This window comes from Streptococcus suis, assembly GCF_024509555.1.
Taxonomy (GTDB): Bacteria; Bacillota; Bacilli; order Lactobacillales; family Streptococcaceae; genus Streptococcus; species Streptococcus suis_AD.
In genome coordinates this window covers 1-50,942 of record NZ_JAMWEL010000016.1, presented here as the reverse complement: position 1 = coordinate 50,942, position 50,942 = coordinate 1, and the positions used below count along the sequence as shown (strand labels likewise).

The following is a 50,942-nucleotide window of genomic DNA, read 5'->3' as shown; positions in this document are numbered from 1 at the left end:
TGGAACTGGCGTGTCTGGAGTTACCGGAGTTTCTGGTGTTGGTGTGTCTGGATTGTTATCTGGATCTTTTGGATCAACAACTTTAACATTTGTACGATAGATAATCGTTGCATTTGTATCATTATCAATCGCAACTACACCTGTCCTGGTTACACTTTGTGTTGAAGGAAGATAATCTGCCAACTCAGCTACATCATCCTTCGTCAAGGCTGAAACAGCTTTGAAGTCTTGTGTTGCTGGTGACCATGGAGAGTATGTATCAACAATGATGTCACCAGTTTCCGCATCGATCTGTACAGTACGTGTGAAGGTCAAAGTCTCAGTTGTCACAACTGGCTGACCATCCTTCAGCACTGGAGAACCATCAGCGTAGACATGGTTAACGGTCAAGGTTACTTCTTCAACCAAGCCAAGTTCGCCATAAGTGCGATCCTTAGGATCGTTTGGTACTTTATCGTCTGGTTTAACTGGATCTGTTGGGGTAGTTGGATCTTTTGGATCGACAACTGTTGTCGTCTTACGGACTAAGAAGATGTTAAAGCTCTGTGACGGATCCTCACCGTCTTTATCATCAACAGCGTCAAAGTATTTTGTGCCTTCAGCTAATTCACTATAGACAAGTTGATAACCCTGATCAAGATACTTTTTGATGACATCATCTGGATTGTAGGTGATTGGGTCTAGAGCGGTACCTTTAAGTTCAGTAGCTGTCAAGTGCTCAAATCCATCAATCTGAGTGATTTTTTTACCTGAAGTGACATAAGATAATGGTTTGTAGTTATCAGGATCCGTTACGTCCCAGATATAAACAGCAGCATACTCTGTCTGTGGAGTATAAACAACGTAAACATTGATGTTATCTTTATCATCTGAAGTAACTGTTGTCGGATCTGGTGTAAAGGTGCTGACATCAATGTTATTCGTATCTCTGTGTTTTTCAGGTATAACTTGTGCAGTGTATCCAAGTTCAACAGGTGAAATGACTGCATTGAATGTCTTATTCGCATCATTGATTGCTTCCCATGGATACACTTTGAGACTACCATCATCAATGAATTCAAACTTACGCTTATAGCTTAAGGTTTGTGTCTTGATAAGAGGTTGGTTGTCAACCGTAGTAACAGGTTGAGCAGGTTGGTTGTTAATTGTAACAGGTTTATCACGTTCTTTTGTCGTGTCTGTGTTATTCGTCGCATCCTTATCCGTATCAAATACATAGTAAATTGTACGTGTGATGGTTGCTTCACTTACTGGATCTACTGTTGGAGTATAACGAGCACGTCCGTAATCTGTTCCATAAGCAATGGTTACAGGATCAGAGTCTACAACATCATTGTAGTCTACGTCAGGCTGTTGAATTTCAACACCTGTACCAACACCGACAAAGCTAGGATGTGGTTTAAAGGTAACTTCAAGAGTTTTCTGGTCAAGAGTATAGGTTCCTTCATTTTCAATGACAATCTCGGTATCTGAAATTTTAGTATATGAACGTTTGACTTTCGTCACTTTACCCGTCGTAGGGTTTAGATGAATCGCCTCAGGAAGAACAAGATTAACCAGAGGTGTCTCGGTTGTGAAACTTGAACCAGCTGGGATAAATGAATCTTTCGCTGTATAAGAATTATTACCTACTGTGAAGGTTTCACCAATTTCTACAAGATCTGAAGCACGAGTATCACCATCTAAAACAGTTTGAGAGTTATTGGCATGTGAAGATAACTCAAAGCCATTTCCGAGGGCTACATCATTATAGCGGTTGTTAATATTTGAAATAATTTCGTGCGTTAAGACATCACCTACCTCGATATAGTCACCGGCAGGAATGACTACTTCTTCGCCATTTCGAAGGACTGTTGTTTCAGCTGTAGCCAGATCTTTCGCATCCAATGTAGAACCTGCTGGAACTTTTGATCCTGCTGGTAACCACAATTTATCAACGATGACACCACCTTTACCAGTTACAGTCATACCTGCTGGCAAACGTGTACCACTTGGAATAATTGCATCTGGTTCCACTTGAACTCGAGTACCATCACTCAAAGTAATAGTCATTGGTTCAGTCGCAGTAGTATCTGATTCAAATCGAGTGATTTCCTGGTCTGTGCTTGCAAAGACCACAGGTTTGGTCTCATCAAGGATTACGCTAGAAGCAGGGTATTCAACCTTAGTACCATCGTTCGTCTGAACTGTACCCGTTCTTGGGATACTTGGTGTACCTGTTTGAGTCTTACCTTGAACATCACGTGAAGTTGTATCTTCACCGTTTGGTACCACGTCGATGACAGTCGGAATGTAGGTTGAGTCCATAGAACGAGCATCATTGACATCAGTGTTGACGTTCTTTCTAATCATATCTTGCGGAGATAGATGAGAGGTAATTTCAGATTCTGGCACATCATAAATTTCATCTTCTGAAAGGTTACGATTATAGTTAAGTGCTGCATCAATTGTCTCTTCAGTTGCTTCCCAACCAGTTGAGTTACCATTCGTATCCCAACCACGGACAACAATACCATTAGCTTCACCTACGAAGCCAGGAGCCGGATCAAAGTCGATGGAAATAGTTGGCGTGCCGTATCCTTCAACATACTTGTTGTCTACACCTTCTTTATTAAGGGTATAAACACCGACGAGGTTGCCTGATTTGTCATACTCAGTGTATTCAGATAGCAAGTATTCTACACGGTTACTATAAGGATTGGTAACTTGGACAGCTGTACCTAGAACATTGCCGTTCGCATCTTTAATGATTACTTCCTGACCTTTATAGACTGTATCAGTACCTGCTTCATTGGTTACATGGATTTCTTTACCTGTCTCGATAGCTTCTGCGACAACACTGTCATTGACAACAATCTTTGGAGCAATCGTTGTATCAATTACTGCCCACTCTTTAAATCCTGATTTTTCGTCCTTACCACGTGGAGAGAAGAATTCAGCGATACTCTTAGAGATTGACTGATTGCGATCTTGGACGTCTGAGGTTGCATTTTCAGTACCACGTGGCAAGTGAGTAACGAAGGCCTGGAAGTCTTCTACTTCACCTGATGACGCAATACCAGTTGGTGTTAAAACTTCTTCCCTAACACGTGAAATACGGAGTCGAATACCTGTTGTATCGTGAGAGGTATCAAGAAGCTGTGGCACATTTTTAAAGACAAAGTTATAAGTCCCGTCAGCATTGACCTCAATTACTTCTGACTGCTCATACTGGTCAAACTGTCCGTTTCCATCAAAGTCCACCCAACCTGAGGCATAAACAGTATCATTGTTTTCACCTTTATGGATTTCCACACCTGGTAAGACAAACTCTGTGTCTGATGCACGACGAATTTCATATTTCTTTTTGACATTTTCATCAAGAAGTTGGCTTTCTCCTTCGTCCGGCATAATACCCGTTACAAAGCGTTTTTCAGCCGAGTTATAGAGACCAAGCTCCTTCTTGCCATCAATCTCAAGCGTTAGTTCTTGTCGGTTTTTCAGACTTGCTCTTGTTCCGTCTGTATATTCAATGTACCCTGTACCATCTTGTGCGATTGAATAAGTACCCTTTTTACCTTCGGCATCGAAAACGGTCATTCCTGTAGTCATGTCTGTTTTCTTATAATTTTCAGTATAGACTACGTCGTCCAAAGTCCAGTAAGCAGGGTCATCTTTAGTGCTTTGGAAATCAGGATCACCCTTGGTGTTACCAAAATATGGTTGTCCATAAACTGTTCCATCATCTTTTACTGTGTTTCCAATAAGGTGCTCTGCCTTACCGTAAGATTCTGGTGCATCACCACTATCATAGATAACGAAACCAAAGGCTGCCTGTTGGCTACCAGCAGATGCGATATAAACCGAAAGTTTAGAAACATCACGTGAAATTCCAACATCCAAGGTATTTTCACCAATTTTAGAAGTAATCGGTCCAAAAGTCTGATCGCCGTATGCTTTTCCATCTACAAATTCTGAAGGGTTATATCCTGCCCCTCCGAGTGAACGTTCAACCTTTAAGTTATCCGCTGTAATTGGAGTTGGCTGCGTCAACGTGTTGGGATCAATTTCTTTGTTATCCTTTTTATAAGAATATGGAAGTGACATGAAATTTTCCCATGGCGTTCCATCAGATTCAAATTGTACAAATTCAGTTGAACTAGCTTCCTCGGCATCTGTAGCAATAACATTAACATCTACATCTTTACCATTATAGGTTGCGGATAGATCAAAGGTAATACCAGCATGAGCGGTATCAAATGATGGAGAGAAGGCTACCAATTGATTCTCGACCCCAAGTCCAGCATTTCCTAAAATTGACCACTTCCCATCAGGCTCCACTAAAAGCATGTCTACTTGACCGTTACGGCCCTCTTCAAGATTATGTTTGTAAGCTGCCTCTGAACCCTGAAGTACCTTTTTATAGGTAGTTGTAACATTTCCAACTGTCGTAGTACCAACAAAGTCACCACTAATCATGTCTGTCCATTTCACATCAGAAGCAACTGATTTAGTCGAACCGTCTGGATTAGTTGTTGTGACAACCTTTATCGCACGGTAGTTCCCTTGTTTTATCCAATAATGGGTCCCTGCTGGGATTATTTCACCTTTTTTGTAAGTACGAACTTCCTCTCCATTTATATCCAAAATTTTCGTATCGTCAGTTGCGACAGTGTCTTCTGTATAAGTGTTACGAATAAAACCTTTCTGTGTCCAGTACTCTGTGCCTGCTGGAATCTTCTCATCAACTCCGTACTTGTAAGTCTTTATCGGATTTCGATTAGCATCATAAATAGTTACGGATTCGCCCGGTTGCAGAACTCTGTCTTCCTTTTGAACTTCACGTGTAGGAGGATGGATTCTAATAGCCTCGGCATCTGCTTTAGTCCATTCGCCATAGTTAAACATGGCATTTACGCCATTATTTGGATCTTGAGTTACTTTTTTTGGTGCAAGATTGGTAATCTCAGCAGTCAATTCATAACCTTCGACCCCTTTGGTAGGAACGGTAAATTTCATACCTTTTTGAAGAACTTCGTACTCTTTACCTTTATTTTGTGCACCACCATTGTAGTATCTATGTTCTGTGTATTTGGCAATTCCTGAGTTTATCCATTTTGCATCAGAGGTTCTACCAGTCGTACCATCTGTATAGATAACATCACGGACACCATTGGCATCTGCTGGTCCTACTTTTGTGCCATCTGGATAAGTGATAGAGGCAGTTGAGAAGTTAAACCAATGAATACTTTTTTTCAACTCAGCTGCATTTTTTTGTGCTTGTTCAGTGATGATTGTTTGAATTGGCAAGAGTGTGGCAGTATTCTTTTCGTCACCGTTGAATTCAACAGTCACTCCACCCGCTGCAGAAGTACTAGATTGAACGACTTTTACATTGTCAGCTTCAGTTAAACCATTGGCATTTTTGACGTTCTGAACAATACTTTTTACTTCTTCATCCGTCAAGCTAATCAAGCTTTTAACAACTGTCTTTTCTGGCTCATAAAGAACCTTTGTACGCATAACTTCAGCACGAGTTGATGCATCACCAGTTGTTGCAAGGTTTACATAAATCTCCCCATCTTTAGAGTACTTACGTAACTCAAGGGCAAGTGCTTCGACGTTTGAACGTACTGCATCAATTTGTGCATTAACTTGCTCAAGGCTTGCCGCTGAATCGCCCAAGGTAGTTGTTGCTTCAGTCACTGTCAACTTAGTTGCTGCTGCAGCAGCTTTAAGTGTTGCTGTGTCTGAGTCAGTTGTTGTTGCGATACGTTCTGCTTCGCTTGACAAGACAGCTGCTTCTGAAGTTACTTGTTCTAGAACTTCTTTTGCAGCAGCTACACTTGCATCTTGGCTAGTTTCTTGGCTTGATGCAGTAGCTGTTTCTGAACTTGCAGTTGACGTTTCAGTTTTAGCTGTTTCTGAGCTTGTAGAAGTCGAAGTCTCAGTCTTCGCTTCTGTCGTGCTTGATGGAGTTGTCGTAGAAGATGAAGCTGGTGTTGCTACTTTCTTGACAACTTTGAAGGTAACAGTATTTGAAGCACCTTCAGTCACGACTTGGGATACAGCTGAAGCTTGTCCAGCAGCTAATTCATAGCCTGTTGGCACATTAGCTGAAAGATTTACTGTAGTGCTTGCCACTGCATCTTGTGTTGTAACAGATGTAATAACCGCAGTTGCAGTGATAACAGTTCCATCTTCAGTAACGTACTGGATCACGTAAGCGATTGTCGCAGTACGCTCAGCTGTTGCTGTTTCTGTCGTACTTGCAACTGTTTCTGTCGCAGATGTTTCTGTCGCAGATGTCTCTGTTGTTGACGTTTCAGAAATAGTTGCTTCAGTAGCATCAGTTGAAGAACTTGCTTCAGTAGCTACCATCTCAGCAACGGTTGTTTCTGTCGTAGTTGTATCTGTTGAGAGGATAGCCGATGTTGGCTCTGTCGCCTCTACTACAACTGAAGTCTCAGAAGTACTTGTTGAAGTGATTTCTGTTGCTTCAGCCACTTCACCACCTGTCACTGCTAGAGAGATACCTAGCAATACTGAGGCAGCACCGAAGTGGTACTTACGAATCGAAAAACGTTGCTTGGGGGCATACCATTTTTGCTGATTCGTTTTATCTTTTAATGAAGATTTCATATAAAATCCTTTCTATAGTAAAACTATACAAATTTACTTGTTCCTTTAAAAAATTTAAAGAAAGCTATCTTATATGTTACTAAAAATAGTTAGAAAGGTCAATTTATTCATCTTTTAAAATCATTTTACCTAAAAAACATTTCAGACTTAATTATTCATGTACCTCTCTGCCTCAAACTTAGTGTTTTTGTCAATAACCTTTTCGTTAAAATCTAGAGTGTATAAGGATTTCAGCAGATTCTGAACTTTAGTTACTTTATTAGAATCGTCAGATAATTCTTTGTTTTATTTAAGAAATTATGAAATATTCTATTCATAAATCGAGGTTCTTGTTATATAATTATTTATATCAATTTAACAACTTTAAATTTGTATGTATCCAACGGTTTTAGAAAGCAATTCTTTAGCACTTTTTCTTAAAATTCATATGATTCTACTTACTTGTTATATTAGGAGAAATATTCCAATAATTGTTGCCATTCCGTTGGTTTTAATTTTCGATATTGACCAATTTTCAAATCTCCTAATTCAAATTCGCCAAAACAAATTCTTTTTAGGTAAGTGACTTTAACACCATAGGCTAAAAACATCTTCTTGACCTGATGAAATTTACCTTCCGCTAGCTTGATGGTCGCTCTGCTATTTCCAAAAGAAGTCTCTAAAATAGTCAAATTAGCTGGCTGGCAGCGGGTACCGTCCAAAAAGGTGACGCCTGATGCAAAGTAGTTCGGAGCGTCTGGTCCCAAGGGACCATTGACCTCCACGTAATAGACCTTGTCGACATGGTGGCTAGGATGGAGCAGACGGTAGCCCAGAGGCCCATTATTAGTGATAAGGACCAGACCTTCGGTATCCCTGTCTAGGCGACCAACTGGATAGAGACCTTCCCTACGGTCTTGAGGAGCAATCAGGTCAATGACGGTCTGGTGGTCCTTGTCGGTCACTGCTGACACTACTCCTCTTGGCTTATGGAGTAGATAATATACCGAACCTTCTAGCTCGACCTTTCTCCCAGAAACCTGAATATCTTGTATGTCAGGATCAACAATCTGGCTAAGACTGTGAGCCGGTTGGCCATCTATGCTGATTTGCTGGGCCTTAAATAATTTCTTGACTTGCTTGCGAGAGCCAATTTTTGCTTTTTCTAAACATTTATCTAATCTCATGACCTCATTTTAGCATAAAACAAGTAGCTTGACTTTATTTGAAAAAGGATTATAATACTAATTAGTGATATATAGCTTGGGAATTCCATTTCATTTTTGGGAATTTCCTATTGTTACAAAGGAGAATATCATGGGACTTTTACAAGATGGCAAATGGGTAGATCAGTGGTATGATACCAAGTCTACAGGTGGCAAGTTTATTCGTAGCGTCACACAATTTCGCAACTGGATTACGCCAGACGGACAGGCAGGCCCAACAGGAGAGGGCGGTTTCAAGGCTGAATCTGGTCGCTACCACCTCTATATTTCTCTGGCTTGTCCTTGGGCTAGTCGGACCTTGATTATGCGAAAATTGAAGGGCTTGGAAGACCATATTTCCTTGTCTGTCGTTCATCCCCTCATGTTAGAAAATGGCTGGACCTTTGAAGATGGACCTGGTGTTATCAAGGATCCCCTCTTTAACAGCGACTATCTCTATCAGGTCTATTTGAAGGCTGCCCCTCACTACACTGGGCGGGTAACAGTGCCTGTTCTTTGGGATAAGAAAACCAATACCATCGTCAGCAATGAATCTGCGGAGATTATGCGCATGTTCAATACCGCTTTCAATGATATCACAGGCAATCAGGATGATTATTATCCAGCAGACTTGCAGACTGAGATTGATGCTATGAACGACTTTGTCTATCCAAACATCAACAATGGTGTCTACAAGGCAGGTTTTTCAATCAGTCAGGCAATCTATGAAAAAGAGGTCAAGAACCTTTTTGCCGCCTTGGATAAATTGGAAGAGCATTTGGCTGATAAGAACTATCTGGTGGGCAATCAGCTGACCGAGGCTGATATTCAGCTCTTCACCACCTTGGTACGATTTGACCCTGTGTACTTTGGGCATTTCAAGTGCAATATCAAGGCCTTGGTTGATTATCCAAACTTGTGGGATTATACCAAGCGGATGTACAACCACTCTGGTATTGCGGAGACGGTTGACTTTGACCATATCAAGCAGCACTACTACGGTAGCCACAAAACCATTAACCCAACAGGCATTGTTCCTGTCGGACCTGACTTGGACTGGACACTATAAGATATAGGGAGCGGGACAAAAATCGGTAACCTGTAGGGTTCGATGAGTCGTTAGCCCACCCCCGCATAGTTGAGTAGGGCTGCAAAAGCTGATAAAATCAGCTAATTAGATCCCACTCAACCACTGCGTCAAGTTTAACTATCGAAAAAAACTAAGGCGGCCAGGACTTTTGTCCCAGCCTTTTCGTATGGTATAATATTTCAGATTTTTTTGAAAAGGAGTTGACATGTCTGATATTATCGCAAAACGCGTATCCAACTATGAATTGTTTTATGACTTAGTCTTTGTATTAGCTACCTCTTCACTGACCGGCCTCTTGCACGGTGACCATATCGGTCTCAGGGAAATTCTAACTTTTACCACCGCTAACCTGATTATTATGACCTTGTGGATTAATGAGACGATTTACCTCAACAAATATGGTGAGCGGGATTTGTTAGATATTAACACGATTATTGCATCCATGTTTGTGGTCGGACAATTATCCCTGAACGTTAGCCATGATTTTGAAGCGACCGCCCTACCTTTTACCATCTTTTTGACCCTGTCATATTCGATACTTTGCTTACAGTACTACCTTCGTGGTCGGAAAATAGGTTTTACGGCAGATATAAAAAATAGTCTCTCTATGTTTGGGATTTATGTGTTGGTATTTTTCTTGGCTTCGGTAGCTATTTACTTCAATTTCTGGACCTATGATGAAAAGAGTCTCTTGCTTTTATATCTCCCGTATATTATTTCCTATTTCTTCAAGGATAAACTCAATCACAGTGCCATGAACTTTCCTCACATTGTTGAACGGTGTCAGTTGATTACCATTATTACCTTTGGTGAGACGGTCATTGCGATTTTGAAAAATTATCCGATTCAGACGCATCTGCTCACTGGTATTCTCTTCTTCTTGACAATGGCTTTCTCCTTTATGTTTTACATTTCGCAAACCTATCTCAATATCAACCACCATCAAAAGACAAATGTTGCCACCTTACTCTATGCCCATATGGTACTGGTTTTGGGTCTCAACTTCTTCACAGTTTCTGTGGAGGTCTTACCTGGTGAGCACGCCACTTTTGGTTTGCCCTTCCTCCTCATTGGTTACTTCCTCTACTATCTGGGAATCCTAATGACCAGTCGCTACAACCAAGACCTTTATCGACTGGGTAAAATGGTGTGGCTTCAATATGCCATTCTGGTATTCAGCACCATCATTCTTCTGATAGCCTTCCACCACCATCTATCTTTGATTGCCGCTATACTGGTTGCTAGTTCATTTATGATGCTGGTCATCTCTTTCCGCCACCGCAATCGTGTACAAGTTGACCTCGAATCCTAAGAAAACCGACTGCCAAAAATGGTAGTCGGTTTTGTCTATTATGCTAATTTGCTGGCTGCCGCTTGGTCGATAATGAGGACAACATCGTCATGGTTTTGAAGGACGCTTGCTGGAACTTGCTCCGTCACTGGTCCTTCCACCGTCGCCTTAATGGCGTCAGCTTTTTCCTGACCATAGGCCATGAGGACAATTGTCTTAGCTGCCATAATGTTGGCAATCCCCATAGAGATGGCTTGTTTTGGCACATCTTCTAGATTTTCAAAGAAGCGGGCGTTGGCTTCAATGGTTGATGGCGCCAAATCTACAACACGGGCAATTCCATCAAAAGAAGCACCTGGTTCGTTGAAACCAATATGCCCATTCCGACCAATTCCAAGGATTTGGAAATCAACTGGATGTTCTTCCAGAATGGCATTGTAGCGCACCAACTCCGCATCAAGATCAGCAGCCAAACCGTTTGGTAAATAATTTTCCTTGAATGGTTTGGCATTGAAGAGATGTTCTTTCATGAAATAGACATAGGATTGGTCACTGTCCTCACCCAAACCAACATACTCATCCAGGTTAACAGATGTCACCTCAGAAAAGTCCAAGTCACTCTCACGAATCTGCTTGTAAAATTCGATTGGGCTTGAACCTGTTGCCAAACCAAGAACTTGCGCACCTGCAGCTAATTTATTTTTTAACAAGTCAAAGGCAATGGCTGCTCCTTCTACTTGATCTTTTACGATATGAATTTTCATCTGCTTCTCTCCTTTTGGTATAGACCGATTATTGATAAGTCTATTTTATGGTATATACCAATTTTTGTCAAGAGTTTTACTTTATTTTTTTAATTTACCTCGTCCTACAAGATTAAACCATTCTTTTGTGATATAATACTGATATGACACAGATGCTATTATTCTTATTCATGGCTGGTCTTCTCCTATGCTTAATGAGTTTTTTTCTCTTGGATTCTTTTGAAAAGTTGAAAAAAATCTTTTACACAATTGGATTTACATTGGTAGCATTCCCATTTGTTCTACTGATTTATATTCTATTTATCATTTAACCTACTGAGGAGATACTATGAATACTGCAGATTTTGATTTTGAATTACCTGAAGAGCTGATTGCCCAAGTTCCACTTGAGAAACGCGACAGCTCAAAACTACTCATTCTCGACCGCAAACAGAAAACTATGGTCGATAGCCATTTTGACCACATCATTGACCAGCTAAACCCCGGCGATGCCTTGGTTATGAACAACACGCGCGTGCTTCCTGCCCGCCTCTATGGTTACAAGCCCGAAACCAATGGTCATGTGGAGCTATTGCTTTTGAAAAATACCCAAGGTGACCAGTGGGAAGTCCTTGCCAAACCAGCCAAGCGCCTGAAAGTTGGCACTACAGTTGCCTTTGGTGACGGAAGATTAACAGCTACCATCATTGAAGAATTGGAACACGGTGGGCGAATTGTGGAATTTGCATATGAGGGGATCTTCCTAGAAGTATTAGAAAGCCTAGGGGAAATGCCTCTGCCGCCTTACATCCATGAAAAATTGGAAGATCGTGAACGCTATCAAACTGTCTATGCCAAAGAAAACGGCTCTGCAGCAGCACCAACTGCTGGACTGCATTTCACACAAGAACTGCTAGAAAAAATTGAAGCCAAAGGGGTGAAATTAGTTTATCTGACCCTCCATGTCGGCCTTGGGACTTTCCGTCCTGTATCAGTGGATAATGTCGATGAACATGAAATGCACTCTGAATTCTATCATCTATCGGCTGAGGCAGCTCAAACACTCAATCGTGTCAAGGCTGCAGGCAGTCGGATTGTGGCAGTGGGTACAACTTCAATTCGTACCTTAGAAACCATCGGAAATAAATTTGACGGTCGTTTGGAAGCAGACTCTGGTTGGACAAATATCTTCATCAAACCAGGCTATGAATTCCGTATCGTAGATGCTTTTTCAACCAATTTCCACCTACCAAAGTCAACCTTGGTTATGCTTGTATCTGCCTTTGCTGGTAGAGAGTTTGTCTTAGATGCTTATAAACATGCTGTTGAAGAAAGATATCGATTCTTCAGTTTCGGCGATGCTATGTTTATTCAGTAACTATATCCCTAGCTAGCACCATTTCCCTTGCTAGTTTTTACTAAAATGATTGATGAGAAGGAGGTTCCTATGAACAAGATTGAAAGTCGCCACCAATTAATTTTGTCTTTGGTTACGGAAAATAAAATCCATACCCAACAAGAACTACAAGAACTCCTTCACCAAAATGGAGTGTCTGTCACACAATCTACCCTATCACGTGACATAAAAATGTTGAACTTAATCAAGGTCAGCGAAAAAGACTCCTCCTACTATATCATCAATCCAATTACTCCTTCACGATGGGAAAAACGGCTGAAAGTCTATATGGAAGATGCCCTAGTCCTGTTGCGACCTGTGCAAAACCAAGTCGTCATCAAGACCCTTCCTGGTCTGGCTCATTCTTTTGGATCTATTTTGGATGCTATGGAAATTCCTGAAATCATTGCGACTATTTGTGGTGATGATGCCTGTCTCATTATCTGCGAAGACAATCAGGCAGCCCAGTCTTGCTATGAACAATTAAAAAAATTCACACCACCATTTCTATCCAATAAATATTAATAATCTATAAATAGGCTCTCCTGCAACTCAATCAAGGCAGGGGAGTTTTTCTATTTCATACTTATTTAAAATCAAAAATACCTATCTACCAATCAAATTGAATGTAGAGCATTTCACATTTGAAGCTTTTAAAAAGATAACGTCTAGTCAAAATCTATGATTTCCAAGCTGAACATATAATTGAAATTTTACACCGAGTAATAGTCCTTAGTTTGCTATTTTTGATTTTTATTAAGTATCAAAAAAAGTTCTCAGCCGATTTCTGAGAACTTTCCCCTTCTATTTTCTTTGTTTATTGTACGGCTAAACGATAGATCGCTTCTGCATAGATTTCCATAGCCTTGAACAAATCATCTAGGGAAATGGATTCATTTGCCTGATGCTCTGTCTGTTTTGAATGTGGGAAATTTGCACCAAAGGCGACACAGTTGGGCATAGCACGAGCAAAGGTTGCACCGCCTGAAGAAATCGGTTGACTAGCCTTATCACCTGTAATATCCTGATAGACTGACATGAGGGTTGAAACCAGCTCACTATCCAAAGGCATGTAAAGTGGTGCCAAGTAATCATACTCTTCATAGGTCAGACCATAATAGTCTGCCACTTTGATGAGCCTCTCTACCAACTCTGCCTTATCAACCGTAACAGGGATACGGATATCCAAACGAATTTCAGATTTTTCAGGTGTAATGGTAATCCCTGAAACATTGAAACTCAAGGTACCTGAAGGTTCATCATTGACATCACCAAACAATCTAAACCCTGTGGCATCTTGACCGACTGCGTTCGATATAAAATCAATTGCTGGATGTTCATCAAATTTATTTAAGCCCATAGCTAGACGTACAATGGCATTAATTCCCTCTGTGGCATCTTTAGAATGTTTGGAGATTCCCAAAACGGTAATGCGATCATCGGCAATTTCATAGTCAAAGCCCCAATTTTCCATCTCAGCTGAAACTTCAGCGAGTAAATGCCCCGAATAGGTTGCTTTTTCCGGGACAATATTAAAGGCAGTCCCAGCCTCCAAGGCTAAACTATCATGACAAGGGCCATGTAACTTCACCTGAAGCAAACCTTTTTCTGCATAAGTAACTGGAAATGAAGAATCAGGCGCAAATCCCATGGTAGCAATTTCTTCCAATTCCTGGTAACGTTCCATGCATCGCCAAAGAGTCTCCTCATCCGTACCAAAAATAAATCGTACTCGTTTCTTGAATGTAACTCCTGCATCTATCAGGGATTTGACTGCATACAAGACTGCCATTGAAGGCCCCTTATCATCCTGTACACCTCGCCCAATGAGGAAACCATCCTGAATAATAGCATCAAAAGGCGGTGTATCCCAGTCACTTAATTCACCAGCTGGAACCACATCCAGATGGCAGAGAATGGCCAACAAATCATCTCCTTGTCCGATATCAGCATAGCCATAGTAACCATTGGGATCTAGATAGGTAGAAAAACCCAAATCAGCTGCTAGTTTTAAAGTATGTTCCAAAACATCTTGAATGGACTGACCAAATGGAGTTTCTACAGCATTTTCTTGAATGACCGAAGGAAATGCTATTAATTCCTTTATCGCTTCGATACAAGCTAATCGGTGTCCATCCTTAATAAAAGTAGTTTTCACCACTTATCTCCTTCCATAACTTATTTATTTGTCTTTCATCAACTACATTACTGATAAAGCAGTATCGTTCCTTCGAAGAGTAATGTTCAAAATAGCCTAGGCTTGCTTACTTATCAGTACAAAACAACAAGTAATATCATCACAAATGGCTATGTCGAATAGATATAGTTGCCGTACCTCTCTTGAATTACTGCGACGAGCGAAAAACTCTAAGGGAGGTTTTAGTCTACCTCCTATCTAGCAACTAGGGGTAGTTAGAAACTCCTAAAAGAATCAAAACGACTATACCTGACGAATAGCACACCTATCTAAAAAGGCGCACTGTCTCCATTTTCATATTTAGTTTACCAAATCTTATTCTACAAAACTGGAAATCCTTCACATTTTACGTGAGAAATCAGTCGCATTTTTTATTTTTTTCAATAAATATCTAAATTATATACCATTTTTACCTAAAATAGCAAATTTTCATTCATTTTATGGATATTATACATAAAATACAGTCGAGTGAATTAGCTTTCAAACTAGAAACTGAGGTGCAGGCAGTACTAGAGTACGCAAACCGAAAGTGACGATGAATCAAAGCGGATTCAAAAGACAATAAATTTGTGAAACTCTTCTAGCAATAGAATTTTTGAAAAAAATAGAATATAAAAAAGACTGAAATATTTCAGTCATTCAATATTACCCCTTTTACACTTGGCTAGTCTCTACCGATAATTTCTAGAAAGTACGATAAATCTAAATAAGTCAAGCGTTTATGTTCATAGCGAATACGCCCTTCATCTTTTAATTTTTTTATGACATGCCCAACCGTTTCTCTTGTGGTTGCTGCCAAACGAGCCAGTTCTTGTAACTGAATCTCAAAAGGTAGGATAAGTAATTGGTCAGGTAGGCACAAATCCCTATACAGAAGAGACAGGGTTTGAATGACCCTATCCGTTGCCATAGGACGCATAGTATTTCGTAGTCTCAGTTCTTGAAAACTCAAAATATTGGATAGTTTTTGTGAGATATACACTAATTGTTGAGGATTTTTCTGCGATACCTGCTCAAACAAATCCATCGGAACTATTAGACATTCCAAGTCTGTTTTAGCAACTGCTGTATAGCGATAAGGTTTATTTTGAAACATATCCCCAAACGGAAAGGCACCTCCCTGCCTTACATAGTCAAAATATACAAATGTATCCGTCTCATCATAATGTTCAATCCTTGCATATCCACGGTAAAGAACGACTAGTGAGTCCCTAGGGTCTTCAGCATAAAAAAATATTTGTCCCTTTGAAATTTTCCGAAATCTGACATGCTGAGCCAGTTGATTAAAGGCTTCTTGACTTAGATGCTCAAATGCCGGATGATTTCTGAGGTAATCATACTGTTCATTACTAATCATCCCTAACTCCTTTCTAGCCATGTCCTATCTATGTATATATTTTAACATATATTAAAAAACATCTCAAACAATATATTAATTCCAATTAAAATTTGAATTTTTTAGATTTTAACCACCATATATTAAAACTAAAGGTGAATTAATTAGTTTCCAGACAAGAAAATGATCTGCTGGCTAGGGAGTATAGGAAAGCAGTAGACTAGTTAAGAAGGAGTTCCCCCTGCTTCCAAACGTGTAGAAGCGAGATTTTTATGGTCACATTCTAGTTTTCAGGAACCAGCTGAAATACTTGGTTTCTTTATTATTAGAATCCGGTACGAGCGACAGGGTTCAAGTCCAGCCTCATTAATTGATGTCTGGGAATAGATTGCTTCAGTTTAACAATTTGAAACGAGAAATTGTTGACGAGATCTTCAATGGATGGTCGAATCTTTTCCACCACCATTGACACAACTTCGTTTGTCTATAGGAGTTTGATATATTATAACTTTCGATGTACCGTAATAGGTGTTTGTGACACGCTTTGCAAATTTCATTTCCAAGCCAGACTGTGTGGCAACCTACCGCTCATTTCCCTGTACAAAAGCACACTATAGGACAAAAAACCAGCTCAAAAGAACTGGTTTATATAAACCCTATAAATCATCCGCAATCTTATTGATTTTCCTTAGACGGTGATTGACACCACTTTTGGTAATGGGAACTGTCAAACTATCTGCCAACTGCTGAATCGAATAATCAGGATGTTGGATACGGAGTTGGGCAATCTCTTGCAGGTCACCCGTCAGCTGATCCAAGCCAATGCTATCCATAATCTTGATGATATTGTTGATGGTCTTCATGCTGGCATTGACCGTCTTAGCAATATTAGCTGTTTCTGCATTATTGGCACGGTTGAGGTCATTACGTGCTTCACGCAGGAGCTTAATATCTTCAAAGGCTGTCTTGGCTTCCTCTGCCCCTATGACTAAGAGAAAGTCCATAATATCTTCTGCCCGTTGCAGATAGGTAATGGTTCCCTTGCTTCGCTCAATAACCTTAGCATCCAAGAGAAATTTCTGCAACAGATTAGCTAAGTCATGGGCATGGTCACTGTAAACAGAGGCAATTTCTAACTGATACCGTCCCTTTTCAGGGTCCTTGACGGAACCTGCTGCCAAGAAAGCCCCTCGCAGATAGGCTTGGCACCAGCTATCATTTTCAAGAACAAGAGGCGAAATCCCTGTTTCCAATCCAAAAAAACTATCTGCCAAATGCAAATCATTTAAGATATCATTGACCCCCTCCTCAATGACTACTGCATAAACACGGTTCTTTTTGAGATTAGGTTTTTGATGGTGACGAATTTCTGCTTTTACCTGATAAAAATGCAGGAACAATTCGTAAATATGTCTGGCAATCTTGGCATTCTCCGTCGAGATAGACAGGGTCAGACCTGTTGAAGCCAGCCCCAGACTGCCAGACAGTTTGATAATGGCTGATAGTTCACTCTTATTTTGACTGGCTTGTATCAAGAGTTCTTCTTTGACTTTTATAGTAAAACTCATGACCGCACCTGCAAAATCTTGAGCAACTCTTCTACCACCAAATCACCATCATGAAAAGCTCCGCCATTTTCCAAACGTAAGAAATTAGATGAAATCACACGGCGAGCTTGCTCTTGCAAACCAGCAAAATCATGCTTAACCTGAACCAAATATTCATCAAACTGGTGGGTATTCATGTAGTCTTGCGGAACGGGTTCACTGTTGACCAAAACCGTGTCGATAAACTTCTCTCCCAAATGACCATTCAAGACTATCACATGGTCGGCATCCGAGAAAAACTCCGTCTCACCACGCTGGGTCATGATATTGCAAACATAGGTCACCTCAGCCTTGGTTTCTTTCAAAGCCTTGCCAATATCCGAAATCATGAGATTGGGCAGGATGGATGTAAAGAGCGAACCAGGTCCCAAGACCACCATGTCACTCTCCATAATGGCCTCGACCACCTGACGACTAGCCTTAGGCTCATCATCATTGTAGGAATTGGTCACATAGACATGGCCAATCATGCCCTTATGTTTGGCAATCTTGCTCTCACCCGACACCTCAGTACCATCTGTAAATACAGCATGGAGAGTTAAGGCTTGTTCACTAGAAGGGTAAATCCGACCAGTCGTATGGAAAAATCGAGTTAGCAGCCGCATAGCATTATAGGTCGAGCCCTGCATCTCCGAAATTCCAGCGATAATCAGATTACCTAGGGGGTGTCCAGCCAAAGGACCGTCCGAATCCGCAAAGCGATACTGGAAAATCTGCTCATACAACTTGGGCATATCCGACATGGCTAAGAGGACATTGCGCAAATCTCCTGGGGGCGTCACCTGCAGAGCTTGACGAATTTCACCTGAGGACCCCCCGTCATCTGCTACCGTCACAATGGCCGTAATGTCCACATCCTTGTCCCGCAGGCTCTTTAGGATAACCGGAATTCCCGTTCCTCCACCAATCACTGTAATCTTTGGTTTTCTCATGAGCGATTGACCGTTTCCTTCCTTCTGTCCTTGTCGCGATGGCTACGGTTGACAATCCAGTTTTTCTCCAAATCATCTGCCAAGCGTTTGGCAAAAGCAACGCTTCTATGTTGACCACCCGTGCAACCAACAGCAATGGTCAGTACAGACTTCCCTTCCTTCTGATAACCTGGCAGAATTGGCTCAATCAAGCCGATAAGGTGGCTGTAAAATTCTTCAGATTCCTGGTGGGCCATGACATAATCAAAGACAGGAGCATCCAATCCGGTCAAATTTCGCAACTCCTTCTGGTAATATGGATTTGGCAAGAAACGCACATCAAAGACCAAGTCCGCATCTAAAGGTAGACCATATTTGAAACCAAAAGACATGACTTCCACACGGAAGGATGGTTGGTTGTCCTGACTAGCAAATTGCTCAGAAATGGCCATCCGCAGATTACGCGGTGTCAATTCAGTTGTATCGATGACATTCTGGCTCATGTTTTTCAATGGTGCCAAGAGTTCACGCTCCAGCTGTATCCCGTCCAAAACCCGGCCATCTGCTGCAAGCGGATGAGACCGACGAGTTTCCTTATAGCGAGCTACCAATTCGCTGTCTGTTGCATCCAAAAACAAGACTTTGAAATCCAAATCCTCTGCCGACTCAATCTCATCCAAAACCTCTCGAATTTCCGAAAAGAAAGAACGGCTCCGCATATCCACCACCAAGGCAATCTTATTGTTGTCTTGACTGTGGCGAATCAATTCTAAAAATTTTGGCAAGAGGGTCGGCGGCATATTATCAATGGTAAAATAACCCAAGTCCTCAAAAGATTGGATAGCTACCGTCTTACCAGCTCCCGACATCCCTGTCACAATTACTAAATGGAGTTTGTCTGCCATGACATTCCCTCCTTTTCTTTCTTAATCAATTACCGCAATCACTTCAATTTCAACCTTAACATCACGTGGCAAGCGTGCCACTTCCACCGCTGAGCGAGCTGGGAAATCTGCTGAAAAGGCTGTTTTATAAACTTCGTTAAAAGCCACGAAGTCATTCATATCTTTGAGGAAGCAAGTCGTTTTAACCACATGGTCAAAATCTGTACCAGCTGCTTCTAAGATAGCAGCAATATTTTTCAAGACCTGCTCCGTCTGTTCTTGAATAGTCTCTCCCACGATTTCACCCGTTTCAGGTGACAAGGGAACCTGACCAGAGGCAAAGAGGAAATTCCCCACTACCTTTCCTTGTACATATGGACCGATAGCCGCTGGTGCCTTATCTGTATGAATGGTTTTCATCTGTCAATCTCCTTTGCTTTTCTACATCTATTATAGCACAGTTTTAGACAAACTCATCCTGCTCGCACTCAAGAAAAACTATTTCCAGACTCTTTTCCCAAGCAAAAAGCTGACACTGTTTTGGCGACCTGTTAGAACATATTTTTTTATTTGCTATTGCATCTTGTCAAAAAAACTACTATACTATTCTATATAAAAATAGAGTAAAGGAGAATGTCTATGGCATTGAATTTAGGAAAAATCGCTCAGGGTCTTGCTGGAAACTTTAGCCAACAAAGTAACAAATCCCTATACGCGGAATACTCTCAGTATCTACTTGATGAGGAAGTCATTCAAAACGGCTACGTCTTGATTCGAGACGCAGTTATCTTTACCAATATTCGTATTATATTCGTGGACAAACAAGGAGCAACAGGGAAGAAAACAGCCATAAAATCCATCTTCCTCTCAACCCTGGTCCATGTCGAGATGGAAACAGCTGGTTTCGGCCTAGATGATAGTGAAATCACTATCACCTACTTGCGCAATATCTACCTCAAATCAAAACAGGAAGAGTTGGTTAGTCTAAAATTGGAATTCCCAAAACAAACCGACATCGTTCCACTATACAAATACCTCCTCGAATTGGCTTATCAAAACCGCCTATCCATCAATAACTCCTAAAAAAACTGGCTACTCAGCCAGTTTTCTTGTTTTTACATGAAATCTCCAAATCAGAAAAATCGCTCGCAAGAGCAGGTCAATCAAAATCGACAGCCAGACACCAGCAATTCCTAAACCGAGCATCTGGCCCAAGACGATAACGCCTAAAACACGCAGCCCCCACATCCCTATCACTGTGGAGTAGAGCGGCGACTTGGTATCCCCTAACCCCTGCAGTGCGCCAGCCATGATCAAAGAAACCGCAAGGCCTGGCTGGTTGAAAGCATCGATCCGTAAGGCTGTGACGACTTGACGGACGGCTTCTAGGTCTTTGGTAAATAGCAGAGCAAAACTTGGAGCTCCGAAAAATAAGACGATTCCCAGCAGGGACATGATGGCTACTCCATAGGCAGAGCTGAGAAATGCGACCCGTCTAACTGTGAGGATATCCCCCTTTCCCAAGGCTTGACCGATCAAAACCGCTGCCGCTGTCGCAAGACCATAGGCTGGCATATAGGTAAAACCCTCAATATTGCCTGCAATCATGTGGGAGGCATAGACAGTCGTCCCCAGCCCCACAATCAAACTGAAATAGACCACCTGACCCAACCGCATAACCAAGCGTTCGGCTGCTGCAGGTAGGGTCAAATCCACCATTTCCTTAGGACTTCCCAAGTGGAACAATTGTTTGAGATCAACTGCCAAGTCAGTCTGCTGTACCTTTCGGTAAAGCAAGACAGTGCCAAGCAAGCGAGCTAAGACGGTTCCCAAGGCTGTCCCTACAATCCCCAAACCTGACCAAGAGCCAATACCAAAAATCAAGAAATAGTCCAAGATCACATTAAAACCATTGGTCAGTAAGCTCATTTTCATAGGGGTTGGGCAAACCCACTGCCGTCACTGCTACTAGACCCAGCTGGGCAATCAAGAGGGTATCCACAAAACCAACTAAGGTCTGAAAGATATTTTCCACCGTCGCTGGTAAGGCCAAACGGATAATCTCATTTCTCAAATTGTTCTCTTTCATAACTACTCCATAATCTTATTTAGAATAATTATAAATAAAACTCAGTGAAAAATCAAGAAAACAGACCACGTTTGTAGTCTGTTTTGTGAGTTATAATTTCATAATACTTTGAGGATGACAAAGATTAATCCATGTATTTTCCACGACGATGACTAGCAGCTAGTGCAAGACCTCCCGCTAAGGATGTCACACCTAGAAGACTAATGAAGCTGCTTTCTTTCTCACCTGTTGCTGGGAGTGTTGAAGTCTTCGTCGAGTCTGCATTTACTAATACAGCTGAAGGATTATGATGCATTTTAGTAATGACCTCACCCGCTATTTGTTTAACAGAGTTATCGGTCTCTCTGTTACTTTCAACTAAGCTTGAGTTCTTCTCATCCATTGGTATAGTTACTGGAGGTTTAGATACTAGTTCTTCTTTTACAACTGGCTGCAAATCCTCATTGTTATTGATTGGTTGAGAAGGATTATTTGGCTCTTCTTCGACAACTTTTGTTCCTAGAACAACAATCTCGTCAATCGCAGCTTTAAGTATTTCTCTCTCAACTTCCGTTGTGATTTGACCTGTTTTAGGATCTTTTGTAGTCGTTATTGTAACTTTAACCAGTCCATTTTCGCCAACTTGCTTAGTGTATCTATAACCTATAGGTTGACTTGAATCTGTTTCTTCTCGGCTTGCGTAAGCAAGAACTTCAATCGTAGTTCCAACTGTAACTTCTGGTTTTTCTGAAATTTCTTCGGTGACTTCTTTTATTCCTACTAGAATAATTTCATCAATCGTGTCTTGTAAAACTGTTGTACTAGTCGTTTCTGTCACTTGACCTGTTTTACTATCTACTGTATAGGTGGTTTTTGTTTCCAACTGACCATTTTGGCCTGCTTGCTTCACTACACGATAGCCGACTGGTTGGCTAGCATCCGATTCCTCTACAGTCTTAAATGAAATGGATTCTATAGTAACTTTAGGCTTTGTTCCTACTAAAACTTTACCATTTTGAACTGGAGTGATATTTGTTGTAACACCATCTACCACAGTTTCTTTGATAACTTCTGGTTCAAAAAGCTTTTTGTAAATGGATTCCCAATAAAACTCAGAGGCTTCAACAGGACTGTAGCCTACATCATAGACTGTTTCTTTCATGGCATCATACTCAGCATTTTGCCCAGCTAAGGCCGGATTATATGCGTACACAACACCATCAATTTTCTTATAGCGTGTATAAGGAGCACCATAGATTTTATAGTTGATGTACTCCCCTAAAGAGTCTGCCCAAGCCTCACTAGGAGTCCAACGGATATATTCCCACACATCTTCTTTATTGACGAAATACTCTTCAAATACTTTTAGGAAGTCATTTGAGTAAGAAAGGCGACCCATTGATCTCATACTTATGGTAGGAGAACCATTTTTACGCAAATCTGATTTCACCTGACCGTCTTCAGGTTGGTAGGCATAATAATCATAGACTACCATCCCTGACATATTATCAATAACATGGCCCAGTTCATGTAAGAAATTATCAAACAAATCAAACGGTTGAATTGTAGGAATCTTCACTTCTTTTTTACCTTGATTGGAAAGAACTAAAAATTCTCTTTCTGAAAATTGTCTTAGTTGTATCTCATTACTCGCCAAGTATGTTATCCCACGTGCCCAAGCAGTATCAAGTACTTTATCTGTAATGATTAATTTTAAAAGGTTTTCTTTCACTGCCTCAGGAAGTTGTGAAATTTTTTCCGCTAGGGCAGCTTGATTATCTTCTGACAGATTTGTATTTTCAAATCCAAACGGATTTTGAATACTTCCTTTGGAATCATTGTAGCGTTTAGTAATCGTATCAAAAGCATCCTTCCCTGTTTGAATGACAGGGTTTTCTCGCATCACTGTATATGGATTCCCATCCTCGTCAACTGTGACTCCAGCAAATAGGCTTTCTTCCATCTCTCCTTCTTTTACAGCCAGAAGGAATCTCTCATAAGTAACCTTTGCGTCAGCATACAACTGTTCACTAATAGACAGTTTACTTGTAAAATAGCCCTTAACTGCAGTTGCTTCATCATTACCTTCACCCACAAGAGCATTAATATAGCGGAAACCAGCCAAGTTGGCAAGAACTTCAGAGGATTTTTTTGCTAATTCAACATAAACTGCCTTGCGTAATTGACTGTTGATTGAGTCTTGTAAATCTCCTGTCCATGGTGTGGAAGCCCAATTTTCTCTAGTAGTTCCTCTAAAACTATATTCCTTCAACAAGGCTTGAAAAGTTGGATTCGTTGGATCTATACTTTCGGTAGTCAGATATATATCTGGCTTACTTCCGTCAACACTCGTCAATTTCAATAAACCATGCGCCTCTGGTAATGGATTCTCAGTCGGTGACTCTAACTCTGAATATACTACAGACTCTAACCCTGTCACAATATCACGGATAGACTGGTTGTTTTTTACTTCTTCTTCGGTCATTGGTTTGACATCTGAGAAGATACGGTCGATGATAATCTTCTCACTTGGCTTTTCCTGTGAATCATCAACATGGTAGAAGTCTGAAGAACCGTACTTGTAGTCTGTTGATGCCATAGTATCTTTCGCCGATTGATCCACAATGTCAACAGCTTTTTCAATCTCTTTATAGGTTGTTACAGTTTCAATCACACCGTCTACTGCTGGGGTAACAACTTCTGTTTTACCGTACTCCAAGCTATCATCTGCAAGATATTCAGTTGTAGCTGGAATAGTGCTTGTTTCAACTTTAGGCTGACTACTTACAGATGTTGGGTCAGTAGTCGTTTCTACGCTAGTTGTTGATCTAACAGTATCTTGATTTGGCACTTCATCTACAGCTACCGTTGGGTCAGTAGTCGTCCTCACACTAGTTGCTGGTCCGACTGTATCTTGATTTGATACTTCATCTGCAGCTACCGTTGGCGCAAGTAGCACCAAACCTAACAAGACGCTCCCAATTCCCAGGCTAGTCTTACGAATAGAGAAAATTTGTTTTTTATCCCAAAACATTCCTACACCTCATAAAATATTTTTATACTATTTTACCCCCCCCCCCGGTATTTGTCAAGGATTTTATTGTATTTTTATATAAGAATATTAAATGAAAAATTCAGTTTTTTAGCAATTTCCAGCCATAGAACTATTTATAAAAAATAGCATTTCTATTTTAGTTTAACTATAGATTGATATATTAAAAGTGATAAAATCTGGCTATAAACTTTTGAAAATCACACAGGAAGTTACAGTAAATTTTAGTCAGCAAAGTTAAGAATCACTAAATGCTGAGTATGCTTCCTACATAGTCGAATTTATTGGCTTTCAGACAAGAAAATGAGGTGCTGTTTACCACAACCAACAAGCGGAGGTGCAATGAAAATTGAAAGCAAGCCACTTCCGAAGAGTAAGGCAAAACAATATTACTCAAATCAACTGAACTCCCCCCCAAAAAAAAAACAGACCACGTTTGTAGTCTGTTTGTATGTCTATTGATTTGCTTATGGATGCAAGCGTTGCAACATACGTGGGAACGGAATGGCTTCACGGATGTGTTTTGTACCAGCGACGAATGTTACCATACGCTCAATACCGATACCGAAACCACCGTGTGGCACTGAACCGTATTTACGCAGGTCAAGGTAGAATTCGTATTCTGACTTGTCCATGCCGAGCTCGTCCATCTTGGCTACCAAGGCATCGTAATCGTCCTCACGCATAGAGCCACCGATGATTTCACCGTAGCCCTCTGGAGCCAAGAGGTCCGCACAAAGCACGCGCTCTGGATTACCTGGAACTGGCTTCATGTAGAAGGCCTTGAAGCTTGCTGGATAGTTGACCACGAAAGTCGGTACACCAAAGTAGTTTGAAATCCAAGTTTCATGTGGCGAGCCAAAGTCATCCCCATGCTCGATGTGTTCGTAGTCTGTATCTTCATCAGCTTCATGCTCTTGAAGAAGGGTAATGGCATCATCATAAGCCACACGTTTGAATGGTTCTGCAATGTAGCGTTTGAGAGCATCCACATCACGCTCAAGAGTTTCCAAGGCTTGTGGAGCACGGTCGATAACCCCTTGAATCAAGGCTTTGACATAAGCTTCTTGCAAGTCAAGTGACTCTTCATGGCTGAGGAATGAATACTCGGCATCCATCATCCAGAACTCAGTCAAGTGACGGCGAGTTTTTGATTTTTCCGCACGGAAAACAGGACCGAAGTCGAAAACACGACCAAGGGCCATAGCACCAGCTTCCAGGTAAAGCTGACCTGATTGACTGAGATAAGCTGGTTGACCAAAGTAGTCTGTTTCGAACAATTCTGTTGAATCTTCTGCCGCATTTCCAGACAAGATTGGGCTATCAAACTTGATAAAGCCATTCTTTTCAAAGAACTCATAAGTCGCATAGATGATGGCGTTACGGATTTGTTGGATAGCGACCTGCTTACGTGAACGCAACCAGAGGTGACGGTTGTCCATGAGGAAGTCCGTACCGTGTTCTTTTGGCGTGATTGGGTAATCTTGTGACTCACCGATGACTTCCAAGTCTGTCACATCCAACTCGTAACCAAACTTAGAACGCTCGTCTTCCTTAACGATTCCTGTTACATAGACAGAAGTTTCTTGGCTAAGGCGTTTTGCTACATCAAATTTTGCTGTACCAACTTCCTCGCCGAATTTTTCAATGAAGTTTGGTTTGAAAGCAACAGCTTGGAAGAAGGCTGTTCCGTCACGCAACTGCAAGAAAGCCAACTTGCCCTTGCCTGATTTGTTGGCAACCCAGGCACCAATGGTCACTTCTTGACCGACATAATCTTTGACTTGGTTAATGGTAATCAATTTTCTAGACATTATTTTTCCTCTTTTTATTTTTTCATAAACGTATGTAGTCGAGCCACTGCTTCTTTGAGCGTGTCCATATCTGTTGCATAGCTGAGGCGGATATTTTCAGGAGCACCAAAACCTGCACCTGTCACCAAGGCCACACCGACTTCTTCCAAGATAGCTGTGGTAAATTCGGTCACATCTGTGTAGCCCTTCATTTCCATAGCTTTTTTGACATTAGGGAAGAGATAGAAGGCACCTTCTGGCTTAATGACTTCAAAACCTGGTACTTCTGCCAGCAAGGGATAAATGGTATTGAGTCGCTCTTCAAAGGCCTGACGCATGGTTTCTACCGTATCTTGCGGACCTGTAAAGGCTTCAATGGCCGCATACTGAGCAGCAGTTGTCAAGTTTGACGTCGTTTGTCCGACAATCTTACTCATGGCCGCAATAATCTCAGGATTGCCAACCGCAAAGCCAACCCGCCAACCTGTCATGGCATAGGCTTTTGCCACACCATTGACCACAATAGTCTGCTGGCGAATGCTCTCTGAGATGCTGGAAATTGGCGTGAAACTATTACCGTTATAGACCAAACGGCCATAAATATCGTCTGCCAAGATGAGAATGTCGTGTTCCACAGCCCAGTTTCCAATAGATTCCAATTCCTCACGACTGTAAATCATACCTGTCGGATTGGACGGACTATTGAGCAAGAGAACCTTGGTCTTATCTGTCCGAGCCGCTTCTAGTTGGTCAACCGTTACCTTGAAATTATGTTCTTCTGTGGCAGTGACAAAGACTGGCACGCCTTCGTTCATCTTGATCTGGTCAGCATAGGATACCCAGTAAGGTGTTGGAATCAGAACCTCATCATCAGGATTGATAACCGCCGCAAAGAAAGCGTAGAGGACAAACTTGGCACCCGTGGCAAGAACGATTTGATTGCGTTCGATAGAATAGCCGTAGAAATTCTCGAAGTAGGTATTGACTGCGTCCTTCAACTCAGGAAGACCTGAAGCCACTGTGTAAAAGCTCGCCTTGCCATTTTCAATAGAACGAATCGCTGCTTCTTGAATATTTTTCGGTGTGACGAAGTCTGGCTCACCCAAGGTCAATTCTAGAATATCACGGCCCTCTGCCTTCAAGGCTTTTGCACGCGCACCCGCTGCCAGCGTGACACTTTCTTCCATTTCTAAGACACGTTTTGATAGCTTGCTCATAAGCCCTCCTTTTTGACAAAATCTCCTGTTTCAAAATCGACTATATAATATGCAGTCCCAGACTTGACTTCCCAAATCGGTTTGCCCTCCTCAAAACCAAGCACAACTCTATCGATGCTTGTCGCACCATTATTGGCTGCGATTTCCTGAGCTTCTACCTCTGAAACTCCTGCACTCTTCTGATAAGTATGAATCGAACCTGACTTCTCAGGTACAAGGATGAGTAAATCAACTCCCTCCTTATCTGTCCCCTCCAAACTATAGAAGGTTTCGGTACCATTATAAATTGCAAATGAGTCAATGCTATCAACATTTGCATACTCTCTCGCTACACTTTCTGCCTGATTACGTGCAACCACAAAAGGTTGAGCCGCCTTTTCCCAGACCCAAAAGGTAGCAAAGACTAGGACAGTGATAAGAACAAAGAGACCAACCAAGACCTGTCCAAGCTTACTCGTAACAACTGATAAGAACTGATGAATCTTTTTTTTCATATTAGTCCTATTATACAACAAGTTAGTCCAGATTTCCATTTTTTCATGGATTATTCTAACAGAAAGATTCCATGACTTTACCAATGATTTATAGTTGAATAAATTAACTTTCTAACAAGAAAATGAGGCAAAGGCAGTCAATATAGCCTCTGGGATGTACTAGAACTCTCCTATGGATTGTCATGTTCTTTCCTACTCCCGCTTTGCGAAAATCAAAACTAGACGTTGTCAACACCCCTTGATAAACCTCGGTTTTATCAGCGTTTTCGTTTCCTAGGCTACTTTCTAAGTTTATTGAATATAGCTTCCGTATTCGGCAAGCTGAAAATGATGATATATAGCTAATTGAATTGGAAACAAGGTAGGTCTAAGTTTAAAAATTCGAGACTTCAAAAGCATTTTTGGTAGATGGTTAACGTCACTGTCCTCAAAACCGACCTTTTCCTAATTCAAACCACTATATCAAAGCTGATTCAAATGACTAAAGTCAAAAAAGAGACATGGAGACTAGCAAACTAGTCGTCCTTGTCCCTTTTAGACTACTTGATACATAGCAACTTGAAGGAATACTTCCAATTCAAAAAATGTAATTTTTCTACAAAACAGAAGCACCTGATGCCAGGTCAGAAGTCACTCTTGCACCAAATCCCCCTCTTGATGGGCTGCCCAAACTGTCTGAAATCCGCTCCTTACCTGCCAGTATTTTTTCAGAAAGTCCTGAGGTCACAAAAATCTTCCCATCGAGCCCTATCAAAACCGCATCAAGACCATCCGTCTCTTCAACCTCTTTCAAAATCTGATTTATCTCCTGACCGAACAGTCTGGTCGTCCAAATTTCACCATCGACAGAGTTTTTTGACACGATGGTCACACTGGCCAGCTGGCTCTGGATAGGATAACCCGTTTGCGAACTTAAAATGTGGTGGTAGCTCTGACCATCTACCGTTAGGGTTCTTTCGTAAATGCCAGAGGTGACAACTGACTCCTCTCCTATGTTGAGGACGAGGGCATTTTCACCCCGTGTTTTCTGAGGATCCTGAATCCCAATTCGCCAGCAACCTTCTGGATTATGCGGAGCCTGACCGAAAGTTAAGACATTGCCTCCCAGGTTAATCAGTCCAGCCTCCACACCTATTCTTTTCAAGAAGTCAACAATCTTATCTGCTACATATCCTTTAGCAAGAGCACCCAGATCAATGGCCATGCCTTCTTTTTTTAGATAGACCGTCTGCTCTTGGTCATATAATTCAATGTCCCTTGGATTGATGAGTTGGAGTTTTTCACTGATCATTTCTTGAGTTGGAAGTTTAGCATCGCTAAATCCAATCCGCCAGCTTTGCACAAGTGGACCGATGGTAATATTCAAAAAAGATCCCTGAGCCAGACTGTGTTCTTTGCCCAATTTAATCAATTCATACAGGTCATCGGCAACAGGAACTGCTTGAACACCAGCGTTTAGATTGACCTCCATCAATTCTGACGTCAAATCATTAGCAGAAAATCGATCCTTATATAGATAGAGCAACTCTTCAACCTGATCTAAAATTGGTTCTGCATCTGGGTGCCATATTTTTGTTTCAATAATGGTTCCCATTAGACGAAGGGAGCGACTACTTGCTTGCATTCCTCACGACCTCTTGAATTTCTTGATAGATTTGCTCATTTTCGGAAAGGGAACAAGAGTTAGCACCGCTGGCTAGTGGGTGGCCACCGCCATCGTGGCGCTTGGCAATCTCGTTTATCGGAATGTACTTGCTGCGTAAACGAACCCTGTAATTTCCGTCAGTTTGTTCCACAAAAATCCCCCAAGATTGTACAGTGCCAATCCGTCCTGGAGCCCCAACGATAAATGATGTATCCGCATCGGTCACCCCGTATTTTTTGAGAATAGCTTGTGTCAAAATGACCCGTGCCGCACCGTACTCATCCACTTCCAAGTTGTCGTAAACGTAACCTGTCAGCTTGGCAATCTTGAAATCAATGGTATCCATCTGGCGAGACATCCTTGCAAAGTCAAAATCTTCCTGACGAAGGCGGGCAACAATTTCAAAAGTGCGTGAGCTAGTCGCCGGATAAAGAAAACGTCCCGTATCGCCAACAATACCAGCATATAGCAGTCGAGCAGTTTCCCCATCCAACTCCAACTGGCTTTGAAGGCCCAATTCTGCAATCATTTCACTGCATGAGCTAGCCTCAGTATTGACCCAGAGCAGGTCACCATAAGGCTCTTCATTTGGATGGTGGTCGATTTTTATCAGGAATTCACCCTGAGTGTAGCGGTCGTCATCCACACGCGCCGTATTGGCAGTGTCCGTTACGATAACCAAGGCCCCTTGATAATCTTGGTCGGAAACCTGATCCATTTCTGCCATCCAAGCAAGATTCGGCTCATTGAAACCGGTCACCTTAATGGTTTTTTCAGGAAAATTCTTCTGCAAGAGCTTCTGTAAGCCAACCTGACTACCGATAGCATCTGGATCTGGTCGTTGGTGACGATGAATGATAATAGTGTCATATTCGCGAATTTTTTCGATAATTGTACTGTAAATAGTCATAGCAACTCCTTTTCATCATTTTAGCATAAACTTCCCCTTTTGAAAATGATGGGAGTATGGTATAATGAGATTACTATGTAATTTGGAGGAAATTATGGCACTAGCAAAAATTGTTTACGCTAGTATGACTGGTAACACAGAAGAAATTGCTGATATCGTCGCCAGTAAGCTAGAAGAGTTGGGTTTGGAAGTACAGGTTCATGAATGTACTACTATTGAAACGGATGAAATCTTGGATGCTGACTTAATTGTCGTAGCCAGCTACACTTATTCTTATGGTGGTGATGGTGAGCTTCCTGATGAAATCGTTGATTTCTATGCTGACCTAGCGGACTTGGATTTGACTGGTAAGGTGTACGGTGTTTGCGGTTCTGGCGATACCTTCTATGATGACTTCTGTAGTGCAGTAGATGACTTTGATGTCATGCTTGGTTCACGTGGTGCAGTCAAGGGTGCTGAAAATGTTAAGGTAGACCTTGCTGCAGAAGACGAGGATATCGTTAACCTCGAGCAGTTCGCTACTGATCTTGCAGCAAAAGTAAATGAATAATCAAATTAACCAGTAACATCTGTTACTGGTTTTCTTAAAAGGAGAAGAATATGAATCTAGATCACATCCGTGAAAATATTAATGCTATTGACAGTCAATTAGTTGACTTGCTTGAAAAACGTATGGAGCTGGTGGATCAAGTCACAGCTTATAAGCAAGCCACTGGCAAACCTGTCTTAGACACTAGCAGAGAAAATGCTGTCCTTGAACGCGTTGGAAAGCTAGTCCAGAAAGAAGATTACCGCTCTGCTATTCAAGCGACCTTTAGCGATATCATGGCCCAGTCTAGAGCCTATCAAGCTGCAAAACTAGCTAGCGATGACCAATAAATATAAACAAATACTTCAACTCCTGCTCTTTTCCGTCCTCATGGGACTAGTAGCTGGACTGGTCACCACATTCTTCGGGAAGTTTTTATTAGAAATTGGACAAGTACGTTCAGAATATTTCGATTACCTTGTCCCTTTTCTTGCATTGGCTGGGCTAGTGATTGTATTTGTCTATCAAAAATGGGGCAGAGAAGTTCAAGCTGGGATGGGGTTGGTTTTTAAAGCTGGTCAAGGTGAGGATGCACAAATTTCACCTGTTCTCATTCCGCTAATCATTTCTACAACTTGGCTCAGCCATCTTTTTGGGGCTTCCGTTGGCCGTGAAGGTGTGGCCGTTCAGCTTGGAGCTAGTCTTTCACATTGGCTACAGAAGCATGGTTTTTCAGACTTGTCCAAAGATATGGTGACGAAGATGGGTATGGCAGCAGGTTTTGCTGGGCTCTTTCAAACACCTTTGGCTGCCAGTTTCTTTGCTATTGAGGTCTTGATAGTTGGTCAATATGCTTGGAGAAATTTGGTCTATTGTTTAATAGCTGCCTTTACAGCCTCTACTACTTCACATTTATTGGGCTTGGAAAAATTTACTCATACTATTTCGGTCCCCACTTTCCAGTTTACAGATAGTTTCAAATGGATTTTTATTGCCCTATGCTTTGGGGTTATTGGTAATCTTTTTGCCTGGCTTTTAGAACAAGCAAAAAAGCATTCGACTCGCTGGTTGCCAAATCCTTACCTAAAAATAACCGTCATGGGACTTGGGTTAACAGTCCTGCTATACTTCTTACATCACGGTCGCTATTCTGGTCTGGGTACCAATTTGATTGAAGCCAGTTTAGTTGGGGAGCCCGTATTTGCTTATGACTGGCTACTCAAACTCCTGCTCACCTGCTTGAGTTTGGCCGCAGGTTTTCAAGGCGGTGAGGTCACCCCTCTCTTTGCTATTGGAGCTAGTTTTGGAGTTCTTTTAGCCGGAATATTAGGACTGCCAATCGAACTTGCTGCTGCCCTTGGCTATTGTGCTGTATTTGGCTCAGCAACCAACACATTACTGGCACCGATTTTAATCGGCTACGAGGTATTTGGTTGGAACATCATCCCCTACGCCATTCCAGTGCTCGCCTTGGCTTATCTTGTAAACAGAAAACAAACGATTTATGGAATGCAGGTGAGGTGATTTGCTAATACTGTTTATTACTTCTGTCTATGTTGCAAATAATCAAAAAGCACTCGATATCTCGAATGCTTTTTGATTATGTTACAATTTCAAATTCTTCAGCTGGGTATAGGTAATCTTCTCCAGATTTATCTATCATACGGTACCACCCTTGTTCAACCGAAAGGATTTCATAAATTTTCCCATTATCCAAAATATGAGATTCAGTTTTTCCAATATACTTAGCTTTCATTACAACCACTAATTGACTTTTAATTCATCTTTACCTATCGATAAAGTTGTCATGGATCGTGTAGGGCAATCGGACCCACACCGCCCCTCAAAATAGACTCAAACACTGCTCATGATATATTAGACTGCATCAACAAGAGTACAGTGGAACTCTTTTAGCTTGCCCCTTTCGTGCCCCTTGATCAATTTTTAGACAAAACAAAACCCTTGAAAATATTGATAATTCAAGGGTTTTATAGTTTACTTAATCTCCCCTGCCGGAATCGAACCAGCAACTAATTCTTAGGAGGAATTTGTTATATCCATTTAACTAAGGGAAGTTACTCTTCTATTTTAACTTATAAAATAGAAGAATGCAAGGGCTGGTTAGTCCTTGGCGTATTTTCGATACTTTTCCATTTTCCCTTTGAAAAGCTCACCATTACTTGGTGCTGTATAGGAAACGGCATTTGCACCAGCTTCAATCACGCGCCGGATTGATTCTTCAGTTGGACCACCTGTGGCTATAATTGGAAAATCTGGAAATGATTCTCGAATTTTCCTAACTACATTTGGTGTATCTACACCACAGGAAACGTTTAAAATATCAACACCTGCTTCAATTCGGGAAGCAATATCAGATTTTTCAGATACAACTGTATAAATAATCGGAATATCAACCATCTTATTGATCTCCTCAATTGTTTTGACATCCGTGGGGCCATTTACAACAACTGCATAAGCCCCCTCAGACTCTGAAAGCAGGCTCATATTGGCTGACCTTAATCCTGTCGTTAAACCGCCCCCAACACCTGCCAAAACAGGAACCGAGGAAACCATCATGATACTTTTGATAATAGCAGGACTTGGTGTAAAGGGATAGACAGCTAAAATAGCATCCGCATTGTGATTGGCTATAATGGATACATCCGTTGTAAACAAGACCGAACGAATACGACGACCATAGATTCGAATACCACTACATGTTTTAATGACCTCAGGCACCTGAACAATATCCTGTCGTAAATCCGAAAAAACAGATGGAACAAAATGATGACTCATATAAAAACCTCCACACTTTATTAATAGTATAACATATTATTGTTGGTTATCATAAAAAAATAGAGGATTTTCCTCTATTTTTTTATATGATAATTAAGAATTGTTGACAATCAAAGCAAGTAGTCTTTCCTGTGACATTCATTTACAACTAGTCACTAACCCAAAATAGTACTCCAATTTATTTTCCTTTTGTTTCCAAATGCCAGATGTCTTCGTTGTACTGTTGGATAGTACGGTCTGAAGAGAAGAAACCAGCCTTGGCAATGTTGACGATGACCTTGTCCAACCAGCTATCGCGGTCTTCATAGTCAGCCAACATTCTTTCCTTAGTCACAATATAGTCTTCCAAGTCCAGCAGGGTCATGAAGTGGTCATTGTGCTTGAGGTTGTCCTGCAGGCGCCAGAGGCGTTCATCGATACCACCAGCCTGACGAATAGTGTCAGAAGTGATGAAATCAATCAATGGACGGATGGCTTCACGCTCATAGAAGGCATAAGGATGATAGGTTCCATTTGCATAGTGGTTGATAACAGTCTGGCTATCTTGACCGAAGATGTAGATGTTTTCATCGCCAACCAATTCATGAATTTCCACATTGGCACCATCATCTGTACCGATAGTTAAGGCACCGTTCAGCATGAATTTCATGTTACCTGTACCAGATGCTTCCTTAGATGCAAGTGAAATTTGCTCAGAAATATCCGCTGCTGGAATGATAAAGCTAGCTTCGGTTACGTTGTAGTTCTCAATCATAACTAGCTGCAAATGTGGTGCCACTTCTGGATCATTTTTAATAACCTGTGATAAGACCAGAATCAAGTGGATGATGTCTTGAGCTGTTGTATAGGCTGGAGCTGCTTTTCCTCCAAAGAAGACTGTTAACGGACGAGTCGGGATATTACCTGCCTTGATATCCAAATACTTATGGATAACATAGAGGACATTCATCTGTTGACGCTTGTACTCGTGCATACGCTTGATTTGCACATCAAAGATAGATTCAGGATTGACATCTACACCTTGAGTTTTGGCAATATGACGTTGCAACTTCCGCTTGTTGTGTTGCTTTGTTTTTTCCAACCATGCTCTCAATTCCTTACTGTCTTTGTGATCTAAGAGTTTCTCTAACTCACTGGCATCGTGGTGGTAACCATGGCCGAGCAAGCTATCAAGGTAGCTTGCTAGACTTGGGTTGGCATGCATAAGCCAACGGCGGAAGGTGATACCGTTTGTCTTGTTGTTAAACTTCTCTGGATAGAGCTCGTAAAAGGCCTTCAACTCAGAAGTTTTCAAGATTTCAGTATGGAGGGCAGCCACACCGTTGATAGAATATCCATAGTGAATATCCATGTGTGCCATGTGAACACGGCCATGTTCATCGATGATATTGACTGCTGGATCATTCTTCACTTCTTTTGCACGACGGTCCAACTCCTCGATAAATGGTACTAAGTGAGGAACCACACGATTCAAGAAATCAAGCGGCCATTTCTCAAGGGCTTCAGACAAGATAGTGTGGTTGGTATAGGCAGTCATCTTCTTAACAATTTCGATTGCCTCATCAAAGGAAATACCGCGAAGCTCCAACAAACGAATCAATTCTGGAATGACAAGCGATGGGTGAGTGTCGTTGATTTGAACCACTGCATAGTCTGGCAAGTCATGGAGGTTTGAACCTTTAGCAACTGCTTCATCAATCAAGAGTTGAGCCGCGTTGGATACCATGAAATATTGTTGGAAGATTCGGAGAACTTTCCCCTCATCCGTTGAATCATCTGGATAGAGGAAGAGAGTCAAATTGCGGAAAATGTCTTCCTTGTCAAACTCAATCCCATCATAGATGATATTGTCATCCACAGAGCCTAAGTCAAACAAACGCAAGCGGTTCTTCCGTTCTGTCTTATAGCCAGGTACATCGATATCGTACAACTTAGAAGTCAAAGTAAAATTTGCAAAAGGTACTTGATAAGAAATTGGTGACTCAGTCAACCAAGAACGTGGCGTAATCCACTCATTTGGCACTGCCGATTGTTGGTGGTATTCAAACAACTGACGGAATAGTCCAAAGTGATAGTTAAGACCAACACCATCACCATTTAGACCAAGACTTGCAATGGAATCAAGGAAGCAGGCAGCCAAGCGACCCAAACCACCGTTACCAAGAGATGGCTCCATTTCGACATCTTCAATGGCAATCAAATCCTTGCCAGCAGCTGCTAACTGGCTCTTCACCTCATCATAGACACCTAAGTTAATCAGGTTGTTGGACAAGAGTTTACCAATCAAGAATTCCGCAGAAATGTAATATACTTTTTTCTTCTGCTCATTGGTGTATTTTGCCTCACTTTGCTGCTTGGTAAATGCGAGCAAAGCATAGTATAGTTCATAGTCTGAACAGTCCTCGATACGTTTAGCATACATAGACTGGACAAAATTTTGTAAATTAATCACTCTAATACTCCTTTTTTAAATATATTAATGTAATCATTCAGAAACGTTTCTATCAATTTTTGTAAACGTTTTCTTCATTATAACCTATTTACTAAAAAAAGACAAGCTATTATGCAAAATTGCATAAATAGTTTGCCTATTTTTTATTCAGAAATTAGGGTCTCCAAACCAACCTTCATCATGTCTGTGAAGGTGTTTTGACGCTCTTCTGCTGTGGTATCTTCTTCTGGATTGACCAAGCTATCAGAAATGGTCATAATAGCCAGTGTTTCAACGCCAAATTTAGCACCCAAGTAGTAGAGGGCTGCTGCTTCCATTTCGACTGCCTTGACACCAATTTGACCAAGTTCCAAATTACGACTGAAAAGTTTTGGTGAGTAGAAACTATCTGAAGACAGAACATTGCCGACATGAGTCGTCAGATTCAGGTCTTTGGCAATGTGATAGGCCTTGTCCAAAAGGTTGAAACTTGCAATTTGTGGCAAGTCATATTCTGGCCAGTCAATGTTCATCATTTTAGAGTTGGTTGCTGCTGCTTGCGCCAAGACCAATTCACGAACATGAACATCAGCACTCAGTGAGCCTGCTGTTCCCACACGAATTAGTTTTTTCACACCATATTCGTTGATCAATTCATGGGCATAGATAGAGATGGATGGCATTCCCATACCTGTTCCCATGACAGAGACACGATGACCCTTATAGGTACCTGTGTAGCCGAACATATTGCGAACTTCGTTGAAGCAAACTGCGTCTTCAAGGAAGTTTTCAGCGATAAATTTAGCACGAAGCGGATCACCAGGAAGCAAAATTTTATCAGCGATTTCGCCTGGTTTTGCGGAAATATGGATACTCATTTTTTTCACAAAGGGCTACTAGCCCTTCCTTTCTTTTCTCTATTTATGTAACACAGATTCCAAATTGACTAGGTTACATATAGGCTTGCTCCTTAAAACCAAGTGTCCCTCTTAAGAAGGCAAATGGCAAGGCATAGATTGATTTATTGTATTGTGAAACCGTATCGTTGTAATACAGGCGTTGGTTGGTCACCAGAGCTTCAGCTTCTTTGATTTCTTGCATCAAATCCCGCAAACTCTCATCAGCCCTTCCTTTTGTATCCCGTTCGATCCGTTCCCCCAACTTTGTAACTTTTTCAGATTGTTGCGACAGATGGTCATGGAAATTGTTTGAACCTGAATTGGAAGTAAATTTCTTCTTGGTCTGATGATGATTGGCATCATTTCCTTCTGCAGTCAAACGATCTGATTGCTTCTCCTCTTCAATCAACTCGGAAAAAGTATTCTTCACAGACATTTTTAACTCGTGATCTACAATTTTATCCGTCACTTCTTGTAGTTGGTCCAACAACTTTGTAACATGTAGTTGTTTAATCTCTATTGCATTGTAAGAAGTGGTAATCTCCTCTTTTAAGTGAACAACCTTATTATATTGTAGTATAAATAAAATAATCAGATAAGAAATTACTGCACAAATAATCGAAGCACCATCAAAAGGCTCATAGTTGGTTTCAGAGCCACTTGTATCAATAACTGCGAAGAAGAACAACCATACGATTGTAAGTAGCGCAATAATGCCTATCCCTTTCAGAACACTGAACCAGGGTTTGTTGGTCATTGGTCCCTCCTACAACTCAGCCAAGATAGCTTTCACCAATCCCTTGAAGTTGCCCTTGATTTGCTCGGTTACTTCTACCACTTCTTCGTGGTTGAGTTCGGATTGGAAACCTGCCGCAAAGTTAGTGATAGCAGAAATTCCCAAGACTTTCATACCTGAGTGAGCTGCGACGATGACTTCTGGCACTGTTGACATACCAACTGCGTGGGCACCCATGGTCTTGAAGGCCAAGATTTCAGCAGGTGTCTCGTATGTAGGACCTGTCACACCGAGGTAAACACCATTGTCCAACTTGATACCCAATTTTTCCGCAACAGCATGCGCTTTTTCACGGTATTCTTTGGTGTAGGCGTTAGACATATCTGGGAAACGTGGACCAAATTCTTCCAAGTTTTCGCCAATCAATGGATTTTGGCCAGTCATGTTGATGTGGTCTGTAATGGCCATAAGGGTACCTGGACCGTAGCCGATACCACCTGCAGCATTAGTAACAATCACGCCTTCACAACCAAGGGCTTTCATGACACGGACTGGGAAAGTCACAACTTCCATTGGATTGCCTTCGTAAAAGTGGAAACGACCTTGAAGCGCCAAAACCTTGCGACCAGCCAAATCACCATAAACCAACTTACCAGCGTGACCTACAACTGTTGACTTACCCCAGTTTGGAATATCTGCATAGTCGATGACAATAGCATTTTCTACTTCTTCCGCTAATTCGCCCAAGCCAGAACCTAAAATCAAACCGAATTCTGGCTTAATCATTCCTTTTTCTTCTAAAAAAGCTTTTGTTTCATAAATTTTTGCAAGTAAACTCATTTTTTCTCCTTTTTAATAAAAGTCTTTACAATCTTTATTATAATATTTTTCTAATGCAAGATGTCTTGTTTGTTCAATATCGGTAATCATTTGATTTTGACAATCTGTGCCCATATCATATAAACGAATTAGATCACTTTCAAAATAGTCTGAGTATTCTTTTAATCTTATAAATAATCGTTCACATTCATATAGACTACTGTATCCACTCTCGTAAGAAACAGCTACTAAACTAAATTCTTCTTTATAAGATATGATAAATTCCATATTATTGCCTCAAAAAATAGCAATTAGTTTCTTCCAGTCGTATTATACATATTCTCTTTATTGCTACCGAGCAGACAACTGTAAGCCGTCACTCTTAGCGAGGAGAGACAACTTCTCCTTCTTCCTTGATAAAATCTGCTGTCATTGGCGGGAGTAAATCCAGCACAATTTCCGACGGACGGCACAATTTCACCCCTTTGGAACTCACAACAATCGGTCGATTGATGAGGATTGGTTCTGTAACCATTGCAGATAAAATATCATCCTCGTCTGCCTTGTCCCAATCAATTCCCATATTTTCATAAGGGGGCACATTGGTCCGAAGTAGATCTTTTGCTGTTAATCCCATTTCCGCCAGCAACTCTACCAATTTTTCCTTGGTAGGAGGTGTCTCTAAGTAAAGAATTACTTCAGGCTCAATCCCAATATGGCGAATGAGGGCAAGAGTGTTGCGAGAAGTGCCACATTCTGGATTGTGGTAAATGGTTACTTTGTCCATAGCTACCTTTCTTATAAATAAGCTGACCAGTCGTATTCTGGCATTTTTTCTTTAATGATTTCAAGTGGACGACAGAGGAAGGCTGTCTGCTCTCGCTCAATAATGGGGCGATTAAGAGTAGTAGGTTCTTCCAATAAACGCTGGAAAAGTTCTTCTTCTGACAAGCCTGCTCGTTCCTCTTCTGTCAACCGAATGACTGCTGAAGGTTGACTGCCCATTTTTTTCAAAAGAGCTGTCAATTCTGCCTCTGTCAAAGGATTTTCTAAATAATTGACCCACTTGATGTCCAAGTTCTGACTAGGTAATAAGACTTGTAATTTCTTACATTTGCTACAGTCGGGATTGATATAGACCGTCAGTTGTTCCATTAGACTAGGGCTCCTAAGAAGCTTTCGCCAATCATAGCTTTTTCAACACCGAAGTTTTCAGCAATAGTCGCTGAGATATCCGCAAAATGTCCGACTGGCAAAACGCCGCTACCTGTGAAGGATTTGCTATAAGCCAAGAGTGGAATGTATTCACGTGTATGGTCTGTACCTGCGTAGGATGGATCATTTCCATGGTCAGCCGTAATCAAGAGCAGGTCATCTTCACGTAAATTTTCAATCAACTCTGGAATACGGGCATCGAATTCCTGCAAGCAATCGCGGTAGCCTTCGATGTCACGACGGTGACCATAAACAGCATCAAAGTCAACCAAATTGGTAAATGAGAAACCTTTCTCAAAGTCAGCCAACTGCATGGTGTCAAGAAGGACATCTACACCGTGCATGTTTGACTTGGTGTGGCCCATGTCGTTAGTAATACCTGATGCGTTGAAAATATCGCTGATTTTGCCGACAGAGTAGGTAGGAACTCCTGCATCCGCAAGCTTGTTGAGAACAGTTGCTTCAAACGGTGACACCGCATAGTCATGACGGTTGGCAGTCCGAGAGAAATTACCCGGCTCACCAACGTATGGACGAGCGATGATACGACCAAGAAGAGCTGGGCGTTCAAGCGTAATCGAACGAGCGTACTCACAGATACGGTACAATTCGTCCAAGGGAATAATGTCTTCGTGGGCTGCAATCTGAAGGACTGGGTCTGCGGAAGTGTACACAATCAACTCCCCAGTTTCCATTTGGCGAGGGCCAAAGTCATCAATGACAGCTGTACCTGAATACGGCTTATTCGCCTCGCGGATGATTTTACGGCCTGAGAATTCTTCGATTTTTGTCAAAATCTCCTCTGGGAAGCCGTCCCAGAACGTATCGAATGGCTCAGTGATATTGAGGCCCATGATTTCCCAGTGGCCTGTCATAGTATCTTTTCCGAGCGATACTTCTTCTAACTTGGTCACGTAACCAGTCGGATTTTCCACAGCAGGAACCGTAGCAAGAGCTGTGTCACGAGGGATGTTCCCAAGACCGATTTTTGCCATGTTTGGTACAGCAAGACCTGCTTTTTCAGAGATGTGACCGAGGGTGTCAGACTCCGTGTCCGCAATCCCAGCGTTGAAAAATTTATCTGCATCTGGTGCTGCACCAATTCCGACAGAATCCATAACCACCAGGTGAATACGATTAAATGTAGACATAAGAACTCCTTTTTCTAAGAACGTGTATCGACAAGCAAAGCACTGAACTATCAATACAATTCTTTTGTTCGTCTTTTCATTATACCACAAAAACGCTTCCCATTACAGAATAATGAGAAGCGTTTTCAACTTATTGTTTTTCCAATATTTTTGGTCCTTGTGGCGTCCCGACAATGACCTTGGAAATCAAGCCAATAAAGAGCCCATGCTCGACGACGCCCACTGTTTTATCCAACTCGTCTGCTAAGGCCTCCGTATCCTCAATGCGTTGCAGGTCAAGATCGATAATGAAATTCTTCATATCGGTCACGTGCTTCTGGCCGTCTTTCATCCGAAAACTTGGTCTGTAGCCTTTGGCCTCAAAGAATCGATAGAGATTTTCCGCACCGTACTGCACGACTTCCACTGGTAATTTGAAAGCACCTAGGGTATCTACCACCTTGGACTCATCCACAATCCAGATGCAGTCCTTACTATTGACTGCAACCACCTTCTCCATGAGCAGTGCAGCACCGCCACCCTTAATACCATTGAAGGCACCATCCACCTCGTCAGCCCCATCTACCGTCAGGTCTACATAATCAACTTCGTCAATGTTTTTTAGGGGAATCCCAAGGGACGCAGCATGTTCTGCCGTAGCATGAGAGGTCGTTACGCCTGTGATTTGTAACCCTTCTTCTGCAACCCGGCGGCCAATCTCCTGTACGAAATAGTAGGCAGTCGAGCCAGTCCCCAGTCCAACAATCATGCCGTCCGTCGCAAACTCCGCCGCCTTAATCCCAACCTGCTCTTTTAGGTTTGTCATGTCTGTCTCCTTTGAAGTAAAACGATTACATATAGTATATCATGGAAAACTTTGAATGGACAAGAGGGAGTTAGAAATCTTGGAGGAAAATTGAATGTTTTTAATCGTCATTTGAACTTTGAAAGTTTACGATAGAGAATTACTTGTCTGTTCACTAATTTTCATCCTTCAAAAATGAATTTTGAATCAAATTCATCTATACTTTTTACTTTCAATTTTTTTGGTAATTATTTTGATGATTAAAGTTAAAATATTCACTACTACTGTTATAACCAGAAGTATTAAAATAATCGATTTTGCATCCATCTACAATCCCCCTTTATTTTTTTGATATTTAAATATTTTTGCCACATTGCTTTTAAGAATTAAAAGAACTATTTAGAGCAATACAACTCTAAAACTTAATCACACCAGCAGTTAAAATCCCTGCTATTTTGAAACCATTCGAAACAACACAACTCTAAAACGCTTGTATGATAACACGTTAAAAAAGTCCGTTTTGGAACCATTCGAAACAACACAGCTCTAAAACCGCCCTTGATTTGACTGGCACTAAGGTCAAGTTTTGGAACCATTCGAAACAACACAGCTCTAAAACCAAATAATTCGTCTAAATTATCATAACCAAGGTTTTGGAACCATTCGAAACAACACAGCTCTAAAACTGACCACACCTTTATGGTAGAACCGATATAGTTTTGGAACCATTCGAAACAACACAGCTCTAAAACATGCATGGGATGTGAAAAAACAGTTTACCTCGTTTTGGAACCATTCGAAACAACACAGCTCTAAAACATTGGCTTTTCTTCCGTCGAAAAATATTCTGTTTTGGAACCATTCGAAACAACACAGCTCTAAAACGATTGTTCACCGCATACCGATTTTGAATTAAGTTTTGGAACCATTCGAAACAACACAGCTCTAAAACAAGACCCAAGTCAGCACGCTTGCTGGGTCCGTTTTGGAACCATTCGAAACAACACAGCTCTAAAACGCATTGTGCCTCGAGAAGAATTAGTGTTCTGTTTTGGAACCATTCGAAACAACACAGCTCTAAAACGTTTGCTAACTAAGAATCAATTGAAAGCATGTTTTGGAACCATTCGAAACAACACAGCTCTAAAACACCTATAAGTTCTATGGTATCGATTAACGGGTTTTGGAACCATTCGAAACAACACAGCTCTAAAACCGTCATGTGCTTATTGTCGCAATTTTTAAAGTTTTGGAACCATTCGAAACAACACAGCTCTAAAACATAGAAATAGCACTACACTTCATCTAATTTGTTTTGGAACCATTCGAAACAACACAGCTCTAAAACATTCCCTGCCAGTAACCAGCCACCAAAGATGTTTTGGAACCATTCGAAACAACACAGCTCTAAAACCATACCGACAGAATACTCTCCATTATACATGTTTTGGAACCATTCGAAACAACACAGCTCTAAAACCTGCTGACGAGAAATATCGTCAAGAGAAAGAGTTTTGGAACCATTCGAAACAACACAGCTCTAAAACCGTGATTAGCGTATAATTTGTGGTAGTAATGTTTTGGAACCATTCGAAACAACACAGCTCTAAAACATTACCGATGGTTGGATATGTCCTAGATATAGTTTTGGAACCATTCGAAACAACACAGCTCTAAAACTTAGGTAGTACACACTTATACAAAGGTACTGTTTTGGAACCATTCGAAACAACACAGCTCTAAAACTTAAAGAAATTCTGTTTGTACCGGATAGCTGTTTTGGAACCATTCGAAACAACACAGCTCTAAAACAATCAAGTAAAAGTTCCCAAAGTCTTTTAAGTTTTGGAACCATTCGAAACAACACAGCTCTAAAACTGTCAATCTATCACATCCTAACTCAACTACGTTTTGGAACCATTCGAAACAACACAGCTCTAAAACTTTAGTCAACCATTGGTTTTCTGTAAGAGTGTTTTGGAACCATTCGAAACAACACAGCTCTAAAACCTCGCACAGCCAATTATGGACATGGTCCTCGTTTTGGAACCATTCGAAACAACACAGCTCTAAAACAGCTCTGGGAGCAGTCCGAGCGGCAGCAAAGTTTTGGAACCATTCGAAACAACACAGCTCTAAAACTTTTCTTTTATTTCATTAGGAGGTATGTAATGTTTTGGAACCATTCGAAACAACACAGCTCTAAAACTGGACAACTCCACGTAACCTATATTCTACTGTTTTGGAACCATTCGAAACAACACAGCTCTAAAACAACGATCACCACATTTGTTCAAAAGATTTTGTTTTGGAACCATTCGAAACAACACAGCTCTAAAACCGTGAGGCCGTGTTAAATAACAAGGTCTTCGTTTTGGAACCATTCGAAACAACACAGCTCTAAAACAGTACGTGAGTCGACCTACTACTTTGGTCAGTTTTGGAACCATTCGAAACAACACAGCTCTAAAACACCGCATCTAAGCAGTGGTTGTAGCTATCGAGTTTTGGAACCATTCGAAACAACACAGCTCTAAAACAAACGTACCGATGTTTCGTGTCATATCCTCGTTTTGGAACCATTCGAAACAACACAGCTCTAAAACAATCTAATTCTTGCACAGACACATCAAGCAGTTTTGGAACCATTCGAAACAACACAGCTCTAAAACGTTCTTCGCCTGTCAAAAGTGTATTAGCCAGTTTTGGAACCATTCGAAACAACACAGCTCTAAAACGGACTTGTCCAAATCCCATTCATACTGCCCGTTTTGGAACCATTCGAAACAACACAGCTCTAAAACCTCGTAGAAAATTTTTTCTTTCGAAATTTCGTAATCGCACTGCTCATCTCAGCCAGATTTCAGTTTCAAATAAGTTCCTATTTACTAGATTATACCACTTCTTCAACTAATAAGAAATAGTCTTCATCTAAAATATACTGAGTTTGATTTATTACTCTTCTAGGTTCCAAAAATAGAACCCTTAGCTGCGACAAATTGATAAATTCCACTATTTTATCAATTTCAGCACCGGTAAAATAGGATAGACTGTTAACAAAAATCAGTAATTTCTTTTTGGTCAGGTAACGAAATATTTGCAGTATTTCAAAACATTTTTCAAATATCGTATCACTTTGTGTCTCTATTTTGACTCCTAAGGCTTTGATAAGCTCTAAAATTGTGATTTCATCGTATTCTAAATCTAACTCACTCTCTAAACACTCGTAACTGATTAATTCTGTAATAGAATTAGCCAATTTTTCGATAATTGATTTAACTTCCGGCTGATCATTTAATTGAGCTTCTAAATCAGCATGTATCAACTTTAAGATTGGTGCAGAATTGATATCATAGCCCAATATATCCGTCACAATCATCAATTCTGACTCCTTTACGGATTTAAAATCAGTATCAAAGAACTTTACATCAGATTCTTCAGAGTATTGATACAAGTCCTTAACGAGTTTTGCAAAGACTTGAGTATCTTCCACAGTCAGAATGACCGATCCATTCAACGATATTGCTTCATCCAACAAAGAAAAATTTAATTTCATATCAAAACTCCTCTCCCAGAATGACAATACGGGAATCTGTATTTCCGATGCTCATATTTGCTTCCCCGTGAAGATAAATCATTCTTGCAAATTGCTTTTCAGTAACTGTCAATAAGGTGATATTCCCCTTTCGAGGATTACTCTCTTTTAACCGAGCTACCATTGCTGTATTAGCCGAATTATTCAATAACAACTTGCTATATACAGAAAATTGGTGCATGATAAAACCTTCTGAAAGTAGGAATTTACGAAATTTACGGTAGGCCTTTCTCTCCTCTGCAGTATCGGTAGGCATATCAAACATTAAAATCATTCGCATATATCTGTAACTCATATTGTAAACTCAGGAATTCCATTCCCTTTATTATTCAGGGATTTTATGACTTTTTTAGTATAATCACTAACAATATTGGTCAAGTACATTTCCTTGCCATTGTATTCAAATGTATCTGAGAAGATGGTAAACAGTTCTTTCTTCACTTTGACAAAAGGTTCTTTACGATTTTCGTAAACAATCCTATCAATGATTGGACGAAAAGGTTCCATAATGTCACTCGCGAAATTGAATTGATTAAACTGATTGGCATGCTTTAGCCCAAACTGAGTCATGCACCCAGAGACAACTACTTCACGCGCAAACATACTCAAAAGCAAGGTATAGCCATAGTCCAATCCAGCATTTATATCATTATCTAACTCACGTGAAAAATCATTTCCAAATAGGGTATTAAAATAAATGCGAGCTGCATGACCTTCTCTATTACTCGGATCAAATAATGCTAATCCATGATAGAGATTCATTACGGAACTTGATTTTTCAAAAAAGCCACAGGCACTCAAATAGATGCTTTGGTTACGAATTTTTTGAGCAATGATTGTTGTCCACACAATTGCTTTGACTTCTTCATCCCAACTTATCTGCTTTGAGAGTTGCAAGCTAGAATCATGTCGAGCATAATACGGCATCAAATGTGCAATTGGCAATCGTTTTTGGTCACAGAATATGACAACGATGTTCTCGTCCATTAAACGCTGTATTAACATTGTCGACAGGGTAATATCAGTCGTTTCAAGCAATAAGACGTCTATCTCGGACAGGTGAATCATCTCTGTCCGAGTAGCATCTTTAAAAATCAAATGATTATTTTTGTAGGACAACTTGGAATGTGTGTTCACAACAACTGTCCGCCAGCCCATTATTCGCCTCCTAGTTTACTTAAATCAATCCGTGTTTCATAGAGACCAGTTACAGATTGGTGGATGAGAGTTGCATTAAGACACTCTGTTACCGTCTGATATCTGAGGTTTGCTTGTTTTATTTCAATCCCGAAACATTTGAATCCTCCTGGTGCTCCAAATGCTGTGAATTTTAGCAAATTAATAAACGATTCGGCATACTGCGTGATATCCAGCTGATTATTCTCTATCGCCTTTTTAATCATTTCGATAACCTTAGGCTTGAGAATATAGCGTTCAGCTGCTGTCAATAGCGTATTAAGAATAACCTCAAATTCTGCTTTATGTTCTTCCACATAGCGTAGGTGTTCTGGTTGTTCTAGATTCTTTACACGTTGGGCATGATAAAGTAGATTTATCTGCTCTTGAGCCAAAACAAGTTGATTTCCCTTTTGTAGTTCAATCGCACTAGCTAATAATCGTCGGCGCCCCTCTTCCAACTCAAACAAGCTATACTTAGAAAGCTTGATAATATTTTTCTCTTGAATATTTTGATAACCTTTGGATTCTAAAAATACTATTGGATTTTTTTCAAACGCAGAGCGTTCCATTATAGTAATTCCAACCAACTCTTTTACTGTTTTTAACTTCTGAGCCTTCCCTTTTGCGACATCAGCAATAACCAGAACAGAGTAAGCAACGGTTGGACTATCAAAGCCACCATACTTTTTAGGATTCCAATTATTTTTCCTACGAATTAATTTGTCTGAATCTCCTTTTGGCAAAATACTTTCTTTAGAAAAACCACCCGTTTGAATTTCCGTTTTCTTAACAATATTGACCTGTGGATAGCTCAATACTTTTTTAATAATTGGAAGATGATAGTCTGGATTCCAGATGACCTCGCCATCTTCGTTTCCGTGCTTATTACCATCTTTCAAGAAGTTCAAGATATTAGAATAGAACAGTACTTTTTGCGTCGCAGTCATCCGCTCTTTATAGCTGTTGTACTTTGGATAATCTCCAAACACAAACTCTGCTTCTAATTGTGGGTATTTTGCGAGTAGAGCCTTTCCGACTACCGCATTCAAATAAGCATCATGAGCATGATGATAATCATTTAGCTCTCGAATTTTATACAATTCAAACTCTTTTCTAAATTGTGAAACCAAGTTTGATTTTAAGGTGATGATTTTTACATCTCGAATTGGTTTGTTATTAGTATTACGCTTCTGATTAAAACGCTCGTCTAATATACGAGCAACATGTTTTGTGATTTGACGTGTCTCAACCAATTGTCGTTTGATAAAACCTGCCTTATCTTCCTGCGATAGCCCTCCACGCTCAGACTTTGTTAAATTATCAAATTTTCGTTTTGAAATCAGCTGTGCATCACGCAACTTCTTCCAAAATGGTTTCATTTTTTGAACAATTTCCTGACTAGGCACACTATCTGATTTTCCTCTATTACTCTTAGAACTTGTCAACACACGATTATCAAGAGAATCATCTTTTATAAAACTTTGCGGAATAATGTGATCAATATCGTAATGTGACAACTGATCAATATTTAGAGTCTCACCTGTGTACATATCTTTACCATTTTGAAGATAGTATAAGTAAAGACGGTCATTCTGCAATTGACTATTATCAACTGGAAACTCTTTCAGAATATCGCTGCTTAACTCTCGAATCGAATTTGTCAAACCTGTCAATCGTTGTTGAGAATTTTTGCGACCTTTTTTGGTCGTTTGGTTTTCGCGAGCCATTTCAATGATAATGGATTCTGGATCATATCCCATAATAGAAACTAGCTCCTCAACTACTTTTAGACTTTGTAAAATCCCCTTTTTGATTGCAGGACTTCCTGGAATATCTGCGACAATAGCCTTAAAGTCTTCCTTCTCACCAATAACTTGCGCCTCAGAAATAATGGTTTTAAAATCTAAGCTATCATCGTGAATCAATTGCATAAAATTGCGATTGATATGACCATCGTCCATTAAATAATCTAATATTGTCTTATTTGTCGCTTTATGGCGAATGCCATTGAGCAGTTTAGCAGATAAACGCCCCCAGCCAGTATAGTGTCTTCTCTCCAGTTTTTTCAACTGTTCTTTGGTAAGGACTTCGCTGTATTTACTCAACCGTTTCCGAATCATTTCACGGTCTTCAAAAAGTGTCAAGGTTAATATTAATTCTTCCAGAAGATGTTCATTCGCTACATCATCCAAGAAATCCTTATCAAGAATTTTCTTCAAATCATGATAGGTTCCCAAAGAAGAATTAAACTCTCGTTTTTCAGAATCTAGTCCCGTAATATCAACAATACGAAACTCTTCAAACTCTTTGTCCAAGAAATTCAATAAGTCCTTTTTCTTTACTTTTCGACTGTTCTTAAAGACTTGTTCAAAAATCTCACGTTTCAAATGACAATCAAAGAATTCTTCCTTACCTTGCTCGGTAATATATTTTACTTTGGTCAGCTCGTTGAATACTGCAAATTTTTCATACAAGAAACTATGTTTTGGTAGAACCTTTTCATCTGGTAAGTACAAATCTACATTTGTCATTCTCTCAATGAATTTCCTCGCAGATTCTTCCTTATCAATAATTTCTTCAAAATTCCAAGGAGTTATTTTTTCATTTGACTTTCTGACAGCCCATGCAAAACGACTATTTCCTCTTGCTAATGGACCGACATAATATGGTATTCTAAAGGTTAGCAACGCTTCGATTTTATTCTGTTCTTCTTTCAAAAATGGATAATGCTCCCCTTGTCGACGGACAATAGCTCTCAACTCTTGTAAATGAATTTGATGAGGGATTGCACCATTATCAAACGTTCGTTGCTTTCTTAAGAAATCTTCTCGCTCAATTTTGTCGATAAAGTATTGTGAATTTTCAATTTTCGACAGAATATTTTTAGTATATTTGTAAAACTCATCTTGTTTAACCCCTCTCTCAATATAACCTGCATAACCATTTTTAGTGCTGTCATTAAACATCTCCTTGTATAATTCATAATTATAATTCTGGATGTGTTTTTTCAACGCTTTTAGATCTCTCTGATGTTCCTCATAACGTTGAACCATAGAAGCAGAGAGTGGCGCTTTTGTCACAGTATCTTGAGTAGTAATAATCCCTGCAAGTAAAATAGCATCGTACAACCGCTGAGCCGCATGGAACAAATCGAGATATTCATCTCCTACTTTTCCAAGCAAATCAGCTAAGTCTTCTTCATAGGTATCTTTAGATAGGTGTAATACTGCTTTTTCCTCCAATGAGAAAACTTTTTTGAAATCTGCCTGGTTCCCTACAATCAGCTTCATAAACTCAGCAAAATTTCCATTTGATTTTTCTGTTGGAAATAGCTGCATCACTCGATCCTTTTTGGCTGACTTACTTAACTTATCAACCAAAACGGGCTCTACTTTTGCATGAACAGATACTAAGTCACTGCCCTCAAATATACTATCGTATACTTGAACAAACTCATCAAACAATTGCTGGATACCTACTGCCTTGCTTTCTAAGCCGCCCTCAATTAAAAAATGTCCTCTATATTTAATGATATGGGCCAACGCCATATAAACCAGTCGTAAATCTACTTGTTCTTTTGAATCTGCTATGTGTTTTCTCAAGTGATAGATAGTCGGAAATTGTTGATGATAAGCTACTTCTTCAGATAATGTCCCAAAAATTGGATGTTGTTCAAATTGCTTATCCTCTTCATCAAGAAATGATTCTTTTAGTCGATGAAAGAAATTTGGATCAATTTGTTCCATTTGAACCGCAAAAATCTCTTGTAAGTAACGCAGACGATTGTTCCTTCTAATGTAACGGCGACGAGTAGTGCGCTTCATCCTTGTAGCAGCAGCTGGCTCTCCACTATCAAATAATAAAGCTCCCAATAAATTTTTTTTGATGTACTTCTTATCTGTATTTCCAGAAACCTTTATCTTTTTAGAGGGAACTTTATAGTCATCTGTCACGACACTCCAACCTACGGAATTGGTTCCAATATCTAATCCGATTGAATAAGTTTTCTTCATAAGTATATTACCTCCTATTAATTGACTTAATATAATTCATATTACATATTTTATTATTTCGTTGTAAAGTAATAAGCACAAAATTAGCTAATTTCTATTATAATCTGCTATAATGAACAACGAATTATATTGTTTTATAGTTTTTGTTGATTTTGAACTTGATTTTTTCCAAACAATGATATATAATGACCTTGTTGGAACTATTCGAAACAACACAGCAAGTTAAAATGGCTCTTTGTCAACTGTAGTGGGTAGATGAAAAGCTAACACCTAGAGAGGACGAAGTTCGTTCTCTCTTTCTTTATGTTCAAAGCAATCAAAATACGTTTTTTAAAATTTTCAAAGTTCCTGAAACC

General features: G+C 40.5%; 38 protein-coding genes, 1 tRNA gene, 1 pseudogene and 1 CRISPR repeat array. Of the genes and pseudogenes, 8 read left to right on the top strand and 32 right to left on the bottom strand.

Annotation, left to right across the window (positions count from 1 at the left end; translation table 11 throughout):
* Both NF418_RS07600 and NF418_RS07595 read right to left on the bottom strand, forming a co-directional pair.
* A partial coding sequence (locus NF418_RS07600; protein ID WP_256779088.1) for a GEVED domain-containing protein occupies window positions 1-6,621 on the bottom strand: 6,621 nt, incomplete at its 3' end.
* A gap of 449 nt (window positions 6,622-7,070) precedes the next feature.
* Window positions 7,071-7,787, bottom strand: a complete 717-nt coding sequence (locus NF418_RS07595; protein ID WP_256779087.1) for a pseudouridine synthase — start codon at window positions 7,785-7,787, stop codon at window positions 7,071-7,073.
* Window positions 7,788-7,917: 130 nt separating this feature from the next.
* Here NF418_RS07595 and NF418_RS07590 point away from each other — a divergent pair, with 130 nt between their 5' ends.
* Together NF418_RS07590 and NF418_RS07585 are read left to right on the top strand one after the other, a co-directional pair.
* Complete coding sequence (locus tag NF418_RS07590) at window positions 7,918-8,874, top strand: glutathione S-transferase family protein (RefSeq protein WP_256779086.1); 957 nt, start codon at window positions 7,918-7,920, stop codon at window positions 8,872-8,874.
* 226 nt (window positions 8,875-9,100) lie between these two features.
* A complete protein-coding gene (locus NF418_RS07585; protein WP_256779085.1) occupies window positions 9,101-10,207 on the top strand; it encodes a low temperature requirement protein A in 1,107 nt (368 codons plus the stop codon).
* Between the two features lie 38 nt (window positions 10,208-10,245).
* Here the strand turns inward: NF418_RS07585 and NF418_RS07580 are convergent, their stop codons facing one another.
* The gene (locus NF418_RS07580) at window positions 10,246-10,950 is read right to left on the bottom strand and encodes a glucosamine-6-phosphate deaminase (RefSeq protein WP_256779084.1); all 705 of its coding nucleotides are present in this window, start codon (window positions 10,948-10,950) and stop codon (window positions 10,246-10,248) included.
* 328 nt (window positions 10,951-11,278) lie between these two features.
* On the opposite strand from NF418_RS07580, the gene queA reads away from it, so the two are divergent.
* Together queA and NF418_RS07570 are read left to right on the top strand one after the other, a co-directional pair.
* Window positions 11,279-12,307 carry a tRNA preQ1(34) S-adenosylmethionine ribosyltransferase-isomerase QueA gene (queA, locus tag NF418_RS07575; RefSeq protein ID WP_256779083.1) on the top strand — a complete coding sequence of 343 codons (1,029 nt, stop codon included), beginning with the start codon at window positions 11,279-11,281 and terminating at the stop codon, window positions 12,305-12,307.
* A gap of 69 nt (window positions 12,308-12,376) precedes the next feature.
* Window positions 12,377-12,850, top strand: coding sequence for an arginine repressor (locus NF418_RS07570; protein WP_105109441.1), 474 nt, complete (start codon window positions 12,377-12,379; stop codon window positions 12,848-12,850).
* Between the two features lie 292 nt (window positions 12,851-13,142).
* Here NF418_RS07570 and NF418_RS07565 read toward each other — a convergent pair whose 3' ends face one another.
* From NF418_RS07565 to NF418_RS07540, 6 genes are all read right to left on the bottom strand, one after another.
* On the bottom strand, window positions 13,143-14,483 hold the full coding sequence (locus NF418_RS07565; RefSeq protein ID WP_256779082.1) for a dipeptidase: 1,341 nt from the start codon (window positions 14,481-14,483) through the stop codon (window positions 13,143-13,145).
* Window positions 14,484-15,186: 703 nt separating this feature from the next.
* Complete coding sequence (locus NF418_RS07560) at window positions 15,187-15,879, bottom strand: Crp/Fnr family transcriptional regulator (RefSeq protein WP_172053860.1); 693 nt, start codon at window positions 15,877-15,879, stop codon at window positions 15,187-15,189.
* A 635-nt stretch (window positions 15,880-16,514) separates the two neighbouring features.
* Entirely contained in the window at window positions 16,515-17,426 is a 912-nt protein-coding gene (gene whiA, locus NF418_RS07555; RefSeq protein WP_256779081.1) for a DNA-binding protein WhiA, read from the bottom strand.
* The gene (locus NF418_RS07550) at window positions 17,423-18,397 is read right to left on the bottom strand and encodes a YvcK family protein (protein ID WP_105145132.1); all 975 of its coding nucleotides are present in this window, start codon (window positions 18,395-18,397) and stop codon (window positions 17,423-17,425) included. The genes whiA and NF418_RS07550 overlap by 4 nt, the downstream gene beginning before the upstream one ends.
* Window positions 18,394-19,281 carry an RNase adapter RapZ gene (rapZ, locus tag NF418_RS07545; RefSeq protein WP_256779080.1) on the bottom strand — a complete coding sequence of 296 codons (888 nt, stop codon included), beginning with the start codon at window positions 19,279-19,281 and terminating at the stop codon, window positions 18,394-18,396. The genes NF418_RS07550 and rapZ overlap by 4 nt, the downstream gene beginning before the upstream one ends.
* Before the next feature lie 21 nt (window positions 19,282-19,302).
* On the bottom strand, window positions 19,303-19,680 hold the full coding sequence (locus NF418_RS07540) for a RidA family protein (RefSeq protein ID WP_024387428.1): 378 nt from the start codon (window positions 19,678-19,680) through the stop codon (window positions 19,303-19,305).
* Between the two features lie 219 nt (window positions 19,681-19,899).
* Between NF418_RS07540 and NF418_RS07535 the strand changes: the two genes are divergently transcribed.
* On the top strand, window positions 19,900-20,343 hold the full coding sequence (locus tag NF418_RS07535; RefSeq protein ID WP_373325952.1) for a PH domain-containing protein: 444 nt from the start codon (window positions 19,900-19,902) through the stop codon (window positions 20,341-20,343).
* A 9-nt stretch (window positions 20,344-20,352) separates the two neighbouring features.
* Here the strand turns inward: NF418_RS07535 and NF418_RS07530 are convergent.
* The 7 genes and pseudogenes from NF418_RS07530 to NF418_RS07500 all read right to left on the bottom strand — a co-directional run bounded on the left by NF418_RS07530 (window position 20,353) and on the right by NF418_RS07500 (window position 30,439).
* A pseudogene (locus NF418_RS07530) lies at window positions 20,353-21,349 on the bottom strand (MATE family efflux transporter).
* A 124-nt stretch (window positions 21,350-21,473) separates the two neighbouring features.
* Window positions 21,474-24,362: a G5 domain-containing protein gene (locus NF418_RS07525; RefSeq protein ID WP_256779079.1), complete on the bottom strand. Its 2,889-nt coding sequence runs from the start codon at window positions 24,360-24,362 to the stop codon at window positions 21,474-21,476.
* 485 nt (window positions 24,363-24,847) lie between these two features.
* Window positions 24,848-26,194, bottom strand: coding sequence for an asparagine--tRNA ligase (gene asnS, locus NF418_RS07520; protein ID WP_256779078.1), 1,347 nt, complete (start codon window positions 26,192-26,194; stop codon window positions 24,848-24,850).
* A gap of 14 nt (window positions 26,195-26,208) precedes the next feature.
* Window positions 26,209-27,390 (bottom strand): pyridoxal phosphate-dependent aminotransferase, encoded by a 1,182-nt coding sequence (locus NF418_RS07515; protein WP_256779077.1) that lies wholly within the window; start codon window positions 27,388-27,390, stop codon window positions 26,209-26,211.
* Entirely contained in the window at window positions 27,387-27,884 is a 498-nt protein-coding gene (locus NF418_RS07510) for a cell wall elongation regulator TseB-like domain-containing protein (RefSeq protein WP_256779076.1), read from the bottom strand. The genes NF418_RS07515 and NF418_RS07510 overlap by 4 nt, the downstream gene beginning before the upstream one ends.
* A gap of 595 nt (window positions 27,885-28,479) precedes the next feature.
* Entirely contained in the window at window positions 28,480-29,508 is a 1,029-nt protein-coding gene (locus tag NF418_RS07505; RefSeq protein WP_256779075.1) for an FAD:protein FMN transferase, read from the bottom strand.
* A complete protein-coding gene (locus tag NF418_RS07500) occupies window positions 29,495-30,439 on the bottom strand; it encodes a DHH family phosphoesterase (RefSeq protein ID WP_256779074.1) in 945 nt (314 codons plus the stop codon). The genes NF418_RS07505 and NF418_RS07500 overlap by 14 nt, the downstream gene beginning before the upstream one ends.
* A 94-nt stretch (window positions 30,440-30,533) precedes the next feature.
* Between NF418_RS07500 and NF418_RS07495 the strand changes: the two genes are divergently transcribed.
* From NF418_RS07495 to NF418_RS07485, 3 genes are read left to right on the top strand one after another with little or no spacing between them, the layout of a single operon-like run.
* A complete protein-coding gene (locus NF418_RS07495) occupies window positions 30,534-30,989 on the top strand; it encodes a flavodoxin (RefSeq protein WP_171999803.1) in 456 nt (151 codons plus the stop codon).
* Window positions 30,990-31,039: 50 nt separating this feature from the next.
* The gene (locus tag NF418_RS07490) at window positions 31,040-31,318 is read left to right on the top strand and encodes a chorismate mutase (RefSeq protein ID WP_256779072.1); all 279 of its coding nucleotides are present in this window, start codon (window positions 31,040-31,042) and stop codon (window positions 31,316-31,318) included.
* Window positions 31,308-32,492: a chloride channel protein gene (locus tag NF418_RS07485; RefSeq protein WP_256779071.1), complete on the top strand. Its 1,185-nt coding sequence runs from the start codon at window positions 31,308-31,310 to the stop codon at window positions 32,490-32,492. Before NF418_RS07490 ends, NF418_RS07485 begins: the two co-directional genes overlap by 11 nt.
* Before the next feature lie 76 nt (window positions 32,493-32,568).
* Here NF418_RS07485 and NF418_RS07480 read toward each other — a convergent pair whose 3' ends face one another.
* The 16 genes from NF418_RS07480 to cas9 form a co-directional block, all read right to left on the bottom strand.
* Entirely contained in the window at window positions 32,569-32,724 is a 156-nt protein-coding gene (locus tag NF418_RS07480; RefSeq protein WP_256779069.1) for a hypothetical protein, read from the bottom strand.
* Window positions 32,725-32,971: 247 nt separating this feature from the next.
* A tRNA-Arg gene (locus NF418_RS07475) sits at window positions 32,972-33,043 on the bottom strand.
* Between the two features lie 46 nt (window positions 33,044-33,089).
* On the bottom strand, window positions 33,090-33,764 hold the full coding sequence (locus NF418_RS07470) for a hydrolase (protein ID WP_172000358.1): 675 nt from the start codon (window positions 33,762-33,764) through the stop codon (window positions 33,090-33,092).
* A gap of 178 nt (window positions 33,765-33,942) precedes the next feature.
* On the bottom strand, window positions 33,943-36,216 hold the full coding sequence (locus NF418_RS07465) for a glycogen/starch/alpha-glucan phosphorylase (protein WP_256779067.1): 2,274 nt from the start codon (window positions 36,214-36,216) through the stop codon (window positions 33,943-33,945).
* 143 nt (window positions 36,217-36,359) lie between these two features.
* On the bottom strand, window positions 36,360-37,073 hold the full coding sequence (gene deoD / locus NF418_RS07460) for a purine-nucleoside phosphorylase (RefSeq protein WP_256779090.1): 714 nt from the start codon (window positions 37,071-37,073) through the stop codon (window positions 36,360-36,362).
* A gap of 73 nt (window positions 37,074-37,146) precedes the next feature.
* A complete protein-coding gene (locus NF418_RS07455; RefSeq protein WP_256779066.1) occupies window positions 37,147-37,851 on the bottom strand; it encodes a LemA family protein in 705 nt (234 codons plus the stop codon).
* A gap of 9 nt (window positions 37,852-37,860) precedes the next feature.
* The gene (locus NF418_RS07450) at window positions 37,861-38,670 is read right to left on the bottom strand and encodes a purine-nucleoside phosphorylase (RefSeq protein ID WP_256779065.1); all 810 of its coding nucleotides are present in this window, start codon (window positions 38,668-38,670) and stop codon (window positions 37,861-37,863) included.
* A gap of 12 nt (window positions 38,671-38,682) precedes the next feature.
* On the bottom strand, window positions 38,683-38,937 hold the full coding sequence (locus NF418_RS07445) for a hypothetical protein (protein WP_256779063.1): 255 nt from the start codon (window positions 38,935-38,937) through the stop codon (window positions 38,683-38,685).
* Window positions 38,938-39,031: 94 nt separating this feature from the next.
* The gene (arsC, locus tag NF418_RS07440; protein WP_256779062.1) at window positions 39,032-39,436 is read right to left on the bottom strand and encodes an arsenate reductase (glutaredoxin); all 405 of its coding nucleotides are present in this window, start codon (window positions 39,434-39,436) and stop codon (window positions 39,032-39,034) included.
* Window positions 39,437-39,447: 11 nt separating this feature from the next.
* Window positions 39,448-39,804, bottom strand: a complete 357-nt coding sequence (locus NF418_RS07435) for an arsenate reductase family protein (RefSeq protein WP_256779061.1) — start codon at window positions 39,802-39,804, stop codon at window positions 39,448-39,450.
* Window positions 39,804-41,015 carry a phosphopentomutase gene (locus NF418_RS07430; RefSeq protein WP_256779060.1) on the bottom strand — a complete coding sequence of 404 codons (1,212 nt, stop codon included), beginning with the start codon at window positions 41,013-41,015 and terminating at the stop codon, window positions 39,804-39,806. The genes NF418_RS07435 and NF418_RS07430 overlap by 1 nt, the downstream gene beginning before the upstream one ends.
* Before the next feature lie 130 nt (window positions 41,016-41,145).
* Complete coding sequence (rpiA, locus tag NF418_RS07425; RefSeq protein WP_256779059.1) at window positions 41,146-41,820, bottom strand: ribose-5-phosphate isomerase RpiA; 675 nt, start codon at window positions 41,818-41,820, stop codon at window positions 41,146-41,148.
* Between the two features lie 431 nt (window positions 41,821-42,251).
* Window positions 42,252-44,603: a CRISPR direct-repeat array (repeat unit 36 nt; unit sequence GTTTTGGAACCATTCGAAACAACACAGCTCTAAAAC).
* A gap of 89 nt (window positions 44,604-44,692) precedes the next feature.
* Window positions 44,693-45,355, bottom strand: a complete 663-nt coding sequence (gene csn2 / locus NF418_RS07420) for a type II-A CRISPR-associated protein Csn2 (RefSeq protein WP_256779058.1) — start codon at window positions 45,353-45,355, stop codon at window positions 44,693-44,695.
* Between the two features lies 1 nt (window position 45,356).
* Complete coding sequence (cas2, locus tag NF418_RS07415) at window positions 45,357-45,689, bottom strand: CRISPR-associated endonuclease Cas2 (RefSeq protein WP_256779057.1); 333 nt, start codon at window positions 45,687-45,689, stop codon at window positions 45,357-45,359.
* On the bottom strand, window positions 45,686-46,552 hold the full coding sequence (gene cas1, locus NF418_RS07410; protein WP_256779056.1) for a type II CRISPR-associated endonuclease Cas1: 867 nt from the start codon (window positions 46,550-46,552) through the stop codon (window positions 45,686-45,688). Before cas1 ends, cas2 begins: the two co-directional genes overlap by 4 nt.
* Complete coding sequence (gene cas9 / locus NF418_RS07405; protein WP_256779055.1) at window positions 46,552-50,586, bottom strand: type II CRISPR RNA-guided endonuclease Cas9; 4,035 nt, start codon at window positions 50,584-50,586, stop codon at window positions 46,552-46,554. The genes cas1 and cas9 overlap by 1 nt, the downstream gene beginning before the upstream one ends.
* Window positions 50,587-50,942 lie beyond the last annotated feature (356 nt).

What these genes read in the sequence shown, in the direction of transcription:
- NF418_RS07540 (WP_024387428.1), bottom strand. Translation starts at nt 19,680, where the DNA reads ATGAAAACCATTCATACAGATAAGGCACCAGCGGCTATCGGTCCATAT.
- cas2 (WP_256779057.1), bottom strand. Translation starts at nt 45,689, where the DNA reads ATGAGTTACAGATATATGCGAATGATTTTAATGTTTGATATGCCTACC.
- NF418_RS07430 (WP_256779060.1), bottom strand. Translation starts at nt 41,015, where the DNA reads ATGTCTACATTTAATCGTATTCACCTGGTGGTTATGGATTCTGTCGGA.
- NF418_RS07485 (WP_256779071.1), top strand. Translation starts at nt 31,308, where the DNA reads ATGACCAATAAATATAAACAAATACTTCAACTCCTGCTCTTTTCCGTC.
- NF418_RS07550 (WP_105145132.1), bottom strand. Translation starts at nt 18,397, where the DNA reads ATGAGAAAACCAAAGATTACAGTGATTGGTGGAGGAACGGGAATTCCG.
- NF418_RS07490 (WP_256779072.1), top strand. Translation starts at nt 31,040, where the DNA reads ATGAATCTAGATCACATCCGTGAAAATATTAATGCTATTGACAGTCAA.
- asnS (WP_256779078.1), bottom strand. Translation starts at nt 26,194, where the DNA reads ATGTCTAGAAAATTGATTACCATTAACCAAGTCAAAGATTATGTCGGT.
- NF418_RS07515 (WP_256779077.1), bottom strand. Translation starts at nt 27,390, where the DNA reads ATGAGCAAGCTATCAAAACGTGTCTTAGAAATGGAAGAAAGTGTCACG.
- NF418_RS07455 (WP_256779066.1), bottom strand. Translation starts at nt 37,851, where the DNA reads ATGACCAACAAACCCTGGTTCAGTGTTCTGAAAGGGATAGGCATTATT.
- NF418_RS07585 (WP_256779085.1), top strand. Translation starts at nt 9,101, where the DNA reads ATGTCTGATATTATCGCAAAACGCGTATCCAACTATGAATTGTTTTAT.
- deoD (WP_256779090.1), bottom strand. Translation starts at nt 37,073, where the DNA reads ATGAGTATCCATATTTCCGCAAAACCAGGCGAAATCGCTGATAAAATT.
- cas9 (WP_256779055.1), bottom strand. Translation starts at nt 50,586, where the DNA reads ATGAAGAAAACTTATTCAATCGGATTAGATATTGGAACCAATTCCGTA.
- NF418_RS07590 (WP_256779086.1), top strand. Translation starts at nt 7,918, where the DNA reads ATGGGACTTTTACAAGATGGCAAATGGGTAGATCAGTGGTATGATACC.
- NF418_RS07445 (WP_256779063.1), bottom strand. Translation starts at nt 38,937, where the DNA reads ATGGAATTTATCATATCTTATAAAGAAGAATTTAGTTTAGTAGCTGTT.
- csn2 (WP_256779058.1), bottom strand. Translation starts at nt 45,355, where the DNA reads ATGAAATTAAATTTTTCTTTGTTGGATGAAGCAATATCGTTGAATGGA.
- rapZ (WP_256779080.1), bottom strand. Translation starts at nt 19,281, where the DNA reads ATGGCAGACAAACTCCATTTAGTAATTGTGACAGGGATGTCGGGAGCT.
- NF418_RS07535 (WP_373325952.1), top strand. Translation starts at nt 19,900, where the DNA reads ATGGCATTGAATTTAGGAAAAATCGCTCAGGGTCTTGCTGGAAACTTT.
- NF418_RS07510 (WP_256779076.1), bottom strand. Translation starts at nt 27,884, where the DNA reads ATGAAAAAAAAGATTCATCAGTTCTTATCAGTTGTTACGAGTAAGCTT.
- NF418_RS07435 (WP_256779061.1), bottom strand. Translation starts at nt 39,804, where the DNA reads ATGGAACAACTGACGGTCTATATCAATCCCGACTGTAGCAAATGTAAG.
- whiA (WP_256779081.1), bottom strand. Translation starts at nt 17,426, where the DNA reads ATGAGTTTTACTATAAAAGTCAAAGAAGAACTCTTGATACAAGCCAGT.
- NF418_RS07525 (WP_256779079.1), bottom strand. Translation starts at nt 24,362, where the DNA reads ATGTTTTGGGATAAAAAACAAATTTTCTCTATTCGTAAGACTAGCCTG.
- queA (WP_256779083.1), top strand. Translation starts at nt 11,279, where the DNA reads ATGAATACTGCAGATTTTGATTTTGAATTACCTGAAGAGCTGATTGCC.
- NF418_RS07595 (WP_256779087.1), bottom strand. Translation starts at nt 7,787, where the DNA reads ATGAGATTAGATAAATGTTTAGAAAAAGCAAAAATTGGCTCTCGCAAG.
- NF418_RS07495 (WP_171999803.1), top strand. Translation starts at nt 30,534, where the DNA reads ATGGCACTAGCAAAAATTGTTTACGCTAGTATGACTGGTAACACAGAA.
- NF418_RS07505 (WP_256779075.1), bottom strand. Translation starts at nt 29,508, where the DNA reads ATGCAAGCAAGTAGTCGCTCCCTTCGTCTAATGGGAACCATTATTGAA.
- arsC (WP_256779062.1), bottom strand. Translation starts at nt 39,436, where the DNA reads ATGGACAAAGTAACCATTTACCACAATCCAGAATGTGGCACTTCTCGC.
- NF418_RS07470 (WP_172000358.1), bottom strand. Translation starts at nt 33,764, where the DNA reads ATGAGTCATCATTTTGTTCCATCTGTTTTTTCGGATTTACGACAGGAT.
- NF418_RS07480 (WP_256779069.1), bottom strand. Translation starts at nt 32,724, where the DNA reads ATGAAAGCTAAGTATATTGGAAAAACTGAATCTCATATTTTGGATAAT.
- rpiA (WP_256779059.1), bottom strand. Translation starts at nt 41,820, where the DNA reads ATGACAAACCTAAAAGAGCAGGTTGGGATTAAGGCGGCGGAGTTTGCG.
- NF418_RS07500 (WP_256779074.1), bottom strand. Translation starts at nt 30,439, where the DNA reads ATGACTATTTACAGTACAATTATCGAAAAAATTCGCGAATATGACACT.
- NF418_RS07570 (WP_105109441.1), top strand. Translation starts at nt 12,377, where the DNA reads ATGAACAAGATTGAAAGTCGCCACCAATTAATTTTGTCTTTGGTTACG.
- NF418_RS07450 (WP_256779065.1), bottom strand. Translation starts at nt 38,670, where the DNA reads ATGAGTTTACTTGCAAAAATTTATGAAACAAAAGCTTTTTTAGAAGAA.
- cas1 (WP_256779056.1), bottom strand. Translation starts at nt 46,552, where the DNA reads ATGGGCTGGCGGACAGTTGTTGTGAACACACATTCCAAGTTGTCCTAC.
- NF418_RS07560 (WP_172053860.1), bottom strand. Translation starts at nt 15,879, where the DNA reads ATGATTAGTAATGAACAGTATGATTACCTCAGAAATCATCCGGCATTT.
- NF418_RS07580 (WP_256779084.1), bottom strand. Translation starts at nt 10,950, where the DNA reads ATGAAAATTCATATCGTAAAAGATCAAGTAGAAGGAGCAGCCATTGCC.